Annotated in this window: 51 protein-coding genes, 2 pseudogenes and 1 riboswitch (1 of these 54 cut by a window edge); of the genes and pseudogenes, 18 read left to right on the top strand and 35 right to left on the bottom strand. The window is 60.3% G+C overall.

Features of this window, described 5'->3' with window-relative positions; genetic code table 11:
- The 4 genes from csrA to ltaE form a co-directional block, all read right to left on the bottom strand.
- Positions 1-87, bottom strand: the 5' portion of a protein-coding gene (gene csrA / locus CE491_RS06235; RefSeq protein WP_020290522.1) for a carbon storage regulator CsrA. It extends 102 nt beyond the left edge of the window; 87 of the gene's 189 nt are visible here — the first part of the coding sequence; the start codon lies at positions 85-87; its stop codon lies off the left edge, out of view.
- Positions 88-266: 179 nt separating this feature from the next.
- Positions 267-1,499 (bottom strand): aspartate kinase, encoded by a 1,233-nt coding sequence (locus CE491_RS06230; protein ID WP_110947486.1) that lies wholly within the window; start codon positions 1,497-1,499, stop codon positions 267-269.
- 91 nt (positions 1,500-1,590) lie between these two features.
- Positions 1,591-4,215, bottom strand: a complete 2,625-nt coding sequence (alaS, locus tag CE491_RS06225) for an alanine--tRNA ligase (protein ID WP_110947485.1) — start codon at positions 4,213-4,215, stop codon at positions 1,591-1,593.
- Between the two features lie 144 nt (positions 4,216-4,359).
- Positions 4,360-5,364 (bottom strand): low-specificity L-threonine aldolase, encoded by a 1,005-nt coding sequence (gene ltaE, locus CE491_RS06220; RefSeq protein ID WP_110947484.1) that lies wholly within the window; start codon positions 5,362-5,364, stop codon positions 4,360-4,362.
- 224 nt (positions 5,365-5,588) lie between these two features.
- Positions 5,589-5,748, top strand: a riboswitch (FMN riboswitch).
- A 126-nt stretch (positions 5,749-5,874) separates the two neighbouring features.
- Between ltaE and CE491_RS06215 the strand changes: the two genes are divergently transcribed.
- A complete protein-coding gene (locus CE491_RS06215) occupies positions 5,875-6,369 on the top strand; it encodes a 6,7-dimethyl-8-ribityllumazine synthase (RefSeq protein ID WP_110947483.1) in 495 nt (164 codons plus the stop codon).
- A gap of 153 nt (positions 6,370-6,522) precedes the next feature.
- On the opposite strand, the gene astE is transcribed toward CE491_RS06215, so the two are convergent.
- The 14 genes from astE to acs all read right to left on the bottom strand — a co-directional run bounded on the left by astE (position 6,523) and on the right by acs (position 22,680).
- Positions 6,523-7,530, bottom strand: coding sequence for a succinylglutamate desuccinylase (gene astE / locus CE491_RS06210; RefSeq protein ID WP_110947482.1), 1,008 nt, complete (start codon positions 7,528-7,530; stop codon positions 6,523-6,525).
- 15 nt (positions 7,531-7,545) lie between these two features.
- Positions 7,546-7,839, bottom strand: a complete 294-nt coding sequence (locus CE491_RS06205; RefSeq protein WP_110947481.1) for a topoisomerase II — start codon at positions 7,837-7,839, stop codon at positions 7,546-7,548.
- 78 nt (positions 7,840-7,917) lie between these two features.
- Positions 7,918-9,264 (bottom strand): N-succinylarginine dihydrolase, encoded by a 1,347-nt coding sequence (gene astB, locus CE491_RS06200; RefSeq protein ID WP_110947480.1) that lies wholly within the window; start codon positions 9,262-9,264, stop codon positions 7,918-7,920.
- A gap of 152 nt (positions 9,265-9,416) precedes the next feature.
- Positions 9,417-10,892, bottom strand: coding sequence for a succinylglutamate-semialdehyde dehydrogenase (gene astD, locus CE491_RS06195; RefSeq protein WP_199885011.1), 1,476 nt, complete (start codon positions 10,890-10,892; stop codon positions 9,417-9,419).
- Positions 10,889-11,914 (bottom strand): arginine N-succinyltransferase, encoded by a 1,026-nt coding sequence (gene astA, locus CE491_RS06190; protein WP_110947478.1) that lies wholly within the window; start codon positions 11,912-11,914, stop codon positions 10,889-10,891. Before astA ends, astD begins: the two co-directional genes overlap by 4 nt.
- A 98-nt stretch (positions 11,915-12,012) precedes the next feature.
- On the bottom strand, positions 12,013-13,044 hold the full coding sequence (gene aruF / locus CE491_RS06185; RefSeq protein WP_110947477.1) for an arginine/ornithine succinyltransferase subunit alpha: 1,032 nt from the start codon (positions 13,042-13,044) through the stop codon (positions 12,013-12,015).
- 150 nt (positions 13,045-13,194) lie between these two features.
- Positions 13,195-14,415 (bottom strand): aspartate aminotransferase family protein, encoded by a 1,221-nt coding sequence (locus CE491_RS06180; RefSeq protein ID WP_110947476.1) that lies wholly within the window; start codon positions 14,413-14,415, stop codon positions 13,195-13,197.
- Positions 14,416-14,826: 411 nt separating this feature from the next.
- On the bottom strand, positions 14,827-15,810 hold the full coding sequence (gene argR, locus CE491_RS06175) for a transcriptional regulator ArgR (RefSeq protein WP_110947475.1): 984 nt from the start codon (positions 15,808-15,810) through the stop codon (positions 14,827-14,829).
- Between the two features lie 144 nt (positions 15,811-15,954).
- Positions 15,955-16,719 (bottom strand): ABC transporter ATP-binding protein, encoded by a 765-nt coding sequence (locus CE491_RS06170; RefSeq protein WP_110947474.1) that lies wholly within the window; start codon positions 16,717-16,719, stop codon positions 15,955-15,957.
- A gap of 21 nt (positions 16,720-16,740) precedes the next feature.
- On the bottom strand, positions 16,741-17,853 hold the full coding sequence (locus tag CE491_RS06165; RefSeq protein WP_110947473.1) for a succinylglutamate desuccinylase/aspartoacylase family protein: 1,113 nt from the start codon (positions 17,851-17,853) through the stop codon (positions 16,741-16,743).
- A gap of 1 nt (position 17,854) precedes the next feature.
- Positions 17,855-18,553 (bottom strand): ABC transporter permease, encoded by a 699-nt coding sequence (locus CE491_RS06160; RefSeq protein ID WP_110947472.1) that lies wholly within the window; start codon positions 18,551-18,553, stop codon positions 17,855-17,857.
- Positions 18,550-19,239 carry an ABC transporter permease gene (locus CE491_RS06155; RefSeq protein WP_110947471.1) on the bottom strand — a complete coding sequence of 230 codons (690 nt, stop codon included), beginning with the start codon at positions 19,237-19,239 and terminating at the stop codon, positions 18,550-18,552. The genes CE491_RS06160 and CE491_RS06155 overlap by 4 nt, the downstream gene beginning before the upstream one ends.
- 87 nt (positions 19,240-19,326) lie before the next feature.
- Positions 19,327-20,103 carry an ABC transporter substrate-binding protein gene (locus CE491_RS06150; protein WP_110947470.1) on the bottom strand — a complete coding sequence of 259 codons (777 nt, stop codon included), beginning with the start codon at positions 20,101-20,103 and terminating at the stop codon, positions 19,327-19,329.
- Positions 20,104-20,724: 621 nt separating this feature from the next.
- Positions 20,725-22,680 (bottom strand): acetate--CoA ligase, encoded by a 1,956-nt coding sequence (acs, locus tag CE491_RS06145; RefSeq protein WP_110947469.1) that lies wholly within the window; start codon positions 22,678-22,680, stop codon positions 20,725-20,727.
- Positions 22,681-23,127: 447 nt separating this feature from the next.
- Between acs and CE491_RS06140 the strand changes: the two genes are divergently transcribed.
- Positions 23,128-23,394 carry a DUF2790 domain-containing protein gene (locus tag CE491_RS06140; protein ID WP_110947468.1) on the top strand — a complete coding sequence of 89 codons (267 nt, stop codon included), beginning with the start codon at positions 23,128-23,130 and terminating at the stop codon, positions 23,392-23,394.
- 127 nt (positions 23,395-23,521) lie between these two features.
- Here CE491_RS06140 and CE491_RS06135 read toward each other — a convergent pair whose 3' ends face one another.
- On the bottom strand, positions 23,522-25,078 hold the full coding sequence (locus CE491_RS06135) for a sigma-54-dependent transcriptional regulator (protein WP_110947467.1): 1,557 nt from the start codon (positions 25,076-25,078) through the stop codon (positions 23,522-23,524).
- 282 nt (positions 25,079-25,360) lie between these two features.
- Here CE491_RS06135 and phhA point away from each other — a divergent pair, with 282 nt between their 5' ends.
- The 6 genes from phhA to CE491_RS06110 all read left to right on the top strand — a co-directional run bounded on the left by phhA (position 25,361) and on the right by CE491_RS06110 (position 29,816).
- Positions 25,361-26,164 (top strand): phenylalanine 4-monooxygenase, encoded by an 804-nt coding sequence (gene phhA / locus CE491_RS06130; protein WP_110947466.1) that lies wholly within the window; start codon positions 25,361-25,363, stop codon positions 26,162-26,164.
- A gap of 14 nt (positions 26,165-26,178) precedes the next feature.
- Positions 26,179-26,535 carry a 4a-hydroxytetrahydrobiopterin dehydratase gene (locus CE491_RS06125; RefSeq protein ID WP_110947465.1) on the top strand — a complete coding sequence of 119 codons (357 nt, stop codon included), beginning with the start codon at positions 26,179-26,181 and terminating at the stop codon, positions 26,533-26,535.
- Positions 26,536-27,732, top strand: a complete 1,197-nt coding sequence (locus CE491_RS06120) for an amino acid aminotransferase (RefSeq protein WP_110947464.1) — start codon at positions 26,536-26,538, stop codon at positions 27,730-27,732.
- A gap of 273 nt (positions 27,733-28,005) precedes the next feature.
- Positions 28,006-28,143, top strand: coding sequence for a hypothetical protein (locus CE491_RS30190; protein ID WP_199885010.1), 138 nt, complete (start codon positions 28,006-28,008; stop codon positions 28,141-28,143).
- 81 nt (positions 28,144-28,224) lie between these two features.
- Positions 28,225-28,404: a hypothetical protein gene (locus CE491_RS06115; RefSeq protein ID WP_110947463.1), complete on the top strand. Its 180-nt coding sequence runs from the start codon at positions 28,225-28,227 to the stop codon at positions 28,402-28,404.
- A 182-nt stretch (positions 28,405-28,586) separates the two neighbouring features.
- A complete protein-coding gene (locus CE491_RS06110; RefSeq protein WP_110947462.1) occupies positions 28,587-29,816 on the top strand; it encodes an MFS transporter in 1,230 nt (409 codons plus the stop codon).
- A 102-nt stretch (positions 29,817-29,918) separates the two neighbouring features.
- Here CE491_RS06110 and arfB read toward each other — a convergent pair whose 3' ends face one another.
- The 8 genes from arfB to CE491_RS06070 all read right to left on the bottom strand — a co-directional run bounded on the left by arfB (position 29,919) and on the right by CE491_RS06070 (position 37,158).
- Positions 29,919-30,332 carry an alternative ribosome rescue aminoacyl-tRNA hydrolase ArfB gene (arfB, locus tag CE491_RS06105; RefSeq protein WP_110947461.1) on the bottom strand — a complete coding sequence of 138 codons (414 nt, stop codon included), beginning with the start codon at positions 30,330-30,332 and terminating at the stop codon, positions 29,919-29,921.
- Between the two features lie 169 nt (positions 30,333-30,501).
- Positions 30,502-31,926 (bottom strand): amino acid permease, encoded by a 1,425-nt coding sequence (locus CE491_RS06100; protein WP_110947460.1) that lies wholly within the window; start codon positions 31,924-31,926, stop codon positions 30,502-30,504.
- Between the two features lie 322 nt (positions 31,927-32,248).
- Complete coding sequence (gene rluB, locus CE491_RS06095) at positions 32,249-33,454, bottom strand: 23S rRNA pseudouridine(2605) synthase RluB (RefSeq protein WP_110947459.1); 1,206 nt, start codon at positions 33,452-33,454, stop codon at positions 32,249-32,251.
- 208 nt (positions 33,455-33,662) lie between these two features.
- Entirely contained in the window at positions 33,663-33,851 is a 189-nt protein-coding gene (locus CE491_RS06090) for a DUF1289 domain-containing protein (protein ID WP_110947458.1), read from the bottom strand.
- A 176-nt stretch (positions 33,852-34,027) separates the two neighbouring features.
- On the bottom strand, positions 34,028-34,819 hold the full coding sequence (gene scpB, locus CE491_RS06085; RefSeq protein WP_110947457.1) for an SMC-Scp complex subunit ScpB: 792 nt from the start codon (positions 34,817-34,819) through the stop codon (positions 34,028-34,030).
- 17 nt (positions 34,820-34,836) lie between these two features.
- The gene (locus CE491_RS06080) at positions 34,837-35,535 is read right to left on the bottom strand and encodes a segregation and condensation protein A (RefSeq protein WP_199885012.1); all 699 of its coding nucleotides are present in this window, start codon (positions 35,533-35,535) and stop codon (positions 34,837-34,839) included.
- 116 nt (positions 35,536-35,651) lie between these two features.
- Complete coding sequence (locus CE491_RS06075; protein WP_110947496.1) at positions 35,652-36,284, bottom strand: L-threonylcarbamoyladenylate synthase; 633 nt, start codon at positions 36,282-36,284, stop codon at positions 35,652-35,654.
- Between the two features lie 13 nt (positions 36,285-36,297).
- Entirely contained in the window at positions 36,298-37,158 is an 861-nt protein-coding gene (locus tag CE491_RS06070) for a PHP domain-containing protein (protein WP_110947455.1), read from the bottom strand.
- A gap of 65 nt (positions 37,159-37,223) precedes the next feature.
- Here CE491_RS06070 and CE491_RS06065 point away from each other — a divergent pair, with 65 nt between their 5' ends.
- The 7 genes and pseudogenes from CE491_RS06065 to CE491_RS31185 form a co-directional block, all read left to right on the top strand.
- The gene (locus CE491_RS06065) at positions 37,224-37,832 is read left to right on the top strand and encodes a septation protein A (protein WP_110947454.1); all 609 of its coding nucleotides are present in this window, start codon (positions 37,224-37,226) and stop codon (positions 37,830-37,832) included.
- Position 37,833: 1 nt separating this feature from the next.
- Entirely contained in the window at positions 37,834-38,133 is a 300-nt protein-coding gene (locus tag CE491_RS06060; RefSeq protein ID WP_110947453.1) for a YciI family protein, read from the top strand.
- 148 nt (positions 38,134-38,281) lie between these two features.
- Positions 38,282-38,701 carry a translation initiation factor 2 gene (locus CE491_RS06055; RefSeq protein WP_110947452.1) on the top strand — a complete coding sequence of 140 codons (420 nt, stop codon included), beginning with the start codon at positions 38,282-38,284 and terminating at the stop codon, positions 38,699-38,701.
- 7 nt (positions 38,702-38,708) lie between these two features.
- Entirely contained in the window at positions 38,709-39,386 is a 678-nt protein-coding gene (locus tag CE491_RS06050) for a response regulator transcription factor (RefSeq protein ID WP_110947451.1), read from the top strand.
- 237 nt (positions 39,387-39,623) lie between these two features.
- Positions 39,624-40,067, top strand: a complete 444-nt coding sequence (locus tag CE491_RS06045) for an LTXXQ domain protein (protein WP_110947450.1) — start codon at positions 39,624-39,626, stop codon at positions 40,065-40,067.
- Positions 40,068-40,172: 105 nt separating this feature from the next.
- Positions 40,173-41,091: pseudogene (locus CE491_RS06040) on the top strand (histidine kinase dimerization/phospho-acceptor domain-containing protein); the annotation flags it as partial.
- A gap of 62 nt (positions 41,092-41,153) precedes the next feature.
- A pseudogene (locus tag CE491_RS31185) lies at positions 41,154-41,501 on the top strand (sensor histidine kinase); the annotation flags it as partial.
- A 114-nt stretch (positions 41,502-41,615) separates the two neighbouring features.
- On the opposite strand, the gene CE491_RS06035 reads toward CE491_RS31185, so the two are convergent.
- Positions 41,616-42,176, bottom strand: a complete 561-nt coding sequence (locus tag CE491_RS06035; RefSeq protein ID WP_110947448.1) for a nitroreductase family protein — start codon at positions 42,174-42,176, stop codon at positions 41,616-41,618.
- Positions 42,177-42,350: 174 nt separating this feature from the next.
- Between CE491_RS06035 and CE491_RS06030 the strand changes: the two genes are divergently transcribed.
- Positions 42,351-43,805, top strand: coding sequence for a TrkH family potassium uptake protein (locus CE491_RS06030; RefSeq protein WP_110947447.1), 1,455 nt, complete (start codon positions 42,351-42,353; stop codon positions 43,803-43,805).
- A gap of 99 nt (positions 43,806-43,904) precedes the next feature.
- Here CE491_RS06030 and CE491_RS06025 read toward each other — a convergent pair whose 3' ends face one another.
- Positions 43,905-44,912: an AraC family transcriptional regulator gene (locus tag CE491_RS06025; RefSeq protein WP_110947446.1), complete on the bottom strand. Its 1,008-nt coding sequence runs from the start codon at positions 44,910-44,912 to the stop codon at positions 43,905-43,907.
- Between the two features lie 133 nt (positions 44,913-45,045).
- Between CE491_RS06025 and CE491_RS06020 the strand changes: the two genes are divergently transcribed.
- Positions 45,046-45,357 carry a DUF962 domain-containing protein gene (locus tag CE491_RS06020; protein ID WP_110947445.1) on the top strand — a complete coding sequence of 104 codons (312 nt, stop codon included), beginning with the start codon at positions 45,046-45,048 and terminating at the stop codon, positions 45,355-45,357.
- A gap of 220 nt (positions 45,358-45,577) precedes the next feature.
- Here CE491_RS06020 and CE491_RS06015 read toward each other — a convergent pair whose 3' ends face one another.
- From CE491_RS06015 to recQ, 5 genes are all read right to left on the bottom strand, one after another.
- Positions 45,578-46,477 carry a bestrophin family protein gene (locus tag CE491_RS06015; RefSeq protein ID WP_110947444.1) on the bottom strand — a complete coding sequence of 300 codons (900 nt, stop codon included), beginning with the start codon at positions 46,475-46,477 and terminating at the stop codon, positions 45,578-45,580.
- Between the two features lie 3 nt (positions 46,478-46,480).
- Positions 46,481-46,780 carry a SelT/SelW/SelH family protein gene (locus tag CE491_RS06010; protein ID WP_110947443.1) on the bottom strand — a complete coding sequence of 100 codons (300 nt, stop codon included), beginning with the start codon at positions 46,778-46,780 and terminating at the stop codon, positions 46,481-46,483.
- 3 nt (positions 46,781-46,783) lie between these two features.
- Positions 46,784-49,078, bottom strand: coding sequence for a FimV/HubP family polar landmark protein (locus CE491_RS06005; RefSeq protein ID WP_110947442.1), 2,295 nt, complete (start codon positions 49,076-49,078; stop codon positions 46,784-46,786).
- 137 nt (positions 49,079-49,215) lie between these two features.
- Positions 49,216-49,650, bottom strand: a complete 435-nt coding sequence (locus CE491_RS06000) for a MarR family transcriptional regulator (RefSeq protein ID WP_110947441.1) — start codon at positions 49,648-49,650, stop codon at positions 49,216-49,218.
- 302 nt (positions 49,651-49,952) lie between these two features.
- On the bottom strand, positions 49,953-52,079 hold the full coding sequence (gene recQ, locus CE491_RS05995; protein ID WP_110947440.1) for a DNA helicase RecQ: 2,127 nt from the start codon (positions 52,077-52,079) through the stop codon (positions 49,953-49,955).
- 211 nt (positions 52,080-52,290) lie between these two features.
- On the opposite strand from recQ, the gene CE491_RS05990 reads away from it, so the two are divergent.
- Positions 52,291-52,878, top strand: coding sequence for a UPF0149 family protein (locus CE491_RS05990; RefSeq protein ID WP_110947439.1), 588 nt, complete (start codon positions 52,291-52,293; stop codon positions 52,876-52,878).
- 520 nt (positions 52,879-53,398) lie between these two features.
- Here the strand turns inward: CE491_RS05990 and CE491_RS05985 are convergent.
- Positions 53,399-57,502 (bottom strand): beta strand repeat-containing protein (locus tag CE491_RS05985; protein WP_199885009.1); only part of this gene is annotated, 4,104 nt, incomplete at its 5' end.

The raw sequence follows: 57,502 nt of genomic DNA, 5'->3' as shown, positions 1-57,502 counted from the left end.
GTTACCTTTTACGCCGAGCACGGTCACGGTGATTTCACCGTCCCCGATTATCAGGCTTTCCGCGCACCGACGGGTCAAAATCAGCATACCTATCTCCTCAACCTGAATTCAGGGACTACAGTCTGCACAGTCAAAAGGCATCAGCCCGAGCCAGCATCGGCAGCAGGTCTACGCCTGAGTATTGACTAGTGGCGGGAAAAAAACAGTTTTCTCGCGCACATCAGAAACACAAAAGGCGCGGTGAACCGCGCCCTTTGGCCAAACCCTTACTCGCCCTGACGCGGCGTATCGAGTTCGAAAGCCGTGTGCAGAGCGCGAACGGCCAGTTCCAGGTACTTCTCTTCGATCACGACCGAGACCTTGATTTCGGAAGTGGAGATCATCTGGATATTGATGCTTTCCTTGGCCAGCGCTTCGAACATGCGGCTGGCAACACCTGCGTGCGAGCGCATGCCGACGCCGACGATGGAGACCTTGGCAATCTTCGTGTCGCCAATGACTTCACGGGCGCCGATTTCCCTGGCGGTGTTCTCCAGCACTTGCAGCGCAGACTGGTAGTCGTTGCGGTGAACGGTGAAGGTGAAGTCCGTGGTGTTATCGTGCGAAACGTTCTGCACGATCATGTCCACTTCGATGTTCGCGCCACTGATCGGGCCCAGGATCTTGAAAGCAACGCCCGGGGTGTCTGGCACGCCACGGATCGTCAGCTTGGCTTCGTCGCGGTTGAAAGCGATGCCAGAAATGATCGGCTGTTCCATGGATTCCTCTTCATCAATGGTAATGAGGGTGCCTGGACCCTCCTTGAAGCTGTGCAGTACGCGCAGCGGGACGTTGTACTTGCCGGCGAACTCGACCGCACGGATCTGCAACACCTTGGAACCGAGGCTGGCCATTTCCAGCATCTCTTCGAAGGTGATCTTGTCCAGACGCTGAGCCTGGGACACGACGCGCGGGTCAGTGGTGTAGACGCCATCGACATCGGTGTAGATCTGGCATTCGTCAGCCTTCAAGGCCGCCGCCAGCGCGACGCCGGTGGTGTCGGAGCCACCGCGACCCAGGGTCGTGATGTTGCCGTTCTCGTCGACGCCCTGGAAACCGGCGACCACTACAACACGGCCTTCTTTCAGGTCAGCGCGAATCTTCTGGTCGTCGATCTGCAGAATACGCGCCTTGTTGTGCGCGCTGTCGGTCAGGATGCGGACCTGATTGCCGGTGTAGGAAACCGCTGGCACGCCGCGTTTGATCAAGGCCATGGCCAGCAAGGCAATGGTGACCTGCTCGCCGGTGGAAACGATCACGTCCAGTTCGCGAGGAACCGGCTGATCGCTGATCTGCTTGGCCAGGTCGATCAGCCGATTGGTTTCGCCGCTCATGGCGGACAGAACCACCACCAGATCATCACCCGCTTCGCGGAATTTTTTGACTTTGTCGGCCACCTGCTCGATGCGCTCGACCGAGCCCACGGAGGTTCCGCCAAATTTCTGTACGATTAAAGCCATCTCAAAGCCGCCTCAGCCCGTGAAGGGCGCCCGTTAAACATTCAAACCGCGTAGCGCCGGAGCCTACGGAAGCAGGCCCCGGTGGGTCGACTTAAATTCCCTGCTCGGCGAACGGAACAGCCAGCGCGAGCGCTGCGTCCAGGCCAGCGGCATCAACGCCACCACCCTGCGCCATATCAGGACGACCGCCACCTTTACCGCCCACGGCGGCGGTCGCTTGCTTCATCAAATCACCGGCTTTGAGTTGGCCAGTCAGGTCCTTGGTGACGCCTGCCACCAGCACGACCTTGTCCTCATGCACACCGCCGAGCAGGATCACTGCGCGACCGAGTTTGTTCTTCAGCTGGTCGACCAGGGCCAGCAGCGCCTTGCCATCCTGACCGTCGAGACGGGCAGCGAGGACCTTGGCACCCTTGACGTCCACCGCAGCGGCAGACAGATCGTCGCCCGCAGCGCTGGCCGCCTTGGCCTGCAGTTGCTCCAGTTGTTTTTCCAACAGGCGATTGCGTTCCAGCACAGCCGTCAGCTTGTCCAGCAGGTTGTCGCGGTTGCCTTTGACCAGGCTCGCGGCCTCCTTCAATTGCTCCTCAGCGGTATTCAGGTAGGCCAGTGCAACGGCGCCGGTGACCGCCTCGATACGACGCACGCCGGCAGCCACGCCACCTTCGCTAATGATCTTGAACAACGCGATGTCGCCGGTACGTTTGGCGTGGATACCGCCGCACAGCTCGACCGAGAAATCGCCACCCATGCTCAGTACGCGAACGCTGTCGCCGTACTTCTCGCCGAACAGCGCCATGGCGCCCTTCTTTTTGGCGGTGTCGATGTCGGTTTCTTCCGTCTCGACTGCAGTGTTCTTGCGCACCTGGGCGTTGACGATGTCTTCCAGAGCCTTGATCTGCTCTGGCTTGATCGCTTCGAAGTGACTGAAGTCGAACCGCAGGCGCTGACTGTCGACCAGCGAGCCTTTCTGCTGAACGTGATCGCCCAACACCTGGCGCAGCGCTGCGTGCAGCAGGTGAGTCGCCGAGTGGTTCAGGGAAGTCGCTTGACGCACTTGCGCAGCGACTTCGGTGCTGACGATGGTGCCGACCTTCAGACTGCCCGACACCTGAATGCCGTGGTGCAGGAATGCGCCGCCCGTCTTGGTAGTGTCGCTGACGTCGAAACGCGCGTCGCCCGCGGTGAGGTAACCGCTGTCGCCGATCTGGCCGCCGGATTCGGCATAGAACGGGGTCTTGTCGAGAATGACCACACCGTCTTCGCCTTCATGCAGCTGCTCGACCGCCGCACCCTCCTTATAGAGAGCGACGACTTTAGCCTCGCCTGCCGTGGCGCTATAACCGGTGAACTCGGTGGCGACATCGACCTTGACCAGACTGTTGTAGTCCATGCCGAAGGCGCTGGCCGAACGCGCGCGTTCACGCTGGGCATCCATCTCACGTTCGAAACCGGCCTCATCGAGAGTCAGGTTGCGCTCACGGGCGATGTCGCCGGTCAGGTCCATCGGGAAGCCGTAGGTGTCATAAAGTTTGAACACCACATCGCCCGGCACCACGGTGCCTTTGAGCTCAGCCAGATCCTGCTCGAGAATCTTCAAGCCCTGCTCCAGAGTCTTGGCGAACTGCTCCTCTTCAGCTTTGAGGACGCGCTCGATGTGCGCCTGCTGGGATTTCAATTCCGGGAACGCTTCACCCATCTCGGCGACCAGCGCGGCGACGATCTGGTAGAAGAAGCTGCCCTTGGCGCCCAGTTTGTTGCCGTGACGGCAGGCGCGACGGATGATGCGACGCAGCACATAGCCACGGCCTTCGTTGGAGGGCAGCACGCCATCGGCGATCAGGAAACCGCAGGAACGGATGTGGTCGGCAACGACTTTCAGCGATGGTTGTGCGTCATTGCTGCAGCCGATGGCCCTGGCCGACGCCACCAGCAGGCTCTGGAACAGGTCGATCTCGTAGTTCGAATGCACGTGTTGCAACACGGCGCTGATCCGCTCCAGGCCCATGCCGGTGTCCACCGACGGCGCAGGCAGCGGGTGCAGCACGCCATCGGCGGTGCGATTGAACTGCATGAAAACGTTGTTCCAGATCTCGATGTAACGGTCGCCGTCCTCCTCCGGCGAGCCCGGTGGGCCACCCCAGATGTCAGCGCCGTGATCGTAGAAGATCTCGGTGCAAGGACCGCACGGGCCAGTATCGCCCATGGTCCAGAAGTTGTCGGACGCGTAAGGCGCACCCTTGTTGTCGCCGATGCGGACCATACGCTCGGCTGGCACGCCGACTTCCCTGGTCCAGATGTCATAGGCTTCGTCGTCCGAGGCATAAACCGTGACCCAGAGTTTTTCCTTAGGCAGGTTCAACCACTTCTCGGAGGTCAGGAAGGTCCAGGCGTAGGTGATCGCATCGCGCTTGAAGTAGTCGCCGAAGCTGAAGTTACCCAGCATTTCAAAGAAGGTGTGGTGACGAGCGGTGTACCCGACGTTTTCCAGGTCGTTGTGTTTGCCACCGGCGCGAACGCACTTCTGGCTGCTGACGGCACGGGTATAGGCTCGTTTTTCCTGGCCCAGGAAGCAATCCTTGAACTGGTTCATACCTGCGTTGGTGAACAGCAGGGTCGGGTCGTTGCCTGGGATCAAGGAGCTGGAGGCTACTCGAGTGTGGCCTTGCTCTTCGAAGAAGCGAAGGAAGGCTTCACGGATTTCTGCGCTTTTCATAGGTTCTTCCACGGGAACTGCAGCCTGAGGCAAATGCATAACGTCATTCGACGTAGCGACGGCAAAGGGCCGCATTATATAGGCGTTACTTGAACGGTACAGTGACTTTGTACGATAGATGCAGCCAATTGGATTATCGGTCGATTATCGGCTGCCGAATTCCGCAAACGCCGCGACCACCTGCTCCATTTGCGCGGCCGACGCATCCAGATGCGTGACCATGCGCAAACGCGGCGCCGCGCTGAGCACAATCTTCCGCTCGGCACAAAAGGCCTTGAGTTGTTCGGCACGGTCGCCGATCTGCACGTAGACCATGTTGGTCTGCACCGGCTCGACATCGAAGCCCAGCTCGCCCAACGCCTTACCCAGAAACGCGGCATTGGCGTGGTCATCGGCCAGACGTTCGACCTGATGCTCCAGCGCGTACAGCCCAGCCGCTGCGATGGAACCTGCCTGACGCATGCCGCCGCCGACCATTTTGCGCAAACGACGCGCCTTGGCAATGAACTCGCCGGACCCGCATAGCACCGAGCCGATAGGCGCGCCCAGGCCCTTGGACAAGCAGACCGATACTGAGTCGAAATGCCGAGCGATCTCGCGGGCGTCGACACCCAGCTTGATCGCAGCGTTGTACAGGCGCGCGCCATCCAGATGCAGCCCCAGGCCCTTCTCACGGGTCAGCTTGCGCGCCGCCGCCAGATAGTCCAGGGACAGGACCTTGCCCTGCATGGTGTTTTCCAGCGCCAGCAAACGGGTGCGGGCGAAATGGAAATCGTCGGCCTTGATCGCAGCGACCACCTGATTCAGGTCCAGCGAGCCGTCGGCCTGGTTGTCCAGAGGCTGCGGCTGGATCGAACCCAACACTGCCGCGCCGCCGCCTTCATATTTGTAAGTGTGCGCCTGCTGCCCGACGATGTACTCATCGCCACGCTCGCAATGCGCCATCAGAGCCAACAGGTTGCTCATGGTGCCGGTCGGCACGAAAAGCGCCGCGGCAAAACCCAGACGCTGCGACAGCCACGACTCCAGTTTGTTGACCGACGGGTCCTCGCCATACACGTCGTCGCCCAGCGGCGCATGGGCCATGGCGTCGCGCATGCCTGCGGTGGGTTGGGTCACTGTGTCGCTGCGCAGATCGATAACCGTCACGATGAAGCTCCCTGAAATGTGGGTCGAAACTCAGGTTTGAGGCCAGAGCCGAGGTTTTGAGGCCGGAACCAGGGTTCTGCGGCCGGAGCCTAGGATAATCAAGACTCCGCGCGAGAATTCCAAGACGGGCTTATAAGAAAAGCTGATGAAAACCATCAAAAAGGCTCCATGCACATTCCGAAAATTTGTGTTACAAACTGCACGCCGACGAATTATGCCGTCGGCAACGTTCTCAGGGCGGGGTGCGATTCCCCACCGGCGGTAATGGCGCGCAATGCGTCTAGCCCGCGAGCGCTCGGACAGGGTTTCGATCCTGGGCGAGGTCAGCAGACCTGGTGAGATCCCAGGGCCGACGGTCATAGTCCGGATGAAGAGAGAACGGGATTGGCACCACAGGATCGCCTCGAAGCATTGCACGCGCGTTGTCGCCGAGCCTGCTATCGACCGTACCCTAGGCATCCCCTTCTATCCAAAACGCCCTGTTTTTTAATTAAACAGGAGTCAGAACACATGCAACTTACCGCAATTCACGCTCACGAGCGCATCGCTTTCATTCAAGCATGCTGGCACAAAGATATCGTCGATCAGGCGCGCAAAGGTTTCGTCGCCGAGATGGCGAACCACGGTTATGCCGAGAGTGACATTGACTTCTTTGAAGTAGGTGGCGCCTTTGAAATTCCCCTGCACGCCAAACTGCTTGCCAACACCGGCCGCTACGGTGGCGTCGTGGCGGCAGGCCTGGTGGTGGATGGCGGGATCTATCGCCACGAGTTCGTCGCGCAATCGGTGATCAGCGCGCTGATGCAGGTTCAACTGGAAACGGAAGTGCCGGTGTTCTCGGTGGTCCTCACCCCGCATCACTTCCATGCAGGTGAAGAGCACCAGAAATTCTTCTTTGATCACTTCGTGCACAAAGGTCAGGAAGCGGCCAGGACCTGCGCCGACACCTTGGCCAAGCTGCGTGCAGTGCGTCGGGTGGGTGAAGTGCAGAAAGCGGTGGGTTGATTGTTCTGAAGAGGTCGCTCCCACGCTCGGCGAAGATCGTTCCCGCGCTCTGCGTGGGGATGTTCGCGTAACGTTCTGCGTCACAGGACGCGGAGCGTCCAGGTGGGCGTTACCGCGCGGAGCATGGGATCGATCATCCAGCCAGTAAAATCCCTATGCCAACTGTTCATCCGTAGTCGGCACGATCAGAATCCCCGCGCGCAGCCCGTTCTTGACCTTAGGGTTGGGAAAGATGATGCGCGCACCCTCCTCCTCGACCACCCAGCGTGAATCGGACGGGTCTTCGGCCAGCAGAAACCCTTTGTCCAGTTCGGTGAAGTTTTCGATGTCGTCAGGCAGATGCAGACGGAATGCATCGCTGCGCTTGATGATTTCCCGCGCAACGCTGAACAGCTTCAGACCGGCGATCTGATCGCCCACAAGCGGCTCGGTGCCTTTGATCAACTGCTCCAACGAGACTTTCAGGGGCGACAGGTTGACCTGCTGGTTCTGCCCGAACGGGCGAGCCTTGCCTAGCTCCAACGTGAAGGATTCGGCGCCGAGTTTGTCGTAGGTGTAGGCGCTGAACACGATGGAAGGCTTGTTCTGCAGCAGCACCGCTTCCATTCCCGCGCCATGCAGCCGGACCAGTTCGCGGCGTGAATGCTGACGGCCTTCTTTCCACGGATACAACGCGAACTGTTCGATCTTCGAGCCACGAATCGCGGTGTGCAGGTCGTAATGCAGCCGATAGCGGTCGGGCACGCTGAAAAAGGTCGCGGCCAGACGCTCCAGCTCGCAAGCCCGCAGCGCTTCGTTGCCGCTGCTCTGCTCGTGACGGCCATTGAAAAGTCGATTGACGTCCTGCTCGACATAGCGCTCGCCGCGGCGCATGGCCTCGGGGTTGCCGAAGAGGAAAAGAATACGCACGCGAGGCTTGAGTTCACCTCGGGCAATGGCGTGAATCAGTTCGTCCAGCAGCTCGATCGGCGCGGTTTCATTGCCATGAATACCCGCCGACAGGAGCAGATCGGTTCCATTGTCCCGAGCCTCGGGGGGCCGTACTTCCAGAGCCCCCTCCGCCAACCAGCGCAAACGCACGCCGTCGACGGTCAGTTGAGTCTTTTCCGCGGGTTCGCGACCCGCCAGGGTCAGTTCAAGCAGTTTGCCGAGGGCGAGCATGAGCCGGATTCCTGCTTAGTCGTGGTTGCAGTCGGGGCCGTGCACGTGGCCAGCGTCATCATCACCGCCGACGTCTGCCGGTTCCATTTCCAGTTGCAGGCTGACCAGGTTGGTCGCCAACGGACGCAACAGCAGGTTGGCGTATTCGGCATCGTCTTCTTCGACGTCCACACCGATCAGCAACTGGCCGCGGCCGTCTTGCTGAATCCACACCTCTTTGCCCTGCCAGATAACGGCAAAACGGGTGCAGGAAGTTTCCAGCTGAGTGCCGTCGGTGTCTTCAAGGATCAAACGCAGGGCGTCGGTCATGGCAAAAACTCTCTCTGTATAAAACACAGACATCACCTGCCTGACGCAAAAGCGATCAGGTGTGATGTCATGCAAGCATCAATTGATTTGGAAAGGATAGACCGCGCCCAGCTTCAAGTGCTGCGTCAGTTCATCCAGTGCCGTACGGCATTCGGTCAACAGTTGCGGGTCGGCCAGGTCGCTTTCGCTCAGGCGATCGCGGTAGTGCTTGTCCACCCACTGAGTCAGCGTGTCGTACAACGGCGCGGTCATGATAACCCCTGGATTGACCGCCGCCAGTTCCGTTTCATTCAGCGCCACCCGCAAGCGCAAGCAAGCCGGGCCACCGCCGTTCTGCATGCTCTGCTTGAGATCGAAGACCTTGACCTCGCGAATCGGGCCCTCATCGGCGATCAAACGCTGCAGGTAACTCCAAACACGCTCGTTGCTGCGGCACTCTTCCGGCACGATCAGCAGCATTGAGCCATCGGCACGGGACAGCAGTTGGCTGTTGAACAGGTAGGAGCGCACGGCGTCATCGACCGCCACTTCGGAGCGCGGCACGCAGATAGCCTGGAAACGGCCGCCGCGACGCGCGAGCTTGTCGTGCAATTCGCTGAGCATGTGCTCGGTATTGAGGAACGCGTCTTCGTGATAGAACAGCACCTCGCCGTTGCCGACCGCTATCACGTCGTTGTGGAATACGCCCTGATCGATCACCGCCGGATTCTGCTGCCCGTACACGACCCCTTCGTCGCTCAACCCGTGTAAACGTGCGACGGCTTGCGAGGCTTCCAGGGTCTGACGCGCCGGGTATTTCTGCGGCGCAGGGAATCGGGTATCGAACGCGGCACGACCAAAGACGAAGAACTCCACGCCAGCTTCACCGTAGTTGCGGCAGAAACGCGTGTGGTTAGCCGCGCCCTCGTCGCCGAATTGGGCGACGGCGGGCAAGGCAGCGTGATGGGCGAAGTGCTGCTGATCGGCGAACATCGCGCCCAGCACGCGGCTGGTGGTCGGATGTTCGATGCTGCGGTGGTATTTGCAGTTGAGGTTGGCGGCGGTGAAATGCACGCGACCGTCTGCCGTATCGGCGCTCGGGCTGACCGTCGCGGCATTAGCCACCCACATGCTCGATGCCGAGCAACTGGCCACTAGCAGCGGCATGGACTGTTTGGCCGCTCGCTCGATGACCTGCGCATCAGTACCGCCAAAACCCAACTTGCGCAGCCCTGCGATATCCGGACGCTCCTGCGGCGCCAGCACCCCTTGGGTGAAGCCCAGCTCGGTCAACGCCTTCATTTTCGCCAGGCCTTGCAGCGCTGCCTCTCGCGGGTTGGACGCCTGCTGGCAATTGCTCTGGGACGCGACGTTGCCGTAGGACAGCCCGCCGTAGTTATGGGTTGGCCCCACTAGACCGTCAAAGTTGACTTCACAGGATTTCATCGGTGAGGCTCCGTGGATCTGTTTTTATAAACATCAATTTCATACGCGCCTTGCCCTGAAGGAGCGCGCTTGCCCGTGAAGGCTTTATATCTGCCGAAAGAGTTTCGTCGGATGGACATCAGCATTCGCGGGCAAACGTGCTCCCACAGTTATCAGTCATGCGCCATCGTTATCCCCGGCGTCAGGCTCGCTGGCAATACCAGCGTCCCGCTCTCCAGCGACGCCACCGGATACGCGCAATAGTCCGCTGCATAATAGGCGCTCGCTCGATGATTACCCGACGCCCCGATTCCACCGAACGGCGCGGTACTGGCTGCCCCCGTCAATTGCTTGTTCCAGTTGACGATACCCGCGCGGCTTTGCAGCCAGAACTGCTGATAACGCTCTCGGGAATCGGACAGCAGGCCAGCAGCCAGCCCGTACTGCGTGGCATTGGCCTCCTGGATTGCGGCGTCGAAATCAACGTAGCGAATGACCTGCAGCAACGGGCCGAACAGTTCCTCATCCGGCCGATCATTCACATCGCTGACATCCAGGATCCCCGGCGTCAGCAGTGCCGACTGCGCATCTGGCTGAGTCATATCCAACAGCGACACAGCGCCGTTGGCCAGCAGGTGCTCCTGCGCATCGACCAGTGCCTGAGCGGCCTGCAGGGAAATCACCGAGCCCATGAAGGGCGCCGGCTGCTGATCGAATGCGCCTACCTGAATGGTCGCGGTCACCTCAACCAATCGCGCCATGAAGGCGTCACCCCACGCCCCTTGCGGCACCAGCAGACGACGCGCGCACGTGCAGCGCTGCCCTGCCGAAATGAAGGCCGACTGAATCACGGTGTACACCGCCGCATCGACATCGGCGACCCGATCGACCACCAGCGGGTTATTGCCGCCCATCTCCAGGGCTAGAATCTTGTCGGGGCGCCCAGCGAATTGCTGATGAAGCGAATTGCCCGTACGGCTGGAACCGGTGAAAAACAGACCGTCGATTCCGGCGTTGGCCGCCAGCGCGATACCGGTTTCCCGCGCGCCCTGCAGCAGATTCAGCACACCTGCGGGCAGACCTGCATCGATCCAGCACTGCACGGTCAGCTCGGCAACCTTCGGCGTCAGTTCGCTGGGCTTGAACACCACGGCGTTACCCGCCAGCAGCGCCGGAACGATGTGCCCATTAGGCAGATGCCCCGGAAAGTTGTAAGGGCCGAACACCGCCACCACGCCATGGGGCTTGTGTCGCAGCACGGCAGTGGCGTCGCCCAGCGGGCCGCTCTTCTCACCGGTGCGTTCGCGGTAGCTCTGGATCGAGATCGCCACCTTATTGACCATGCTGGTCACTTCTGTAGCCGATTCCCACAGCGGCTTGCCGGTTTCCTCACCGATGCAGCGGGAGATTTCATCGGCACGGCTTTTTAGCGTGGCCGCGAACGCTTCCAGAACAGCGATGCGCTCTTCCAGCGTACGAGTTGCCCAGGCCGGAAATGCCCGACGCGCGGCTGTGACAGCTGCATCGACCTGTTCGGTGGTAGCGCCCTGCCCTGTCCAGATCACCTGTTGCGAGACCGGGTTCAGCGATTGAAAGGCCTCGCCCTGCCCGGCTTGCCAGGCACCTGCGATATACAAGGTGTTCATCAAATGCCCTCCCGAGCTGGAGACAGAGGCACCGCGCGAACCTGATCGCCGGCATTCAGGCGCAAACGCTTGGCGGTTTTCGGGTCGACGACCAGCGTGCCCGCGGCGAAACGCGCAGGTGCGGCCGTCACCCGGCAGTCTTCGCGCTTGCGGTTGTGGATAAGGAATAACGTGGCATCATCGCCCGGCGTGCCAACCGCCAGCACCAACGCCTGACTGTCGCGCACGGCGCGGATCTTGGCGGTTTCGCACTCGATGGCCGGGCCGGCATCGAAGATATCGACGTAACCCTGATAGCTGAAGCCTTCAGCCTTTAGCATGGTCAGCGCAGGTTCGGTACTGGTGTGCACGCGCCCGATGACATTGCGCGCAGCCTCGGAAAGAAAGCAGCTATACAGCGGGAACTTCGGCATCAGTTCGGCGATGAACGCGCGATTGCCGACGCCGGTCAGGTAATCGGCCTGACTGAATTCCATCTTGAAGAAGTGTCGTCCCAGGCTTTCCCAGAACGGCGAATGGCCCTGCTCGTCGGAAATGCCGCGCATCTCGGCGATAACCTTGTTGCCGAACAGCTCGGGGAATTCCGCGATGAACAGCATCCGCGCCTTCGACAGCAGGCGACCGTTGAGACCATTGCGCAAATCGGCGTGCAGAAACAGCGAGCACAGTTCCGAATTGCCGGTCAGATCGTTGGCCAGGAACAGCGTCGGGATCTCACGATAGATCTTCAATTCCTGAGAGGCGCTGACCGTCAAACCCACCCGGTAGTTGTACCAGGGCTCACGCAGACCGACGGCGCCTGCAATGGCGGAAATACCGACCACCCGCCCTTCGTCGTCTTCGAGGACGAACAGATAATCGGCGTCACCCCGCTCGGCTTCGCCAGCGAAGGTTTTCTCGGCCCAACCGACCCGGTGCGCCAGACGCTCTTCGTTGGCCGGCAGTGTGGTCAGGCCTGCGCCTGTACTGCGCGCCAGGTCGATCAGCGCCGGTAGATCACTGCTGCGTACGGGACGAACGATCATGCTTTCTCCTCAAGCCGGTTTCCGTGAAAACCAGCGAACTCGCTAACCTGCGACACGGCGTCAGGCTTGATCAGCGCTGACCACCGATGACTCAACTATCAAACCGCGACGATGCGCACACTGGCGCCTTCACCCACACCCAGCGCCTCGGCTGCCGTCAGGCTCAGGGTTACCGGTTTGCCGGGCACCCAGTCCAGCTCCAGCATCACTGCGCGGTAGTCCTGCAACTGGCTGTTGGCAACCAGATAAGGACGCCCACCTTTAACGGCGTCGCCGCTGTTGACGGTGTCGACTTTCACTGGCACCACGCGGCTCTGGGCGATCGAGCGGATGCCGGAAACCCTGGCGTGCAGCGTTGGGCCGCCGTCGAAGATGTCGATGTAATGATCGGTTTCGAAGCCTTCGCGCATCAGGATGTCGAAAGTGATCTGAGCTCTCGGATGAACCTGGCCCATAGCCTCCTGAGCCTCGTCCGGCAGCAGCGGGACGTAGATCGGGTAATGCGGCATCAGCTCGGCGAGGAAGGTGCGGCTCTTCAGGCCGCAGATCCGCTCGGCCTCGGCGTAGTTGAGGTCGAAGAAGTTGCGGCCGATGGCGTCCCAGAACGGCGAATCACCGTTCTCGTCGCTGTAGCCGACGATCTCGGTTACCACCGAATCGGCGAAACGCTCAGGGTGCGCCGCGACGAACAGCAGCCGCGCCCGGGAGTTGAGTTCCGACCACAGTGTGCCGACCAGTTCGGGCAGCACATAGAAGCTGGTCAACAGGCTGTTGCCAGTCAAGTCGTGACACTGGGAAAGCACGTGAATCTTATTGTGAATCTTCAGTTCGCGGGAGGCATGCACGAAGGTCTCGTTGCGGAAGCTGTAGAACGGCTCGGAATACCCGGCCGAGGCGACGATTCCGGAACAGCCGACCAGACGACCGGAGTCGGTGTCCTCCAGCACGAAGAAATAGGTTTCCTCACCGTTGAAACTGACCTCCGCGGCGAACGACGCCTCAGAGGCGGCGATCTTGTCACCCAGACGTCCAGCGTCATCCGGCAGGGACGTGACACCAATCGGACTGTCCGCCGCGAGTCGTTGGACCTCGCTCAGATCAGCCATTTGCGCGGGGCGCATCACCAGCATGGTGTCACTCCTTGAGAAAAGAATCGGGCCGGTGGTCCGGCAAAAGAAAAGGCGGGTCACAACAGGAACCCTTGTAGGAGCGCTTACCCGCGATCAGCGTGTCAGTCGACACCTGCGCCGGGCATCCGCGCTCCTACAGGGTTGCGTCTGTCAGGCCTTGGTCAGCTTGGCAACCGCACGCTCGAAGCGGTCCAGGCCTTCGTTGATATCGGCATCCTCGATCACCAGACTCGGCGCAAAACGCACTACGTCAGGACCGGCTTGCAGGATCATCACGCCTTCATGCTCGGCGGCGTTGAAGAATTCCTTGGCCTTGCCCTTCCAGGCGTCGGTCAGCACACAGCCGATCAACAGCCCCATGCCACGCACTTCGCTGAACACGCCGTATTGCTGGCCGATCTTCTCCAGACGAGCCTTGAACAGTTCATGCTTGGCGTTGACGCCTGCGAGCACTTCGGGGGTATTAACCACATCGATGACCGCCTCGCCTACTGCGCAGGCCAGCGGGTTGCCGCCATAGGTGGTGCCGTGAACGCCAACGGACAGATGCTTGGCCAGTTTTTCGGTGGTCAGCATGGCCGCCATCGGGAAACCGCCGCCGATGCTCTTGGCGCTGGACAGAATGTCGGGGGTCACGCCGTAATGCATGTAAGCGAACAGATGACCGCTGCGGCCCATGCCGCTCTGCACTTCGTCGAAAACCAGTAGCGCGTTGTGCTCGTCACACAGCTTGCGCGCCCCTTGCAGGTATTCCAGTTCGGCTGGCAGCACGCCGCCCTCGCCCTGAATCGGCTCCAGAACCACTGCGCAGGTCTTGTCGCTCACGGCGGCTTTCAGCGCTTCGAGATCGTTGTACGGCACGTGTGTGATGCCAGTGATCTTCGGGCCAAAGCCGTCGGAATATTTCGGCTGGCCACCGACGCTCACGGTAAAGAGCGTGCGACCGTGGAAGCTGTTCAGCGCAGCGACAATTTCGTACTTCTCGGTGCCGTATAGATCGTGCGCCACGCGACGGGCCAGCTTGAAAGCTGCCTCGTTGGCTTCGGCGCCAGAGTTACAGAAGAACACGCGCTCGGCAAAGGTGGCGTCGACCAGCTTCCTGGCCAGACGCAGCGCTGGCTCGTTGGTGAACACGTTGGAGACATGCCACAGCCTGTTGGCTTGCTCGGTCAGTGCGCCGACCAGCGCCGGATGCGCATGGCCCAGCACGTTGACCGCGATGCCGCCGGAGAAATCGACCAGTTCACGACCCGACTGATCCCAGACGCGCGAACCCTGACCGCGTACGGGAATGAACGCTGCGGGGGCGTAGTTGGGGACCATCACCTGGTCAAAATCGGCACGTTGCACCGGAACTTGCTCAACGGACATCGGAGTCTCCTGAAGAGGAACGCCTGCCTGGGACTGGCGAGCGATGGAAGGATTGTAAGGACTGATTTCGGTCCGGCCTTGCCGCCAAGCGACAACTTCTTATAGCGCCAAACCGGCTTTTTCCGAGGTTTTCTGCAATGCGACAAATAGGGTCGGAAAGGCGCAGTTTAAACGTTGAAGAGGCGTTGTAGCAGCGTCCTGTCGATTTGAATGCCAATTGTCGATCTCGGAATCAATGTGGGAGCGAGCTTGCTCACGGAGGGCCGGTGCATCCGCCACCTCGGGGATGGATGAAATGCAGCCTTCGGGAGCAAGTTCATTCGCGAGAAAACGTGACAGACGCGTGTACCGCCACACCGATTTTTCGCGAATGAATTCGCTCAGGGGATTGGAAGCTATTCGAGATCTCGGTTACCCGCGCTCTGCAGGCACCGACGACAATTCGAACGGGCTGCTGCTGCGGCGCTGATTGCGGTCTTCGCGGGGGGTGGCACCGAAGAAGTTGCGATAGGCGCTGGAGAAGTGCGGGCCGGAGGAGAAGCCACAGGAAAGGCCGATCTGAATGATCGACTTGCTGGTCTGCATCAGCATCTGCCGGGCCTTGTTCAGGCGCAGTTCAAGGTAATACTGGCTTGGGACGCGATTGAGGTACTGCTTGAAGATCCGCTCCAGCTGTCGGCGCGACACGCACACATGCTGGGCGATCTCGTCGGTGGTCAGCGGCTCTTCGATGTTGGCCTCCATCAACAGGACGGCCTGAGTCAACTTCGGATGGCTGGAGCCCAGGCGGTTCTGCAACGGAATGCGCTGACGCTCGCCGCCTTCACGAATGCGCTCGACCACCAGCTCTTCCGACACTGCACCCGCAAGCTCCGCACCATGATCGCGGGCCAGGACTGCCAACAGCAGATCAAGCACCGACATGCCGCCACAGGCCGTCAAGCGATCGCGGTCCCAGTCGAACAGATGACTGGTGGCGATGACCTTGGGGAAGCGTTCGGCGAAATCATCCTGCCAGCGCCAGTGCACCGCGGCCCGATAGCCATCCAGCAAGCCCAGTTGGGCCAATGGATACACACCCGCTGACAGCCCGCCAATCACACAGCCTGCGCGCACCAGTTGCTTGAGTGCGCCAGCGAGCGCAGAAGCCATTGGCGCTGGCGGCTCGTCGGCCACCAGGAATACTTTCTGACACCCCTCGAGACGACCACCCCATGGCTCACCCGGCAATTGCCACGCGGCACCTTCAACCGAAGGTTCGGCCTGCATGAACGTCAGTTCGTACACCACGTCGGGATGAACGCGCTGAGCGACACGCAAGGCTTCCTCCGCCAGCGCCAGAGTCAAGGCTTTGGTGCTGGGCCAGATAAGAAATCCAATTCGATGGGCAGTCATGGCGTGCAATCCGAAACATGTCGCTGTTATGGGTCACACGCCCGGGCGTGCGAAATCTGTCGCGTTCAGTTCATGGCAGGTCAAGATGACGCGCAGCATGAACCGTTCTCACACAAAACGCACCGTTCAAGACGGCGCCAATCGTTACTTCAAACTGCCCGAAAGGAACTGCTGCAGACGCTCCGATTTCGGGTTGACCAGCACGTGGCGCGGATCGCCGCTCTCTTCGATCAACCCCTTGTGCAGAAAGATCAGCTGATTCGACACTTCGCGGGCAAAGCCCATTTCGTGCGTCACCACGACCATGGTGCGGCCTTCCTGGGCCAGCGCCTGCATGACCTTCAACACATCGCCGACCAGTTCGGGATCGAGCGCCGAGGTCGGTTCGTCGAACAGCATGACCTCCGGCTCCATCGCCAGCGCACGGGCAATCGCCACGCGCTGTTGTTCACCACCGGACATGTGCCCCGGAAAGGCGTCCTTGCGATGGGCTACGCCAACCTTGTTCAGGTAGTGCTCGGCCTTTTCCAGGGCTTGCTTCTTCGGCACGCCCAGTACGTGAACCGGCGCTTCGATAATGTTTTCCAGAGCGGTCATGTGTGACCACAGGTTGAAATGCTGGAACACCATCGACAGCCGCGAACGCATACGTTGCAACTGCTTGGGATCGGCAGCCTTCAGGCCGCCGTCCTTGTTGGCCACCAGTTTCAGCTCTTCGTTGTTGAGCAGAATGCGGCCGGATTTCGGCTGTTCCAGCAAGTTGATGCAGCGCAGGAAAGTACTTTTCCCCGAGCCGCTGGAGCCGATGATGCTGATCACATCGCCAGCCTTGGCGGTCAGCGAAACACCCTTGAGCACTTCGTGACTGCCATAGCACTTGTGCAGGTCCTGGACTTCCAGTTTGTTCATGATGTCGGTTCTCACAAGTAATCAGTCACTGAGCAGGCGGCCGCTGCGCAACGGGGTATGGCCCGCCACCTTGGCCATCCACAAACCCGGCTGGGCATAACGCAGTTTTTCGATGGCGAACAGCACGCCGGCCGTACCGGCGCAGACCGTGGTCGCCCGATCGGTCAACGGGTCGATGACCTCGAACAGGGGCTCGCCAGGCTCGACCCAGGCGCCCGCCGGACGCAGGAAAGTCAGCACGCCGGGATGCGGCGCGTAAATCATCTCGGTGCCTTCGAACGGCATGCCCTCGCACGCCCCGAAAGCTGGCTGCGGCCACTCGCCATTGATCAGGCCGTGCTCGGCGAGGAATGCGAGGATGCCCTCGGCATACGCTTGGGCCTCGGCTTTGCCGGTGTTGGACTGACCGCCCAACTCCAGCGTGGTCGACATGCAGGCCAGTGGAATCTGCGCTTCGGGAAACTGTTTTGCCAGTCGCAGCCAGGGCAACGAGCAGGCTTCATCGAATGAACTGCCGCCAGAGTCTTCTGCCAACAGAGCAACGCTGACACCCAGATAGGCCGACAGCGATCGCCATTGCGGCCAGTGCTGAGGCAAGGCGTACATGTGCAGCGAGGCATCGGTATCGCAATGCAGATCGAGGACGATGTCCGCGTTACAAGCGTGGCTCAACAGCACACGCTGCATGCCCGCCAGCTCGCTGCCAGCCGGCGGCAATTGTTCGAGCACATCGGCCATGGCCTGCCGGATCAGTCTGACGTTGGCGTGGGAGTCATCCCCGAGCTTGCCGGCGAGCATGTCTGCCACCGGCTCGCTGAGTTCAGTGAAATCGCGGTTGAAGTTCTTGCCGCTGCCGTACTCGAAACGCCCCTGATGATTGCCTTGCAGCAACTGGCCCAGGCCGATCGGGTTGGCCACGGGGACCAGTTCGACGACACCGTTGAGCAAGCCCTGCTGTTCCAGTTGCGTCAGGCGTTTTTTCAATTCCCAGGCGGTGCGCATGCCCGGCAGCTCGTCGGCATGCAGGCTGGCCTGAATATAGGCTTTGCGCTCACCCTGCCCGAAGCGGAACACGCTCAAAGTGCGCTGAGTGCCGAGGTTGCCCCACGGCAGATCGTGATCGATGCGTTGCATATCAGTGCTTCCTCGGTGCCAGGTAACTGAGCCAGCGGCGCTCGGCCAGCTTGAACAGCTTCACCAGAATGAAAGTCAGGCACAGGTAGAACACGCCAGCAGTGATGTACGCCTCGAACGGCAGGTAGAACTGCGCGTTGACGGTGCGCGCCGCGCCAGTGATGTCGATCAGCGTGACGATGGACGCCAGGCTGGTGGTCTGCAGCATCATGATCACTTCGTTGCTGTATTGCGGCAGCGCCCGGCGCAACGCCGATGGCAGCAGGATGCGGCGGTACATCTTGGCTTTGGACATGCCCATCGCACGGGCCGCTTCGATCTCACCGGGTGGCGTGGACTTCAGGCTGCCGGCAATGATTTCGGCGGTGTAGGCACTGGTGTTGACGGCAAAGGCCAGACAGGCACAGAACGTTGCACTGGACAGCCACGGCCAAAGGAAGCTTTCACGCACCGCCTCGAACTGCGCCAGGCCGTAGTAGATCAGGAACAACTGCACCAGCATCGGCGTGCCGCGGATCACGTAGGTGTAGCTCCAGGCCAGCAGATTGACCCAGGCGACTTTGGAGACGCGCATCAGCCCGAGAGGCAAGGCTGCGAGCAGACCAAAGAACAGCGACAGCGCGAGCAATTTGAGAGTGATCAACAGGCCGCCGAAGTACAGCGGCAGGTTTTCCCAGACGACGTTGTAATCGAAGATCATAGGTCTGCCACCCTTACGCCGGCCGAGTAGCGCTTCTCGATTTGGCGCAGTAGCAGCAGCGAGACACTGGTGATCACCAGGTACATGGTCGCGACTGCGAGGAAGAAAGTGAAGGGTTGGCGGGTGGCGTCAGCCGCCTGCTTGGCCTTGAACATCATGTCTTGCAGGCCGACCACCGAAATCAGCGCGGTGGCCTTGGTCAGTACCAGCCAGTTGTTGGTGAATCCGGGAATCGCCAGACGAATCATCTGCGGCACCAGGATGCGAAAGAATACGCGCGAACTGCTCATGCCGTAGGCCATGCCCGCCTCGGCCTGGCCTTTGGGAATGGCCATGAAGGCGCCGCGGAAGGTCTCGGACAGGTAGGCACCGAAGATGAAACCCAGCGTGCCGATACCGGCCATCAGCGGGTTCAGGTCGATGTAATCGTCATAACCGAGCAAGGGTGCGACGCGGTTGAGCAGGTCCTGACCGCCATAGAAAATCAGCAGGATCAGTACCAGGTCGGGAATACCGCGAATCACCGTGGAATACAGATCGCCCAGCCAGGCCAGCCAGCGCACCGGCGACAGGCGCAGCGACACGCCGATCAGACCGAGCACGATTGCCAGCGCCATGGAGCACAGGGCGAGCTGCAAGGTGAGCCATGCACCGTCGAGGATGACGGCTCCGTAGCCTTTCAACATGTTGTGTGGCCCTCGAGCGCGGGATAGAAAAATGGCGCAATCAGGAAGCTGAACTCCGCCGATTGCGCCATTGCTGCCGGCTTGTACTTATTCGCCGTAGATGTCGAAGTTGAAGTACTTGTCCTGGATCGCCTTGTATTTACCGTTCGCACGGATGGCAGCGATGGCGGCGTTGATTTTATCCAGATCGGCCTTGTCGCCTTTACGCACTGCGATGCCTACGCCGTCACCGAAGTAATTGACGTCGGTGAAGGCCGGGCCGACGAAAGCGTAGCCCTTGCCCGAATCGGTGTTGAGGAAGCCGTCCTGCAACAGGGTCGCGTCCGCTACGGTACCGTCAAGACGCCCGGCGCCGATGTCCAGGTAGATTTCGTTCTGCGAGCTGTATGGCTTGATTTCGGCACCCAGCGGAGCCAGGACTTCCTTGGCGAAACGCTCGTGGATCGAACCACGCTGCACGCCGATGTTCTTGCCTTTGAGTTCGGTCAGGCTGTCGCTGACGACGGTACCCTGCTTCATGACCAGGCGGGCCGGAGTGTTGTAGTACTTATTGGTGAAGTCGACGGATTTCTTCCGGTCTTCGGTGATGGACATCGAGGACAGGATCGCGTCGATCTTACGCACCTTGAGCGCTGGGATCAGGCCGTCGAATTCTTGCTCAACCCACACGCATTTGACCTTCATCTCTTCGCACAGGGCGTTGCCGATGTCGTAGTCGAAGCCGACGATGGTGCCATCTGGCGCTTTCGAGGCGAATGGAGGGTACGCCGCTTCGATGCCGATCTTCAGGGGCTTTTCATCGGCGAATACAGGCTGTGCCAATACGGACAGCGCCAGTGCGCCCAGCAGCATGAGCTTTTTCATTCTTGGAACTCCATCGGTATAACGCGACAAATGGCAGTGAGCGAAACGCTCAATGTGCAGAAGGAACATCTGAAATTGCGACGCGAGGTGCCGTCGGGTCTCAGCGCTCGACAGGCCTTCGGCGAGTGATCGGCATTTTAGCGGCAGGCTGGAAGTCGATATTTCTTCAATGCGACAACTAGTTACAGAAGCACCGAGAAAGCCGATCAGCCGGATTGACAGCCCAGAAAGTTTATGCCTGAGCCAGTAGCGGCAAACCTGTCAACGAAGCAAATAACGCGCCCATTATTGGCAAAGCCTTGTAATCCGGCAAGTCCAGCGTGTTAGGCAGTTGGTTTCTGGCGATGAACTACCACGAATTCGGGGCGAAATGCCTCATACGGGTGCGCTGGGTTACAGCGCGGGGTCCGATGGTAACAATCGATAAATATCCCGGATTGCCTGCCTATTACATCCTTATGGGCGTGAGCTTGCTCACGAACAAGCCTGTACATCCACCCCATTCCCAGCAGCTGGAGATCACCATTCGTGGGCAGCTCACTCCCAGGGATAGCGCTCATCTGAGAACAAAAACGCCCCGCGCGGCTTTCACCGGACGGGGCGCTTTTGACCAGACAGGGGTCAGGCGACGTTCATGGTCTTGTGGGTTTCAACCAGATGCGCGACGACCCCTGGATCGGCCAGGGTGGAGATGTCACCCAGCGCGTCGTACTCGCCGGTAGCGATCTTGCGCAGGATGCGGCGCATGATCTTGCCCGAGCGGGTTTTCGGCAGGCCCGGCGCCCACTGAATGACGTCAGGCGAGGCAATCGGGCCAATTTCCTTGCGCACCCAGTTACGCAGCTCGATGCGCAGCGCTTCGTCCGGCACTTCGCCGCCGTTCAGGGTGACGTAGACATAAATGCCTTGTCCTTTCAGATCGTGCGGCACACCGACCACCGCTGCCTCGGCGACTTTCGGGTGAGCGACCATTGCGCTTTCGATCTCGGCGGTCCCCATGCGGTGTCCGGAGACGTTGAGCACGTCGTCCACGCGGCCGGTGATCCAGTAATAGCCATCCTCGTCACGACGAGCGCCGTCACCGGTGAAGTACATGCCGCGGAAGGTCTTGAAATAGGTGTCGACGAAGCGGTCGTGGTCGCCGTACAGACTGCGCGACTGACCCGGCCACGAATCGAGAATCACCAGATTGCCCTCCGCCGCGCCTTCGATCAGGTTGCCGAGGTTGTCCACCAGCGCCGGAATCACGCCGAAGAACGGACGCGTCGCCGAACCCGGCTTGAGCGCGGTGGCACCCGGCAGCGGGCTGATCAGGATGCCGCCGGTTTCGGTCTGCCACCACGTATCGACGATCGGGCAGTTCTGCTTGCCGACGGTGTTGTAGTACCAGTTCCAGGCTTCCGGGTTGATCGGCTCGCCCACCGAACCCAAAAGACGCAGGCTTGAACCGTCCGCACCCTCCACGGCCCTGGTGCCTTCAGCCATCATGGCGCGGATCGCCGTCGGGGCGGTGTAGAGGATGTTGACCTTGTGCTTGTCGACGATTTTCGAGACGCGGGTGATGTCCGGGTAATTCGGCACACCTTCGAACAACAGCGTAGTCGCGCCATTGGCCAGCGGGCCGTAGACGATGTAACTGTGCCCAGTGACCCAGCCCACATCGGCGGTGCACCAATAGACTTCGCCCGGCTTGTAATCGAACACGCGTTCGTGGGTCAGCGCCGCGTACAGCAGATAGCCCGCCGTGGTGTGCAGTACACCCTTTGGCTTACCCGTGGAGCCCGAGGTGTAGAGGATGAACAGCGACTCTTCGGCGCCCATTTCCTTCGGTGCGCAGGTAGTCGATGCCACTTCCAGCAAGGCGTGATACCAGATGTCGCGATGGCGGTTCCACTCGATGTCGCCACCCGTGCGCTTGCAGACGATAACCTTCTGCACGCTGGCGGTCTCGGGGTTGGTCAATGCGCGGTCGACGTTGGCTTTCATGGCGGTTTTCTTGCCGCCGCGCAAGCCTTCGTCAGCAGTGATCACCACTTTGGATTTGCAGTCGATGATCCGGCCCGCCAAAGCTTCCGGCGAGAAGCCACCGAACACCACCGAGTGAATCGCACCGATGCGCGCGCAGGCCAGCATTGCGACCACGGCTTGCGGAATCATCGGCATATAGATAGTGACTACGTCACCGCGGTGCACGTCCTGACCGCGCAAGGCGTTGGCGAACTTGCAGACTTCTTCATGCAGTTCGCGGTAGGTGATGTTGCGGCTTTCGGAAGGGTCGTCGCCTTCCCAGATGATCGCGACCTGATCGCCACGTTCGGCCAGATGACGGTCAAGGCAGTTGTAGGAAACGTTCAAGGTGCCATCGGCGAACCACTTGATGTCGACGCGGTGATCGTCGAAGGAGGTCTGTTTGACGGTGGTGAAAGGCTTGATCCAATCCAGGCGCTTGGCCTGCTCACGCCAGAAGCCATCGGGGTTGACCACCGACTGCTGGTACATGGCCTTGTAGGTCGCTTCATCAGTGAGCGTGTTTGCTGCCACTTCAGGGCGGACGGGGTACAGGGAAGCCGCACTCATCTTTCTTACCTCGGTGGAAATGTTGTTGTTTTATGACCTGTTGTATCTGCCGATGGCCCCAAAAGCCATTCGACGATGGTCTTACCGGACCTCAGCATAACGCCGAAAAGCGCTGAAGTGCCCGGTTTGTGGCAAATCTTCATCTAAGCACTACGACCAAAGAACTAGATCAGGCAGGCGTTCACCGGCAGGTTTGGCGATTGTTACCGAATCGCTCAACAGTCTTTATCAAAATGGTTTCTATATAACTTCCAGGCAGGGGCATAGAATTAATCCCGCCAACACGGCAAATGATTGACAACTAACTGCCCCCCACACCGGCTTGTCGATCGAGCAACTTAACCAGGTACCAACTGCTTCACACAGAGCCCCACAAGGGTTTTGCGCACCCGGCCGAACGGAATTCCGTACGGCAGCGTTGACGAAGCGACTAAGAGGAAATTTGTAATGAAAGCTGCACTGGTTGTAATGGCTCTTTGTGGTTTCAGCGCCATGGCAATGGCAGAAGAATCGGGCGCTAAAGTGGCGGCGCAGCAACAACGCATCGAGCACTACTCCTACTCGACCAAGCTGGACATCGCCAAGGTCATCTCGGTAGACGAAACACCGAACGTCTGCCGCGTCGTGCCACAGCACATGACCTACGAAGACTCCAAGGGCCAGCGTCATGTCATGGAATACCTGGTCATGGGCAACGGATGCAGCAATGGTTAAGACAGCACTGTCCCTCGATTAACTAACGACGCGAATTATTTGCAGAAGCGCACTTGCCCGCGAAACGTATCCTGTCAGTTGGTAGATAACTGATATACCACCATCGCAGGCAAGCGCATTCCCATCGTTAGTGCGCTTGCCCTACTCCATACCATTTTAATTTATTGGCAATCGTTGTATGGGAAACACCCAATCGCTTTCCCAATAACCGACTACTGGGATGCCCTGCGTAAAGTTGTTCGAGCACCGCTTTTTCGAAACGCCCGACAATATCTTCCAAGCCCCCTTCCAGCGAAAAATCCCCCAGCGGCTGACGTACACCGTAATCCGGCAAGCGAATATGCTCAGCCTTGACCAGCCCACCCTCGCATAACGAAACCGCCTGAAACAGCACGTTTTCCAACTGCCGAACATTGCCGGGCCAGTGATATCGACCTAGGCGCTCCAATGCGGCGGGCGCAATACGCGGCAACGGACAACCAATCTGCCGGCTGGCCTGATCAAGAAAGTGCTGAACCAGAGGTTCGAGGCCATCGAGACACTCACGAAGCGGCGGAATGTGCAGCGACAACACGTTAAGCCGATGATAGAGGTCCTGACGAAATTCACCCCGCGCGCACAACTCGGACAAATCGACTTGCGTGGCACAGATCACCCGCACGTCCAGGTACACCTCTTCATCACTGCCTACGCGGCGAAAGCAGCCTTCTTGCAGATAACGCAACAGTTTCGCCTGCAAGCGGGCGCTCATTTCCGCCACGCCATCGAGAAACAACGTACCGCCCGCCGTCAGCTCCAGCAGCCCCAGCTTGCCCTCGACCCGCGCACCTTCGAACGCACCCGGCCCGTAACCGAACAGCTCGGTCTCGGCCATGGATTCGGACAGCCCTGCGCAATTGAGCGCCATCATCGGCGACTGACCCCGTGGACTCGACAGGTGACAGGCGCGTGCCAGCAGCTCCTTGCCGGTTCCGGTTTCTCCCTCTATCAACAGCGGCGCATCCAGCGGGGCCATGCGCCGAGCTTCACGTACCACCGCCGCCATGACTCTGGAACTCTGGAAGATGCTATCGAAGCCGCGCAACTCCTGCTTGCGCACGTTATAGATGTGCTCACCGACCCGATCGGCGCGATGCAGGGTCAGCACCGCGCCGGCCATCGCCTCGCTGTCTTCATGTTCGGACTGCAGCGGCGCGATGTCAGCGAGAAAGACATCGCCCTTCACCTTCACCCGCAGACCGTTGATACGGGAGCGATTGGCGCGCACCAGCTGCGGCAGGTCGAAGTCTTCGGCGTAGCGCGACAGCGCAATACCCGGCACCTCATCGACGCGCACACCTAACAACTGCGCCGCCGCCCTGTTCGCCGCGACAATCGAACCGCCCATGTCGATGGACAGCACAGGAAACTCCAGCGCGCCGAGCAATGCATTCAACTCCATATGCCTACGCTCGCTGGGCATCAACCCCACGCGCTTGACGCCGAAAACACCGGGGATCGTTTTGAATTTGGGCACCAGCGCCTGAAATTGCAGATTGATCAGATTCGGGCAGCGCAGATAGATCGCGTCGCCGTGCTCGCCTCCCACTTCGCCGCTCGAGACATTGACGCCATAGGAGACCAGCAATTCAAGGATGTCGCGCAGGATCCCGACGCGGTTCTGGCAGTGCACTTTGATACGCATGGCGAGTCGACTCTTCCGAACAGGCAGACTTTTTGTGATGAAGCGAAGTTTACCGTCAAGAATACGTTACGGCGCAAGCTCGGCAGAGGCTTGTCGGAAATGGATTTGAAGCCTTATTCATCCAGCTGTCAGGTTTTCTTTACGACCACGCGCTGAATCAGCACTGCGAACAAGTGTTCGCCTGGGTGCAAACGGCGCCGAAAAAGGTATCTATAAGCCCATGCAGGTCATGAGCCTGCACCGTATTGCTCCAGATAAAAACAAGCCATTCAGGAGAGCAGCATGAGCACGCAGTACGTCGCCCGCGAACCGGACGCCACTGGCTTCATCGATTACCCCGACGCCGAACATCAGGTATGGACTACCCTGATCACCCGTCAGTTAAAAGTGATCGAAGGCCGCGCCTGTCAGGAATACCTTGACGGTATCGAACAGTTGAAGCTGCCTCATGATCGAATCCCGCAGCTGGATGAAATCAATCGCGTACTCGGCGCCACGACAGGCTGGCAGGTCGCGCGGGTTCCGGCGCTGATTCCCTTCCAGACCTTTTTCGAATTGCTGGCCAGCAAGCGGTTTCCCGTGGCCACGTTTATTCGCACCGAAGAAGAGCTGGACTATCTGCAAGAGCCCGACATCTTTCATGAAGTTTTCGGACACTGTCCGTTGCTGACCAACCCCTGGTTTGCAGAATTTACCCACACCTATGGCAAGCTCGGGCTGGCAGCCAGCAAAGAGCAGCGGGTGTATCTTGCTCGTCTTTACTGGATGACCATCGAGTTCGGGCTGGTGGAAACCGTACAGGGCCGCAAGATCTATGGCGGGGGCATTCTTTCTTCACCCAAAGAGACGGTTTACAGCCTGTCGTCGACCCCGGACCATCAGCCATTTGATCCGGTAGAAGCAATGCGCACGCCGTACCGCATCGACATTCTGCAACCGCTGTACTTCGTCCTGCCGGACCTCAAGCGTCTGTTCGATCTCGCGCACGAAGACATCATGGGCATGGTCCAGACCGCGACTCAGCTGGGCCTGCATGCGCCTCGCTTTGCGCCTAAAAAACAGCCACCTAAAACAAACGCCGCCTGAACAAGGACACCGTTATGCCCTCTTTAAATCAAGCCCACTGCGAAGCCTGCCACGCCGACGCCCCGCAAGTCAGCGAGGTCGAATTGCCGGAGCTGCTGCGCCAGATTCCGGACTGGAACATCGAAGTCCGTGACGGCGTGATGCAGCTGGAAAAGGTCTTCGTGTTCAAGAATTTCACATTTGCGCTGGCGTTTACCAACGCGGTCGGCGAAATTGCCGAGGCCGAGGGTCATCACCCCGGTCTTCTGACCGAATGGGGCAAAGTGACCGTGACCTGGTGGAGCCATTCCATCAAAGGGCTGCACCGCAACGACTTCATCATGGCCGCCCGTACCGACGAGGTGGCCAAAGGCGCCGAGGGCCGTAAGTAAATGCATTTTTCACAGATTCAGCGCGTACCGGACGATCCGATCCTGGGCTTGATCCAGGCCTATGCCAAAGACCCGAATCCGAACAAGTTCGATCTGGGCGTGGGCGTGTACAAGGATGCGCAGGGCCTGACCACCATTCCGCGCGCGGTCAAGCTGGCCGAGCAGCGTCTGGTGGATTCGCAGCCAACCAAGTCCTACATCGGCGGTCATGGCGAACCTCGCTTCGGCACGCTGATCTGTGATCTGGTGATGGGAGCCGATTCGCCGCTGATCCAGCACAAACGCGTCGGTGCTACCCAGACCCCTGGCGGTACCGGCGCGCTACGTCTGTCCGCCGATTTCATCGCCAATTGCCTGCCGGGCAAAGGCATCTGGCTGAGTGATCCGACCTGGCCGATTCACGAGACGATCTACGCCGCTGCTGGCTTGACGGTCAATCACTACCCGTACGTAGGCAGCGACAACAAACTCAACGTACCGGCCATGTTGGAGACGCTGAACACAATCCCGCAAGGCGACGTGGTGCTTTTGCATGCGTGCTGCCACAACCCGACCGGCTTCGACCTCAGCCACGAGGACTGGCGCCAGGTATTGGAGATCGTCAAACGCCGCAACCTTCTGCCGCTGATCGACTTTGCCTACCAGGGTTTCGGTGATGGTCTGGAAGAAGACGCCTGGGCCGTTCGCCTGTTCGCTCGCGAACTGCCGGAATTGCTGATCACCAGCTCCTGCTCGAAGAACTTCGGCCTGTACCGCGAACGTACCGGCGCGCTGCTGGTGTGTGCCGACAACAGCGAGAAACTTGCGGATGTGCGCAGCCAACTGTCGGCAACGGCTCGAAACCTCTGGTCCAACCCTCCGGATCATGGTGCAGCGGTAGTGGCCGAGATTCTTGGCGATCCCGAACTCAAGGCCTTGTGGGCCGATGAAGTGGAAGAAATGCGCAGCCGCATTGCGCAGTTGCGCAAGGGTCTGGTCGAGGCACTGACACCACTGGGCCTGGGCGACCGCTTCGCGCACATCGGCGTGCAGCGCGGTATGTTTTCCTACACCGGCATGAACGACGATCAGGTCGCGCGCCTGCGCAAAGAGCACAGCGTGTACATGGTCGCCGCAGGTCGGGCCAACGTGGCGGGTATCGACGCTGCACGGCTGGGTGCACTGGCTGCCGCGTTTGCCGCGGTTTGCAAGGACTGAGCAACACCGAAACTCCCGCAATAACACGGCTTGACAGCGGTGGCGCCTTCGAGGTCGCTGCCATTGGCAAGCCGTGCAACAGCGATCTTGGGTCAGTCTATCCCTGCAAGGTGAGCTTGCCGTGGGGCTTTGGTTGTAGGACTCATTCGCCACTACATGACCAACGGCCATCAATAAAAAGTCTGTTTGTCATTTGTTGTGCTGTATCCTCCTTTGGCGTTTTTGGACGCGCTGTGTAAATCAACAGCAAGAAAACTTGTGAGGAGCGACGATATGCATGAAATCCCAAACTTCCCCTTCCCAAGCCAAACCCAGCAAAGCGCAGCAGCCCGTCAGGAACTTGGTCAGCCGATCGAGATGAAAGCCGGTGCAAAAGATGGTGATAGCAAGAAAGCCCAAGGCCAACGCTGAAGGCTGATTTTCAGCCCCTATGCAAGAGCGTCTGCCAGGCGTACTTCCATAAGGGCTGAAACGTTCCGGAATCCGATAGCCATGACCGAATTCACCGAAACCCAGGCCCAAGCCTTGATTGGCACAGCCGAAAAAATGATCGAAATCTGGGACCGTCTGAGCCCTGAAAAACAACAAGCATTGCTGGCGCGCTTCGGCACCCAGGAAAATGCCCTCGCCGCTTTGGTCACGACGCAGCTCGTGGCACCCGCCGCAGAATAAGCAAACAGCCCGGCACATCCGCGTTCGATTCAACGCAGATTCACCCTTCGGTTGCCATGAACGGCTGCCATGAATGGCAAAGCCCCATTATCATGTGCCGCAGCGCTTGGCTTTCAAGCGTCTACGCTTCATTCAGTCTCCGCCCTACCGTACCTCCCCAGCCGTAAACGTGGATCACGCCCATGCCAGACGCTTCGAGCGCCGCAACTGAACGCACTGCCAACGCCAAACCAATGGCCGTCACCCTGCAGGTCGTTTCAATCGTCCTGTTCACTTTCATCGGCTACCTGAACATCGGTATCCCCCTGGCAGTGCTGCCAGGCTATGTGCACACCGACCTTGGCTTCGGCGCGGTAGCGGCGGGTCTGGTCATCAGCGTCCAGTATCTGGCTACCCTGCTCAGCCGCCCGTACGCCGGGCGCATCATCGATAACAAGGGCCCGAAGAAAGCGGTGATCATCGGCCTGTTCGGCTGCGGCCTGAGCGGCGTGTTCATGCTCCTGGCTGGCTGGCTCGATGCCTGGCCGATGGCGAGCCTGATCAGTCTATTCGTGGGCCGTTTGGTACTCGGCAGCGCGGAAAGTCTTGTCGGCTCGGGCTCTATCGGCTGGGGCATTGGCCGGGTGGGCGCGGCGAATACGGCCAAGGTGATTTCCTGGAACGGCATCGCCAGCTACGGCGCGCTGGCCATCGGTGCGCCGTTGGGCGTGTTGCTGGTCAACGCGCTGGGACTCTGGAGCATGGGGGTGAGTATCATTCTGCTGGCGGCGCTGGGCATTTCCCTGGCCTGGAAGAAAACACCCGCCCCCATCGTTCAAGGCGAGCGCATGCCGTTCCTGCATGTGCTGGGTCGCGTATTGCCACACGGTACCGGCCTTGCGCTGGGCTCGATCGGTTTCGGCACCATTGCCACCTTCATCACCCTGTATTACGCCAGTCACGCCTGGCCGAATGCGGTGCTGTGTCTTAGCCTGTTCGGCGCCTGCTTCATCGGCGCGCGGCTGCTGTTCGGCAACATGATCAACCGCATCGGCGGCTTTCGCGTGGCGATTGCCTGTCTGTCGGTGGAGGCGCTGGGGCTGCTGCTGTTGTGGTTGGCACCTAACCCCAATCTGGCGCTGGCCGGCGCCGCGCTGACGGGTTTCGGTTTCTCGCTGGTGTTCCCGGCGCTGGGGGTCGAGGCAGTGAATCTGGTCCCAGCGTCCAGTCGCGGCGCGGCCGTGGGCGCATACTCGTTGTTCATTGATCTGTCGCTGGGGATCACCGGGCCGGTGGCGGGCGCCGTGGCAGCAGGCTTCGGCTTTGCCTCGATCTTCCTGTTCGCGGCCCTGGCGTCATTGGGTGGGTTGGGGTTGAGCGTTTATTTGTACAAGCAGGCGAAGGCGATGCGGGACAAGGTTACCGATCTGTAGCCAGCAAGCAGTCCTCTGTCGTTGCCTGCCTTGCTGGCGGCAGCGAATTCGACGATGCCACCACTGGCAAGCCGGGCTGCTACCGAAAGAACGGGCAAACCTCTAGAAATCCACCTTGCCCCGCCCTGCCTTGATCGAAGCGCGTTTGGACTTTGATTCCAGTCTGCGGGTTTTCGAGCCCAGGGTAGGCTTGGTCGGACGTCGTTTCTTCTCCACCTTCGCAGCGTTGACGATCAACTCGCCCAGCCGCTCCAGCGCGTCGGCACGATTCTGTTCCTGCGTGCGGTATTGCTGGGCCTTGATGATGACCACCCCATCGCCGGTGATTCGACTGTCGGGCAGCGCCAGCAGCCGCTCCTTGTAGAACGGCGGCAATGACGACGCGTTGATATCGAAGCGCAGATGTACCGCGCTGGAGACCTTGTTGACGTTCTGACCGCCGGCGCCCTGGGCACGAATGGCGGTCAGCTCGACTTCGCTGTCAGGCAGGTGAACGTTGTTGGAGATGATCAGCATAAAGTTGGTGCTGCCTGCCCTGTTGATAACCTGTAGGAGCGCGCTTGCCCGCGATCGCGGTTTGTCTGCGACACATTTGTCGTCTGACACTAAGCTATCGCGGGCAAGCGCGCTCCTGCATCGACTGCGGCCGGCGTGAAAATATGGCGGATTTCGCGCCGCCTTCGCCTTACTTGATGATCGAAGTCCGCTGCGCCATCGACTCGCCGTTGGCATGGCGTTTGTTCTTGATTACGTAGAACACCCACATCGCCACCAGCCAGACCGGAATCGCGTACACCGACACCTGAATTCCCGGAATCATCAGCATGATCGCCAGGATCAACACCACGAACGCCAGACACAGATAGTTGCCATACGGGTACCACAGCGCTTTGAACAGCGGTTGCAGGCCCTTGCGCGCCATGTGCTGACGGAACTTGAGGTGCGAGTAGCTGATCATCGCCCAGTTGATGACCAATGTCGCCACTACCAGGGACATCAGCAGCTCCAGCGCGTTTTGCGGGATCAGGTAGTTGAGCAACACCGCAATCAGCGTCACGGCCGCCGACACCAGAATTGCCCGCACCGGCACGCCTCGACGGTCGACCCGCGCCAGGGATTGCGGCGCGTCGCCCTGCTCGGCCATGCCGTACAGCATCCGCGCGTTGCAGTAGGTGCCGCTGTTATAGACCGACAACGCTGCCGTCAGGACCACGAAGTTCAGGATATGCGCAGCGGTGGTGCTGCCCAGCATCGAGAACACGTGCACGAACGGGCTGCCGCTATAGGCATCGCCAGACGCATTCAGGTCACCCAGCAGCGCATCCCACGGCGTCAGCGACAGCAGCACCACCAGCGAGCCGATGTAGAAAATCAGGATGCGGTAGATCACCTGATTGATCGCTTTGGGGATGATGACTTTCGGCTGATCGGCCTCGGCCGCGGTGAAACCGAGCATTTCCAGGCCACCAAAGGAGAACATGATGAACGCCAGCGCCATCACCAGACCGCTCACCCCGTTGGGGAAAAAGCCGCCGTGCGCCCACAGGTTGCTCACCGATGCGTAAGGTCCACCATTGCCGCTGGCCAGCAGATAGCTGCCCAGCGCGATCATCCCCAGAATGGCCACGACCTTGATGATCGCGAACCAGAACTCGGCCTCGCCGAAGACTTTGACGTTGGCCAGGTTGATGATGTTGATCATCACGAAGAACGCTGCAGCCGACGCCCAGGCCGGGATTTCCGGCCACCAGTACTGCACGTATTTACCGACCGCGGTCAGCTCGGACATGCCTACCAGGATGTACAGCACCCAGCAGTTCCAGCCGGACAGAAAGCCCGCGAAACCGCCCCAGTATTTGTGTGCGAAATGGCTGAAGGACCCGGCGACCGGCTCTTCGACGATCATCTCGCCGAGCTGGCGCATGATCATGAAGGCGATGAAGCCGCACAGGGCATAGCCGAGAATCATCGACGGACCCGCCGATTTGAGGACCCCCGCCGATCCCAGGAACAGGCCTGTGCCGATGGCGCCACCGAGGGCGATCAGCTGGATATGACGGTTTTTGAGACCACGCTTCAAGTCTCCCGAATGGGACATGTGTTCACTCATTGGATAGTCACCTTTTTGTTCTTGTCTGTGACGGAATCGAACCCGACGCGCTCATGACGCGGCGGAGTGAAACGGAGTGGGTAACCCCGAGTTTTGTGGCGTCCATACGCCGATGAATCACAGAAAAAACGCGGCGCATTGTACACCGCAAATACATGCGAGGCAGGAACGAGTGTTCGCCATCCCTTCTAGGAGTCAGCAAGTCGGCTCCCGCAAGTGAACACGTACGGCTTCAGGCACAGCGCCAAGACAGCTCTCAAATGCGATCAAGTAAAAAAAAACGCCAGTCACAAGGACTGGCGTTTTTCATTTCAGGGTGTGATCACTCAGGCTTGCGGCGACCGAAGCCGGGGCGCTGACCGGCACCGGCCGGCGCGCCGCGACGCTTGCCCGACGGGGTCTTGTCGTCGTCAACCAGTTTGATCCCAGGACGCGTGCTCTTGGGCTTGGCCGGGCGCTTGTTCATCTCGCTCGGACGCTCTGCCACCGGAGTGCCACGGCTGCTGTCGGTGCGACCGCCCGCCGCTGGACGCGGGGTACGCGCCGGACGACCGCTATCAGCCGGCTTGCGGGCCGGGCGCTCGCCATCGGCCAGACGCGGCTCGCGCGCAGGACGATCGGCAGGTGCCGCATCCTTGGCCGGACGCAGCTGACGCACGCGTTCGCCTTTGCCCAATGGGCGCGAAGACTGGCGCTGCAGACGCTCAAGCTTGTCCTTGGTTTTGGCGTTCATTTGCGGCATGGCGACCGGTTTCAGGCCGACTTCGGCGCTGAGGATGTCGACTTCCTGCTGACTCATTTCGCGCCAGCGGCCCATCGGCAGGTCGGAGTTCAGGAACACCGGACCGAAACGCACGCGCTTCAGACGGCTGACCACCAGCCCCTGGGATTCCCACAGACGACGAACCTCACGGTTACGGCCCTCCATCACCACGCAGTGATACCAGTGGTTGAAGCCTTCACCGCCCGGTGCTTGCTGAATGTCGGTGAAACGCGCCGGACCGTCTTCGAGGATCACGCCGTTTTTCAGACGCAACAGCATGTCGTCATCGACTTCACCGCGCACGCGGACCGCGTACTCACGGTCCATTTCGAACGACGGGTGCATCAGACGGTTGGCCAGCTCACCGTCGGTGGTGAACATCAACAGACCGGTGGTGTTGATGTCCAGACGACCGATGTTGATCCAGCGGCCCTCTTTCGGGCGCGGCAGGCGATCGAACACGGTCGGACGGCCTTCCGGGTCGTCACGGGTGCAGATTTCACCGTCTGGTTTGTTGTACATGATGACGCGGCGCACGGTTTCGGCCGCTTCTTCGCGACGGATAACCCGGCCGTCGACGGTGATGGCGTCGTGCAGATCGACGCGCTGACCGAGGCTGGCCTGTACGCCATTGACCTTGATGCGGCCTTCGCCGATCCAGGCTTCGACGTCACGGCGCGAGCCAACGCCAATGCGCGCCAGCACCTTTTGCAGTTTTTCGCCTGCTGGGCCGATTTCTTTGTCCTGCTTGTCCTGTTCACTCATCTGGGCACCTCCCGGTGTGTCGAATCAGAGCGTGCGCGAGTGGGCACGGCCTGTTGCCTGCTCTGGACCAGAGCGACTCTCTGGTGCCGAAGGGGCTGAAAACTGAAGCTTGTGGCGAGTGTGGATCGCCAAAAGGTCGCGAATCATACGCTCATGACGTGCGTTGCGCATCAGAGACTAGACGAAAATATCGGGTACTCAGCTTGAGCTACTTCTTTTTCCGCCGACTGGAACCCTTGAGCTTGATCAGGCGCAGGGCCGATTCGGCCAGGACCGAGCGCTTCTCGTCCTTGTCCATCTTCTTCCACGACTTGATCTCGCGCTTGCTGCGACCGCAGCCGATGCAGATGTCGTCGTCGAATTTGCAGAGGCTGATGCAGGGGTCTTTGGTGCTCATGGGGTGGCCTGAATATGGGTTAGCGCTGCGCACTAACTGCGGGAGTGAGCTTGCTCACGAAGAGGCCGAAACATCCGCAGCTTGATCTGCGCCCCAGACATTGCCTTCGTGAGCAAGCTCACTCCCGCAGTTCGTACCTACCTTGAGACCCGCAGCGAGCATCTCCGGCTCATTTGTCAGAGAAGATCTTCATCGTCCGCAGGACCGTCTTCCCATTCAGACTCTTTATCGGTCTCATCGAGCAATAAATCGTCGAAGTCAATTTTCAGCCCCTCTTCCATCGTGTCCAGCTCGGCCAACAGACTGCGGAAGCTGGTTTCGTCCCGTGGCGCTTCGGCTTCGACCTCTGGGTCAGGTTCCAGGCTGGCGTCGGCCAACGCCTGCAGATGTGCGGGAACCGGGGCGTCGTCGAAGTCCAGCACCGGCTCTGCTTCCATTTCCCGCAGGTCCGCCAGAGGCGGCAGCTCATCCAGGCTTTTCAGGTTGAAGTGGTCGAGAAAGCCCTTGGTGGTGGCGAACATCGCCGGTTTGCCCGGCACATCGCGGTAGCCGACGATCCTGATCCACTCGCGCTCCAGCAATGTCTTGACGATGTTGCTGTTGACCGCCACACCCCGCACATCCTCGATCTCGCCGCGGGTGATGGGCTGGCGATAGGCGATCAGGGCCATGGTTTCGAGCAAGGCGCGGGAATAGCGTTGCGGGCGTTCTTCCCACAATCGCCCGACCCATGGCGCGAACTTTTCTCGGATTTGCAGGCGATAACCCGAAGCAACTTCCTTCAATTCGAAGGCCCGGTTGTCGCAGGATTTGCCCAGCAGCGTCAGCGCTTTCTTGAACACCGCGGGCTCCGGGCGCTCGCCCTCCTCGAACAGCTCGTACAGCCGCTCCAAAGATTGCGGTTTACCGGAGGCCAGCAGGAAAGCTTCGAGCAGCGGCGCGAGTTCGCGGGGTTCGTTCAGGTTCATCGATCAGCTCTTGCTCTTTATTCGGCTCGCGCGCGCACATGAATGACTGCGAAAGGTTCGTTCTGCACCAGCTCCACCAGTTGTTCCTTGACCAGCTCAAGGACCGCCATGAAGGTCACGACCACACCCAGACGTCCCTCCTCTGCGGTGAACAGCTCGGCGAACGGCACGAAACCGGCGCCCTTGAGCCGCTCCAGCACGTCGCTCATGCGCTCGCGGGTGGACAGCGCCTCACGGCTGACCTGATGACTTTCGAACATGTCGCCACGGCGCAGCACCTCGGCCATGGAAACCAGCAGTTCTTCCAGCGACACATCCGGAAGCAGCTTGCGTGCTCGGGCCTCGGGGGCGTCGAGTTTCGGCACCACCACGTCGCGACCGATCCTGTTCAGAGTGTCGATGCCTTCAGCAGCAGCCTTGAAGCGTTCGTACTCCTGCAGGCGACGAATCAGCTCGGCACGGGGGTCGTCCTCTTCCTCTTCGGCCACCTCCGAGCGCGGCAACAACATGCGCGACTTGATCTCGGCAAGCATCGCGGCCATCACCAAATACTCGGCGGCCAGCTCCAGACGCACGGTTTTCATCAGCTCGACGTAGCCCATGTACTGACGAGTGATCTCTGCCACCGGGATGTCGAGGATGTTGATGTTCTGTTTGCGGATCAGGTAAAGCAACAGGTCCAGCGGACCTTCGAAGGCTTCGAGGAAAACTTCCAGCGCGTCGGGAGGAATGTACAGGTCGAGCGGCATCTGCGTGACGGCCTGCCCGTAGACCATCGCAAACGGCAACTCCTGCTGCGCGTCGGCCTGCGGATCCAGCGTCTGGGCGTCGGTCACTCGACTTCGACCCCGAACGGCGTCGGGTCGCCACATCCGACGCGCACCACTTGTGGCTCTTCTTCGGACAGATTGATCACGGTGGACGCCGATATTCCGCCCTCGCCGCCATCGATGATCAGATCGACATGATGCTCGAGCACCTGACGCATCTCGTAGGGGTCGCTCATCGGGATGGTCTCGCCCGGCATGATCAGGCTGACGCTCATCAATGGCTCTCCCAGTTCCTGAAGCAGCGCCTGGGCGATGGGATGCTTGGGCACCCGCAGGCCAATGGTGCGACGTTTTGGGTGAAGCAGCAGTCGCGGCACTTCACGGGTCGCGCCAAGAATGAAGGTGTAAGGGCCGGGCGTATGCGCCTTGAGCAGGCGAAAAGCGGCGGTGTCCACCTTGGCAAAGAGTCCCAGCTGCGACAGATCGCAGCACATCAGCGTGAAGTTGTGCTTGTCGTCCAGATCGCGAAGACGGCGAATGCGATCCAGCGCCGCCTTGTCGCCCATCTGGCACCCCAGGGCATAAGAGGAATCGGTCGGGTAAACCACCAGACCGCCTGCCTTGATAATGTCCACCGCCTGCTTTATCAGGCGCGCCTGCGGGTTTTCCGGGTGGACCTGGAAAAATTGACTCACGGTATCTTCCTGTTCAGACGGCAGTAGGCTGGTCATGTTTGAATCGCCCCCAAAGTGGCGGCAGGTCCTCCGGCAGCGGGCGATAGACGCCAATCTCGGACCAGGCGCCAGGCGCATGAAAATCACTGCCGGCGCTGACCAGCAGACCGAACTCACGGGCCAGAATGGCCAGGCTGCCCACTTGATCGGCAGGCTGCAGGCCATTGACCACTTCCATCGCATGGCCGCCCGCCTGAATGAAATCGGCGACCAGCTTGCGGCGTTTGCTGCGGGTGAAGTCGTAATGCCACGGGTGCGCCAGACTGACCCAGGCACCCGCCGCGCGCAAGGTCGCGACCGTATCTTCCAGGGTCGGCCAGTGCTGCTTGACGTCACCCAGCTTGCCAGCGCCCAGCCATTTGCGGAACGCTTCGGCGCGATCCTTCACGAAACCTTCATTGACCAGAAAGTCCGCGAAGTGCGGTCGGGCCGGCGCGTTGCCGCTGTCGCCGAGCGCCTGTTGCACCGCTCGGGCACCTTCCAGCGCTCCGGGCATACCTTTCATCGCCAATTTGCGACTGATTTCTTCGGCACGCAACCAACGACCGGTATGCAATCGCTCAATGGCATCGAGCAAAGGCCGTGCATCGACATCAAAACCATAGCCAAGAATGTGGATAGTGGCACCGCCCCAGGTGCAGGACAGCTCAATGCCGTCGACCAGTTGCATATCCAGTGCAAGCGCCGCCGCGCGGGCTTCTTCGAGTCCTTCGATGGTGTCATGGTCGGTCAGCGCAAGCACCCGCACGCCGTTATCAAAGGCACGGGCGACGAGTGCCGCAGGCGCTAGAGCGCCGTCGGAGGCGGTGCTGTGACAGTGCAGGTCAACATTCATAGGGGCGCTTTCGCAGTCATTGATGTTTGTTATTATGCCGTCACATCCAGCTTCTGGCTCTTACTGTGAAACAATTCATCGACTTCATCCCGCTCATCCTGTTTTTCCTCGTTTACAAAATCAGCCCCCAAGCCGTCGATATCCTGGGCCACAGCTTCATGGTAGGCGGGATTTTCAGCGCCACCGCGGTGTTGATCGCCAGCTCCATCGTGGTCTACGGCATCCTTTATATACAGCAGGGCAAACTGGAGAAAAGCCAGTGGCTGACACTTGCTGGCTGCCTGGTGTTCGGCAGCCTGACGTTGGCCTTCCACAGCGAAACCTTCCTCAAATGGAAAGCGCCGGTGGTCAACTGGGTATTCGCGCTGGTGTTCGCTGGCAGTCACTTCATCGGTGATCGACTGCTGATCCAGCGCATCATGGGCCACGCGCTGACCCTGCCGCAGGCAATCTGGACCAAACTGAACATCGCCTGGATCGTGTTCTTTCTGTTCTGCGGCGCCGCCAATCTGTATGTCGCATTCACATACCAGGAATTCTGGGTCGACTTCAAAGTCTTCGGCAGCCTGGGCATGACCCTGATTTTCCTGATCGGCCAAGGCATCTTCCTGGCCCGTCACCTTCACGATGCCGACGCATCGACCCAGCCTTCAACAAAAAAGCCCGAGGACTGAAATGCTCTACGCAATCGTAGCAACGGACGTCGCCAACTCACTGGAAAAACGCCTCGAAGCGCGCCCTGCGCATCTGGAGCGCCTGACCGCGTTGAAAAACGAAGGACGTGTCGTGCTGGCAGGACCTCTGCCCGCTATCGACAGTAATGACCCAGGCGCCGCAGGTTTCACCGGCAGCCTGGTCGTCGCCGAATTCCCCTCCCTGAGTGCCGCACAGGCCTGGGCGGATGCCGATCCGTATATCAAGGCCGGCGTCTACGATAAGGTCGTGGTCAAGCCTTTCAAGCAAGTCCTGCCTTAAGATCTCCCCTGATCCGGTCCCTTTGCGAGACCGGATCCACCTCGGCAGCGCTGACTGCTCATTATTCGCATTCCTGTGCCGATATCCTGCCAAACGCCCAATAAAACCGGCGCGCTGGTCTGGTGCCGCAAGTCAATCAGGAGTTCAGATGCGTCCACGTCCGTGGTGTCTACTGGCGGTCACGCTGGCCGTTTCGGCGATCAGTGTCGAAGTTCGAGCTGACGAAACCAGCGATATCGTCAGCCATGCCTTGCCATTGCCCAGCACCGCCAGCCAGTTGACCGACCTGCGTCAGCGTCTGGCCGACAGTGAAAAACAACGGGAAGAGTTGACCCGCCAACAGCACAATGCCGACACTGAACGCGAAAGTATTCTGGTGGGACGCCTGCGTCAGGAGAACCAAAGGCTTAAACTGCAGCTCAAAGAAGCGCAGTCGGTCATGCCTGCGCGCGTACTGACCGAGCAACAACAATGGTTCGTCACAGGGGGCGGCGTTGCAATGGTCGCCCTGCTGTGCGGTATTTTTGCCAGCGGCTGGCGTAGACAGCGTCGGCAATGGCTAAATTGAGTGACTCATGAGCGAGCTGTTACTTATTGATGATGACCAGGAGCTGTGTGAGCTCCTGAGCAGTTGGTTGAGTCAGGAAGGTTTCGTGGTGCAGGCCTGTCATGACGGCCAGAGCGCTCGCAAGGCGCTTGCCCAAGCTGCCCCTGCCGCCGTGGTGCTGGATGTGATGCTGCCCGACGGCAGCGGTCTGGAACTGCTCAAGCAACTGCGCACCGACCACCCCGACTTGCCCGTGCTGATGCTCTCGGCCCGCGGCGAGCCGCTGGATCGCATCCTCGGTCTGGAGCTGGGTGCCGACGATTACCTGGCCAAACCGTGCGATCCCCGCGAACTGACCGCCCGTTTGCGCGCCGTGTTGCGTCGCAGCCATCCGACGGCGGTGTCCAGCCAGATCGAACTGGGTGACTTGTGTTTCAGCCCGGCCCGAGGCGTGGTCACCATCGACGACCAGGAATTCACCCTGACCGTTTCCGAAGCGCGTCTGCTCGAAGCCCTGTTGGGTCAACCCGGTGAGCCGCTGGACAAGCAGGAATTGGCGCAACTGGCACTGGGTCGCAAACTGACGCTCTACGATCGCAGCCTGGACATGCACGTCAGCAACCTGCGCAAGAAGATCGGGCCCCATGCCGATGGCCGGCCGCGGATCGTGGCGTTGCGCAGTCGCGGTTATTACTACGCGGTTTGACATACGACTGCAGGAGCGCGCTTGCCGGCGATTGTGGTGTGTCAGGCGATTGAGCCTTGTCAGACAGATGCAAGCGCGCGCTCAAGAGCTTCGAGCCCGTCGAATTTCCTGCATCTGTCAGCCCCATGACAAACCCTCTTTACCCAAGCTTTACCCACGCCTGACCTCGCTTGACCTTGATCTCCCTAAACTGGCCACAACCGGCACAGAGCCGGATTCGAGACAAGGAGATACACCATGCGCAAGACTCTGATCGCTTTGATGTTCGCTGCCGCCCTTCCTGCCGTGGCAATGGCTTCTCCGACAGACGATGGCCACCTGGGTGGCCCTGGCGGTCCAGGCTTCGACGGTCCTGGCATGCACCACCGCAAAGGCCCGTTCGACAAGCTGAACCTGACCCCGGAACAACACCAGCAGGTCGGCAAACTGATAGGCGATCAATGGCGCGATCGTTCCGAGATCACCCATAAGTACCTGGCCAAACTGTCGCCAGCCGATCAGAAGGCCATGCAGGATGAACTGGCCGCCAAGCACGCGAAGACCCAGGCCGACATCCGTGCGATGCTCACCCCTGATCAGCAGAAAACGTTCGACCAGATCCAGAAAGACCAGGCACAACGTCGCGCCGACCGTGCCGAGTTCGAAGCCTGGAAAGCGCAAAAAGCGCAGAAAGCCCAATAACCGGCGACTGACGCGACGTTACACTCCCCAACCCGACACGCTCTTTGCGGCGTGTCGGGATTTTATGTTTAAGGCCTGATTCAAGGGTCGGATTGAGGGCTTCACGTGCGTTCATTGTTCTGGCGAATTCTGGCGAGCTTCTGGCTCGCGATCGCGTTGGTGGCAGGTCTGTCGATTCTGCTTGGGCACATGCTCAATCAGGACGCCTGGATCCTCAGTCGCCATCCCGGCCTGCACAACCTGCCGCAGAAGTGGACGCAGCTTTATGAGAATCAGGGCGAAGGGCCGGCGCAGGAGTTTCTGCAGGATCTCAAGCGCAAATACCATATTGATGTTCAGGTCCTGAACGATAGCGGTGAAGCGATCGTTCCAGGCACCTTTCCACCTCGCGCTGCAGCGTTCGAGGAGCGTCAGCAGGACGACACTCGACCATTACCATGGCGACGCCTGACTGCTGAATACACCAGCCCGAAAACCAGCGAAACCTATCTGCTGATCTATCGCATTCCCCATCCGGAACTGGATGCGTGGCACCGGGAAAGCCTGCTCTGGCCATTTAGCGCACTGGGTATCGCGCTGGTGGTCCTGACCTTGTTCAGCCTGCTGGTGACCCTGTCGATCACCCGCCCCTTAAGCCGTCTGCGTGGCGCGGTACACGACCTTGGCCAGACCACCTATCAACAGAACAGCCTGGCGCAACTGGCCAATCGTCGCGACGAATTCGGCGTGCTGGCCAACGACTTCAACCGCATGGGCGCGCGCCTGCAGAGTTTGATTGGCAGCCAGCGCCAGCTGTTGCGCGATGTCTCCCACGAACTGCGTTCACCCCTGGCGCGGCTGCGTATCGCGCTGGCGCTGGCCGAGCGCGCCGGGCCTGCGGAGCGGGAAAAACTCTGGCCGCGCCTGACGCGCGAGTGCGACCGGCTGGAAGAATTGATCAGTGAAATTCTGGCCCTGGCACGGCTGGACGCCGACATGGGCAGCGCGACGCCGATTGACTTGCCGGGGCTGTTGCATCACCTCAAGGCCGAAACCGAGATGGGCGGCACCGAGCAGACCATCGAGGTCGAGTCGCAACCGGGGGTTCAACTGCAAGGCTGGCCGAATGTGCTGGAGCGTGCGCTGGATAACCTGCTGCGTAATGCTCTGCGCTTCAATCCGCCGGGCCAGCCAATCGAACTCAGTGCGCGCCGTGAAGGCGGCGACCTGTTCGTCAGTGTGCGCGATCATGGTCCGGGCGTGAGCGCGGAGCATCTTGCGCAGTTGGGTGAACCCTTCTACCGCGCGCCGAATCAGACCGCGCCGGGTTATGGCCTGGGCCTGGCCATCGCCAAGCGCGCTGCCGAGAAGCACGGCGGGCATCTGCTGTTGGAAAATCACCCACGGGGCGGGTTCATCGCCAGCATCGTTGTGCCACGCGAAACCAGTGCCTGACGCCTAACCCCTGTAAAAGCGCGCTTGCCCGCGATTGCGTTATATCAGTCGCACCTATGTTGACAGACGCACTGCAATATCGCGGGCAAGCGCGCTCCTGCAGTCAAATCACCCTTACCCGCGCCACTCACTGACAAAATCCGGGACATCCGGCTTCGCAGCCACACGCGGTGGATTCTGTGGCGTGCCAAGGTACAGGAAGGCGATCACCTGTTCATCGGCCGCCAGGCCCAATCCCTGGGCGACGTGGGTCGAACAGGACAGTTCACCCGTGCGCCATACCGCGCCAACGCCCAACGCATAGGCCGCCAACAGCACGCCATGAGCCGCGCAACCTGCGGTGATGAGCTGTTCTTTCTTCGGCACCTTGAAGTGATCCGTCAGCTTCGCGATGACCACTACCACCAGCGGCGCACGCAACGGGCCCAAACGCGCTTTCTCCAACGCCTTCTCATCCGCCCCGCCGCCGCTTTCGATCAACGCCTGCGCCAGCAGCTCGCCCATCCTGTTACGCGCCTCGCCTTCGACGGTGAGAAAACGATAGGGCCGCAAGGCGCCATGATCGGGCGCACGCAAGGCCGCGCCGAAGAGAATTTCACGCTGGGCGGCATCCGGTGCCGGTTCGATCAGTCGAGGGACGGACACGCGATTGAGCAGTACATCAAGCGCTTCCATGGAAAGGTCTCCTGAAAATTGATGGGCCATTGTAGTGCCCCAAACGTCTTCTTGAACTTCAATAACGAGCGACAAGGGCAATTACTTACACGACAACCGGAAAGGGCTTCGGTTTACTTGCCTTTACCCACGGGTAGAATGAGCGGCTTTCCACTACCTGATCAGAGCGACTGCATGGCGTTGCCGACTCTCCGCATCATCGGTTTCATTATCGGCATCTTCCTCATCACCCTGGCCATCGCCATGGTCGTGCCCATGGCCACGCTGCTGATCTTCGACCGCACCGGCGACATGCCATCATTTCTCTGGTCGAGCATGATTACCTTCATCGCGGGCCTGGCGCTGGTAGGTCGGGGCCGTCCGGAACATGTACATCTGCGGCCACGGGACATGTACCTGCTGACCGTCAGCAGTTGGGTCGTGGTCTGTGTGTTCTCTGCGCTGCCCTTCCTGCTGACCCAGCACATCAGCTACACCGACTCGTTCTTCGAGAGCATGTCCGGCATCACCGCCACCGGCTCCACGGTGCTCAGTGGGCTGGACAAGATGTCGCCGGGTATCCTCATCTGGCGCTCCCTGCTGCACTGGCTCGGTGGCATCGGCTTCATCGGTATGGCGGTGGCGATCCTGCCGCTGCTGCGTATCGGCGGGATGCGCCTGTTTCAGACCGAATCATCGGACCGCTCGGAAAAGGTCATGCCGCGCTCGCACATGGTCGCCAAGTTCATCGTGCTGGTGTACGTCGGCTTCACGGTGCTGGGCAGCGTCGCGTTCTGGTGGGCCGGCATGAGCCTGTTCGATGCGATCAACCACGCGATGTCGGCGATCTCCACCGGCGGCTTTTCCACCTCCGATCAGTCCCTCGCCAAGTGGCCGCAACCGGCGGTGCACTGGGTGGCAATCGTGATGATGATTCTCGGCAGTCTGCCGTTTACGCTTTATGTCGCCACCCTGCGCGGCCATCGTCAGGCGCTGATCAAGGATCAGCAGGTGCAGGGTTTCATCGGCCTGCTGCTGGTGACCTGGCTGGTGATGACGGTCTGGTACTGGGCGACGACCAATCTGCCGTGGTACGACGCGTTGCGACATGTGGCGCTGAACGTCACCTCGGTGATCACCACCACCGGCTTTGCCTTGGGCGACTACAGCCTTTGGGGCAATTTCGCCCTGATGTTTTTCTTTTATCTGGGCTTCATCGGTGGCTGCTCCGGCTCAACGGCGGGCGGGGTCAAAGTGTTCCGGTTTCAGGTGGCCTACATCCTGCTCAAGGCCAACCTCAATCAGCTGATTCACCCTCGGGCGGTGATCAAGCAGAAGTACAACGGCCATCGTCTGGATGAAGAGATCGTGCGCTCTATTCTGACCTTTTCGTTCTTTTTCACGTTCACGATCTGCCTGATCGCGTTGCTGCTTTCGTTGTTGGGGCTGGACTGGATGACCGCGCTGACCGGCGCTGCGAGTACGGTGTCAGGTGTCGGTCCGGGACTGGGTGAAACTATCGGCCCGGCGGGCAATTTCTCGAGCTTGCCAGATGCCGCGAAGTGGATTCTTTCGGTGGGGATGCTGTTGGGGCGGCTGGAAATCATCACAGTGCTGGTGCTGTGCATTCCGGCGTTTTGGCGGCATTGATACACCGACGAACGGTGAACCCTGTAGCAGTCCGGCTCGCCGGCGGTGGCGTTTTCGAAATCGCTACCACCGGCAAACCGCGTTGCAGGAATATCGGCGTTATTCCAGCCCCTTGCGCAACCGATACTCACCCGGCGTCTCGTCGAACCAGCGTCGAAAGGCTCGAAAGAAATTGCTCGGATCGGCAAAACCCAACAGGTACGCGATTTCCAGCAAGGTCATCTGCGGCTGCGCCAGGTACTGTTCGGCCAGCTCGCGCCGGGTGTCGTCGAGCAGGGTCTGAAAGCTGGTGCCCTCTTCCTGCAACCGACGCTGCAAGGTGCGCTGCGACAGGTGCAGGCTCTGGGCCACGGCTTCGCGCTTGGGTTCGCCTTGCGGCAGCAACCGGCACAGCACCTGTCGAGCCTGATGAGTCACCCGATTGCTGTTGAAGCGCGCGAGAAACTCTCCGGCAAAACGGTCATGCAGCTTGGCCATCGCCTCGTCCGCCGTGGGCAGCGGCGCTTCCATGTCGGCGCGTTCGAACACCAGCCCGTCGTGAGAGGCGTTGAACGTCAGCGGCGCGTGGAAAAACTTTTTGTAGGGCTCGACGTTCTTCGGCTGATCGCCCTGGATCAGCACCTGACGCGGATGCAGCGGACGTCCGGTCAGCCAGCCGCAGAAGGCCAGTGCGAATGCTAGAGAGGCCTCGGCGCTCTGCCGCGTCGGCGGTAAAAGATCGCCATGCACTGTCAGAATCAGCGCATAGCCCTCAGGGAGGAGTTGGAAGCTCAGATCGGCACTGTCGGCAATGATGCGCTGATAACGTACCAGTCGTTCCAGGCCCTCTTTCAGTGTGCGGCTGGACATCAAGGCGTAGCCTGCCACGCTGAAAGACGCCGGGCGCACCACCCGAGCCATGTTCAACCCGACCGCCGGGTTGCCGGACAACTCCACTGCACGGGTCCAGAGCCGGGTCATCGAGTCCTGCGGGAAGCGTGCGTCAGGGTTCTCCAGATCGGCATACACCAGGCCTAATTCCTTGAACAATGCCCGGCAGTCCAGGCCATCCATTTCAAGGGATTTGACGATCCCCATCGCCCAGCTTGAAGAAGTGGTTTTTTCCATGGCTACTTCTGGTTTGCGCCAGTCACCCCCTGCGACTGATAGCCGAAGGATACTACGTTGGCACCCATTGTCACTGCCTGCCGGGGGTGCTCGGCTAGACTCAGGGGCATTAAACCTACAAGAGAAGACCGCTGTGGCTAACGTCAGGACGTTCGAAGGTTTTGCCGACTTCTATCCCTATTACCTGCAAGAGCACCGGGACAGCACGTGTCGTCGTCTGCACTTCATTGGCACCACGCTGGTGCTGCTGATCATGGCGACCGCTGTATTGAGCGCCAACTGGCTGCTGCTGTGGGTTCTGCCGCTGGCAGGCTATACGTTCGCTTGGGTTGGGCATTTCTTCTTCGAGAAGAATCGACCGGCCACATTCAAGCATCCGTTCTACAGCCTGCTGGGCGATTTCGTGATGTACCGGGACATGCTGACCGGCAAAGTGCAGTTCTGATACCCGCTCATCAATTTGGCTTATGGTGTGATTCTCGAACGCGTTGTTCCGCGGGATCACCGCTGCCGAAGGCGGTGATTGGATGACACCGCCGGCAAGGCATACTGGTACAGCAGGCCGGGTAGAATTTGAGTTGTTTAGGCCGAGTCGCCAAGAAAGGCCAGTAGCGATGCTAGCGGGTGGCGACGTCGATCCGGCCAGCATCACGAGCATTGCAGTTTCAGGTCAGCACAAACTCCACCGGCTCCAGCAGCGGCGGCAGTGGCTGCACGCCCAGCGCATCGAGCACATCGCGCTCGACGACCCGCACCAGCGCATCCAGCGGCAGGTCGTTTTCGTCGTAGCCGAAGGGGTCTTCCAGTTCGTTGCCGATGGCATCCAGGCCGAAGAAGGTGTAGCTGACAATGGCCATGAACAACGGCGTCATCCAGCCCAGCGGTTCGGCCATGGCGAAGGGCAGAAGAATGCAGAACAAGTAAATCGTGCGATGCAACAGCAAGGTATACGGGAACGGCAACGGGGTGTGCTTGATGCGGTCGCAGGTGGTCACGACCCGGCTCAGCGCACTCAGATGATTGGCCAACAGCATGTAGCGCCACTCGTTGATCTGCTCGTTTTCAGTGGCCTGCGAGCACTGCCGACCTATTTCGCGCAGGACCCTGTCGCAAAAATTGGCGCTCTCGGCAGGCGGCAAATGACTCACCCAGGGCTGCGCGGCGTTTTGCACATCCTGGCGGCGCAGGGTGGCATTCAGCGCGTGGGCAAAGCCGCACAGATCGCGCAGGATGCTGCTACGTACCGCCTCGTCCTTGATCACCTGAGTTTCGCGAATGATCGACCGGGTTTCAGTGATCACATCGCCCCAGGCCTTGCGGGCTTCATACCAGCGGTCGTAACAGGCGTTGTTGCGAAAGCTCATGAAGATCGACAGGGATAAACCCAGCAAGGTGAAAGGCGTAGCGCTGACCTTGGCGAAGTAATCCGGGTGCAGGCTCTCGATCAGCACGATGAACGCCGCCAGCAACGTCACCATCACCGCGCGCAACGCGATACGCCGGGCAATCGAGCCCTTCAGTGCGAGCAGGACATTAAGCAGATTGGGATGAGGTCGAACGATCATGACTCAGTCCACGCCCGGACTGGCACCGCGATCGTTATGCCCGAGATCGCGCTCGGGATCGATCCGGTCGCGGACCCGCTGTTTCAGCACCTTGGCTTCGGGAAAACCGCCATCGGCCTTGCGTTCCCATATCTGCACGTCATCACAGGTAATGCGGAACACGCCACCAGTTCCGGGCACCAGCGACACCTTGCCCAGATCGTCGCCGAAGGTGCTGAGCAGTTCCTGGGCCAGCCAGGCGGCACGCAGCAACCATTGGCACTGCGTGCAATAGGTGATGGTGATTTGCGCCTTGGCATTCATGGATCAGCCCAGCCCTGCCAGCAAGTCGCGAGCGGTCTGCTGCGGGCCGTCATCGGACTCGTCGATCACTTCCTGAAGCAGACGTCGCGCCTCGTCGATATTGCCTTCGTCGATCAACACCTGCGCTTCGTTGATCTTGCTCAAGGGCGCTTCTTCCTCGAGGTCCATCAGATCGAATTCGGTGTCGTCGGTCATGAAGCTGTCGAGGAAGGCATCGTCCATCAGATCGCTGTTGCTCTGCGCAACGGACTCAGGCTCCGGCTCGAACTGCACCTCGACCTCTGGCACCTCTTCATCCTCGGCGAAGTCGCTGAGGAACTGCTCTTCGGGCATTTCGAAGACTTCCGGCAGCTGCGTCAGGTCCGAAGCAAAAGTGGGGTCCAGTTCTGGCTCGGCGTCTGGCGCAGGCTTGCGAGGCGCCGGGGTGCTCTCGAAGGGGTCGACCAGATCCCAATCGGCGTCCATGGACAGGTCATCGAGGTTGAGCTGGAAGTCGTCGGCCGGATCGGGGTTCAGCGACGCGGCGGTATTTTCATCGAGCTGGGCAGCTGTCTGTTCACTGGCGAGCGCTGTTTCAGCTGCTGCAGCCCCGACCACGGCAGCGCCGGTCACGACCGCTGGCGCGATTGCCGAAAGAGCCTCGGCAGGTACAGGAGCCACCGGCGCATGTGCCAGTTTGAGCTTCGGATAACGCGCGCGAATTTCCTGCAATTTCTGCGGCTCGATGCCCTGGTTCAACAACACTTTTTCTTCCTCGTCGAACCCGGCGACATCGCCCTGTTCGCCGAGCAGTTCGAGGATGCGCATGCGCACGTCGGTACGTTGCGGTTGGCGATCCAGCGCCTCACGCAGGATCGCCTGCGCTTCGGCAAATCGGCCATAGGCGATATAGATGCTGGCACCGTCCAGGGCGTCCGTCGCCGCACCCGCCAGACGTTGGCCGGCAGGCGCCGCAGCGCTGGCGCTCGGCGTAGCGGTGGCGGCCGGGAGTGGCGTGACCGCCGGAACCTCGAATACCGGGGTCACCGTCGCCTGTGCCGGTTTGATGATCGGCTCGTCAGGCTCAGGCTCAGGCTCTAGCGCCAACTGATTCTTGATCCGGTTACGCCGCACCGACCAGGCCAACGCCAGCAGCAGGACCAGCACCAACAGCCCAGCCACAATCGTCGTCCACGGCAGGTCATCATCTTGAACAGGTGCAGCGGGTGCTGGCGCAGGTGTTGGCGCCACAGGTGCCACCGCAGGCTCGGTTTTCTGGACCGGCGCAGGCACGGGCGCCGGGCTGGAGGCCAACGCCTTCATTTCCGCCAGTTGCGTCTGCAATTCGATGATCTGGTTGTTCTTGGCCGCGTCGTCCTCGGTGATCTGCCTGACCTGCCCTTTCAAGTCATCGACGGTCTTGGTCAGTTGCTGGTTTTCCATCGCCGTGGCAATCAGTTGCTCACCATTGCCAGGCGGCGCCACCGGGGTTACAGGCCCGGGCGCCGATGCAGGAGCACTCGGCGCAGGAGTAGCAGAGGCTGGCGAAGCGGCCTTGGGCTCGACGGCGTTGTCTGGCAACAACAGGCTTTGGCCGACCTTCAGCTGGCTGCGTTCACCGTTGGGAAAAGCCTGCGGGTTGAGCGCCTGAATGCCGCTAATCAGTTCAGCGCTGGAGGTCTTGCTGCCAGGGGCCTGAATCCGGCGCGCGATGCCCGCCAGGGTGTCGCCGGAGACGACGGTATAGTGCTTGCCCTGCACCGCCCTGGGTGGCGCCACCGGAAGCCGGGACTGATGGGCTCTGTTCTCGGTCGCGGGAGATTGCGCACGGCTGCGGGTCGCAGCCAGGCCGGCCGGGGAATTGGGCGGGTCGAGCAAGACCGTGTATTCGTGCAGCTGATCGCCGTTGGGTCGTGAAAGACGCACCACGAAGTCCATGTACGGCTCGGTGACCGCCTTGTGCGATTCGATATGCACCACGGCCCGACTGCCGCGAATTACGGGAGTGAAACGCAGGTCATTAAGGAAGAACACCCGCTCGACGCCCGCTTTGGCGAAGGCTTCAGCAGAAGCCAGCGTAACCACGATCTCTTCAGGGCTCAAACCGCCTGCTTCGATCAATTCGATGTCAGCGTTGAAAGGCTGGCCCAGCGCCGAATGCAACGTGATGTCACCAAGGCCCAGCGCCGCCGCCATGGAGCTGTGCAGCATGGACGCCGAGGCGATCGCCAACGTCAGCAATCCTGCGCGAAGACCCGACTGAACGCGAAAAGATCCGTGACTCTCGCGCCGACTACCGGCCTGAAAACTCTTCAGCATGCGAACCCTTATGAGGCAGGCTTCCCTGCAAATTTCGTTGTGCGGACACCATGTCCGGGCAAAATCAGTATGGGTGCAAATAGAACAGGATGTTTCGGCAGGTTCAATGTATTTGTCGCAGGCATTGAGCCATATCGTCAGGATTTTTCCAGATTGGCCAGAATTTTCGAGTGGACGTGCAGGCATACGCGCAGATCTTCATCATCGATGCCCGCGAACAGCTCGTGGCGCAGCGCGTTGGCGATGGTCTCGATTTTCTCGATCAGCGGCCGGGCGGTGTCACCCAGGAGGATCTTCTTCGCACGACGATCTTCCAGTACAGCCTGGCGCCGCACCAGACCCTGATTCTCCAGGCTGTCGAGCAAACGGGCCAGGGTCGGGCCTTCGACACCGACGCTTTGCGCCAACTCACGTTGGGTTGGCGGCTCCTTGAAGCGCGCCAGATGCAGCAGGACCAACCAGCGGGCCTGGGACAACCCGAGATCGGCCAGACGACGGTCAAGCTCGGCACGCCAGCCCCGGGACAGGTTGGCCAGCTGCATGCCAAAGCGGTGTTCTTCAGTTAACGGCATAGGTAACTCGATGGTTAAAGGCTGTTCCTAATTAATAGGCAGCTAATCATGGAGATACTGGCGAGGCAAGTAGCGAGATGTGGCGTTTCGTCGCACAGGCACGCAGCAGACCGAAATGCGGCAGGATTGGCATGGGAAACGCCCTTCACGCCTTGGAGAATTTGCAACCGCAAGATTGCAGTGTAGTGGGGTCAGCTTGCTCACGAAGGCTGACTTACAGGCCACACATCCGGTGCAGATGTACTGGCCGATTCGTGAGCAAGCTCACTCCCACAGGGACCGGAGCGAGGCAGGGGTTTGGGCTAGACCTCGAACTCGGACTGCAGCGCCGCGCGCACGCAATACAGCACACCTTCGGGCACGCGGCCGGTGAACGTCTCGGCGATAGCGGCCACCGGCGGCAGTTCGCCCTCGCCGTCGAGGAAGGCGTCCTGAATCTCGCTGAGCAGGTCTTCCGGCAGATCCAACGCCTGGTCCAGCGACAATTGCTGCTTGCCGATGGCCTCGGCCAGCATCGTGTAGACGTTCTTTTCCGAGCACTGCAACTGTCCGGCGATCTGCATCGGCGTCATGCCGGCGCGGGCCAGGCTGATCAGCTCGTGGCGCAGATCGGTAACCACCCGTGGCGCAGGCGCCGCACCGCCGAGCACTTCCAGAAACGCCTCGCCGTAACGCTCCAGCTTACGCGCGCCGACGCCGCTGACCCGGCCCATTTCGGCCATGGTCCCGGGCTGGCTGCGCAGCATTTCCAACAGGGTCGAATCCGGGAAGATGACGTACGGCGGCACACCGTGCTCTTCGGCCAGCTTGCGCCGCAGCGCGCGCAGGGCTTCCCACTGTTCGCGCTCTTCGCCGCGTACCAGTTGGCTGGCCGGGCTGCCCGAGGCTTTCGGGGTGGTCTGTGGTTTGAGGTCACGGCGCAATTCCAGGGTGACTTCACCGCGCAACAACGGGCGGCAGGTGTCGCTCAGGCGCAGGCCGCCATAGCCTTCAAGGTCGATGTCGGCCAGGCCGCGGGCGACCAATTGGCGGAACAGAGAGCGCCAATCGCCTTCACTGCGCCCCTTGCCGACGCCGAACACCGCCAGTTTCTGGTGACCGAAGCTCTGCACCTTGTCGTTTTCCTTGCCCAGCAAGACGTCCACCAGATGCCCGACGCCATAACGCTGACCGGTGCGGTAGATCGCCGACAACGCTTGCCGCGCCGGCTCGGTGGCATCCCAGGTCTGCACGCCATCGACGCAGTTGTCGCAATGGCCACAGGGGTTGGACATGTGTTCGTCGAAATAGGCCAGCAGCGACTGACGCCGACAGCGGGTTTCTTCACACAGCGCCAGCATGGCATCGAGCTTGTGATGCTCAACGCGCTTGTGACGCTCATCGCCTTCGGAGTTCTGCAGCATCTGCTTGAGCATCAACACATCCTGCAGACCGTAGGCCATCCAGGCATCGGCCGGCAGACCGTCACGCCCTGCCCGACCGGTTTCCTGATAGTAGGCTTCCAGGGATTTGGGCAGATCCATGTGCGCAACGAAACGCACGTTCGGTTTATCGATGCCCATGCCGAAGGCGATGGTCGCGACCATGATCAGACCTTCTTCATTAAGGAAGCGGCGCTGATTCTCGGAGCGCGTCTCGATGGGTAGGCCTGCGTGATACGGCAATGCCGGGTAGCCGTTGTCGCTGAGAAACGCGGCGGTTTCTTCGACCTTCTTGCGCGAAAGGCAATAAACAATGCCGGCATCGCTGCGGCGCTCGGAGAGAAACGCCAGCAACTGTTTGCGCGGCTGCTCCTTGGGCACGATGCGGTAGAAGATGTTCGGCCGGTCGAAGCTCGACAGAAAACGCTCGGCGTTCTGCAGATGCAGACGGGTGACGATTTCTTCGCGGGTGCGCTTGTCGGCGGTAGCGGTCAGGGCGATGCGTGGCACGGCGGGGAACAGCTCGGCGAGTTGCCCCAGTTGCAGGTATTCCGGTCGAAAGTCATGGCCCCATTGCGACACGCAGTGGGCCTCGTCGATGGCGAACAGGGCGATCTTCAGGTTTTGCAAAAAAGCCAGCATACGCGGCTGAACCAGGCGTTCCGGCGCCAGGTACAGCATCTTCACTTCGCCCTGGCGGATGCGGTTGGCCAGATCGCGCTGCTGTTCGGCGCTCAACGTGGAGTTCAGCGCGGCGGCGGAAACACCGAGCTCTTCAAGGGTGGCAACCTGATCGTCCATCAAGGCGATCAACGGCGAGACCACCACTGCCAGGCCATCGCGCAACAGGCCGGGCACCTGGAAACACAGGGATTTGCCGCCGCCGGTGGGCATCAGTACCAGAGCATCACCACCACTGGCCACGCGCTCGATAATGGCACCCTGGCGACCACGGAAGCTGTCGTAGCCGAAGATGTCTTTAAGTACGCGTTGAGCCTGGTCGAGCATAAGTACCCCGAATGGTGCCGCTGCAGCGGGTGAAAATTCGCTGTCTAAATCGCAAAGCGCGGCAGTATACCGGAGCGCTTCGAACGATTGGACAGCGGTGACACCAGCGGTCGAAATTTAACGCAATGCCTATTCTATAAGCCTCGCCGCTGGCGCGCGGAGCCCTCAGGGCCTAGAATTCAGCATCGTTTATTTCCAAGGTAGTCCGTCCATGTCCTTCGCTGAGCAATTACACCGCCTGCAAGCCTTCCTCGATGCCGATGAGCTGCATGACGAAGCGCTGGACTATGTAGCCGCCCACGGCTACCTGACCGCGCTTTCGATCTGTGCCGAAACGGTGCCTGACCGCGAATGGATCGACGCCCTGTTCGCCGAACCGCCGCACTATGCCGATCAGGCCCAGCATGAAGAAATCGAAGCCACGCTGATCAAGCTCAAGGAACACATCGCTCGTCAGTTAGCGTCGGATGAAGAATTCGAGCTGCCCTGCGATCTGGATCTGGGCGATGACCCTGATGATTCGGAATTGCGCGGCTGGTGCATCGGTTTCATGGAGGGTGTGTTCCTGCGTGAATCGGCCTGGTTCGAGAACGACGAGGAAGAAGTCAGCGAGATGCTGCTGCCGATCATGGTCGGTTCGGGTCTGTTCGACGAGCAGGCTGAGTTCGCCGACATCGCAGCCGATGCCAATCTGATGGACGACATGATCGTGCAGATCCCAGAGGCGCTGACTGCGCTGTATCTGTTGCTGCATGCGCCGGATGAAAAACCGGCGATCCTCAAACCTCGCCACCACTGAGTCGGCGCCTATGGCGCAAGATGGGTTTGGTAGCATAGGGATGGTGTGTACACCCACTCCTGCGGGTGGCGCTGCTTTTGGTTCTGCCTGATGGCAGAAAAGCGTTTCGCCTTCAGCGAGTTACTTGGAAAAGCCGGAATGCCGGACCAATCCGGAGTAACCAAGGGTGCTTGCCCCTGGTTTGGCCCGCACCCAGCCGCGATCTATGTCGTCCGAGCTGTCGCGTTATAAGAGCAAGAGCAAAAGCAACAGCAAGATCAAGATCAAGACCGAACGCAGAAGCGACAGGCTACCTTGATCCCTGTGGTGGACGCCGAAGGTTACGACGGCAGCGAAAGCGGTGGGTCAGCTGCGGATCAGTTGCCTGACACGCCGCGTTCGCTGCCGTCTTAACCTGGGACGTCTCCCTACAGGGATCGCGTCAATCCTCGGAGATCTCGTGAGCCAGCCCCAGATAGCCGCTGAGAATGGTGCGGTGTTCAAGGCACACCGCAAGCCTGCGCAAATCTCGATCAAAGACTCACACCGTATCCACCTTCAACGAATGATCCCCTAACATCCCGTTGATGATCGACGCCGTATCAAGCCCTCCCGCCACCACACCACCGGCTCCTGGCGAAACCTCGTAATGCTGGGCCAGATCAACCCCTGCCAAATCAATGGTCTGCGTCGCGGCGCCACCCGCCACGCTGCTCACATCGATGGACGACACCAGCGAAGCACCAGTGCCACTCACGCTGAAATGCAGGAAGTTCTCCAGCGAATTCGCATCCCCATGATCACCCTGAAGCAACTGCGACAGGTCGAGCTTATCCACGCCGAAGTTGAAATCCGTGATCGTATCGTGCCCGGTATTGCCCGCCTGATACTGGAACGTGTCACTGCCAAGGCCACCCGTCAGCGTATTGTTCCCCGGCCCGCCTATCAGAATGTCGTCGCCCGCCCCGCCATTTAAAACATCGTTACCCAGACCACCGTTCAGCAAGTTGTTGCCTTGGTCGCCGGTCAGGTGATCGTCGTAGTTCGAGCCGATCAGGTTCTGGATATTGACCAGCGTATCCACCCCTGCCCCACCGGTATGCTGCGCCCCGGTCTCAGCCGTGCTCACCGTGACCCCCGCCGTTGCCAGCGAGTAATCGGCAGTGTTGTTGCCTGAGCCGCCGTCGAGCAGGTCGTTACCCGGTCCGCTGAAGAGCGTGTCGTTGCCATCGTCGCCGAACAGCTCGTTGTCACCCGCCCCGGCAACGAGTACATCGTTACCATCGCCCCCATGCAGTTGGCTGTTGGCAGCGCCGACCAGCACGTCGTCGCCAGAGGTACCCAATACTGTGTGACCATCCTGATGGCTGATGTCCACCGGCGCCGTGCTGCTGCCCCCGTGGGCGTCGGTGACGGTGTAGGTGCTGTGGACATCCGGCGTGGTGTTGACCGCCGCCGTGTCAATGGTCAAATGCAGGTCGTAGTTGCCTTGCAGATCCGGGTCGGCCTGGTTGACCACGATCAACCGGTACACCCCATCTTCGGTCGCGGTGAACGAGCCGCCCTCGGCAATCCCGTGGTAGGCCCCATCCTCGAACTTCCAGCTCATGCCCAATACATCGTTGGTCAGGTTGTGATCGACCGTGACGGTTTCACCGGCCTTCAGATGCACGCTGTATAGGTCCTGAGCATTGGACGGCGACGCATTGGTCGCGCCCAGGTATCCGGTGATCACCAGCAAGGCCGTGGTCGCGGTGTTGCTGTAGAAATCACTGCGGTTGAGGTTTTTCAGCTGGTTGGCGTCATCGTCGGAGGTGCCACTGAAGTTGAGAGTTTTCAGCGAGCTAGCCTTGAAGTCGGCGCCTTTGGCGGTCCAGCCAGTGGTGAAGGCTGTCGGCGAAACGCTCAGCGCCCCGCCATTGCCTGCCACATCATTGGCCGCCAGTGCCGCGCCGGGGATGACGATGCTCGATCCGCTGAGGTTGGTGATGACGTTATCTGCCACTGCCACCGGCGCGTCGTAAACAGGTGTCGGCGTCGAGGGCGCCGTGGCCACCACGTGAACGTTCAGATCGGCGGACGCCAGGTCGCCGTCGGAGTCGCTGAGCACGTAGTGAATGTTTTCCGTCACCGATTGAGTCAGGCCCGTTGCTGGCGTGTAGCTGTAGTCGCCGCTGCCCATGTTGATGACCAGCGTGCCATGCTCGCTGGTCACGGTCAGGGTGTCGCTGCTGGAATCGAAACTGCCGTGATCAGTGCCGCCGCTGGGGGTCACACCGCCTTGATGGCTGTTGGCTTTGGGGTCGAAGGTGTACGTAGTGCCGTCGATGCTGATCGATTTGATGAAGCCCTGATCGGCGCCAAAGGTGCCGCCTTCCAGCAGGCTGCCATGCACCCCGCCCTGTACCGTGCCACTGAGCACGGCGTTCAATTGGCCGAGGTCAGTGACGATCACGGCATCGCTGTCGCTACCGGTGGCGCCGTTATGAGCGACCGGGTCCAGATAGGTGCTGGTGACCTCGGTGCCGACGCCGATCGCGTAAGCGTTAATGTGGTGGCTGTCGAGGAAAGCCGTCCAAATCGCCTCTTCGCTTTCGTCGATGCCATCGCCGCGCTCCGGGTCCGGCACGCGGCCCGGATCGGAGTGCTGTGGTGAGGTGGTCGGGTTGCCGTCCGAGAAGAAGTACGCCAGGTTCTGCCCATCGGCGAGGGCGCCCTTCTCGACGAATGCCTGCTGCGCCGCGGCCAGGGCTGCGTCGTAGTTGGTACCGTTGCCTGCGGTCAGCGCGTTTACCATGGCCTTGGCGGTAGCGACATCGACCCATTCATTACTGCCGATGTTGGCCTGGCTGTTGAAGGTCACCAGCTGCACCCGCACGTCGCCCAAGGCTTCGTATTTATTCAGCAGCTCGACGATGGCTTGTTTCTCCAAACCCAGGCGAGTGAGGCCGTTGACGCCCGACGCCTCGTTCATGCTCGCCGAGTTATCGACGATCAGCATCAGGTTGCTATTGACCGGGTCCGTGGTCACGGTCTTTTCGATGCAGGCTGCCTGCGGCTGATCGTCGACGATATTGACCACGATCTGGGCCGTCGAGGATTTGCCCAGCGAATCAGTAACGGTGTAGTTGAACGTCTCGTGGGTGACGTTCGGCCCGTCGTCGGCGGCGGGGGTGGTTTTCGGCGCCGAGGTCAGAGTGTAGGTGTAGCTGCCATCGACATTGAGGTGCAGCACCCCGTATTGGCCTTGCACGGTGCCGTTGTGCGCGCCGTCGAGGCTGAAAGTCAGCGCACCGGTGCCGCCCTGCACCGAGTTGGCGACGCTTCCGGTTCCAGTTTCAGCGGTGGAGTCGGGGTTGCTGCCGGTGACTTTGCCTGGCGCCAGATCCTGGCCGTCCTTATGGGTGTCCAGCGCGCTTTCCTGAACGGTGACGTCGTTGTCGTTGCAGGCCACGGGCGGGCAAGGCGGCGTCACGTTGACCGTGACGGTGGTGGTGCTGGTGTCGCCGTCGGCATCGCGGATGGTGTAGGTGAACACGTCCTGCTCGCCATTCGGCCCCGTCAGATCGGGATTACTGTGATACGTGGCGTTGCCCTGGCTGTCGACGATCAGGGTGCCATAAAGCCCGGTAACGACGGTATTGAGGCCACCGGTGACCGGAGACGACGTATCGCCCCCCGCACGCACGCCGATGATCAGCCCATTCGGGCCCGCGCCATCGGCACCGGCGCTGTCGTTGAGCAGTAGATTGCCGCTGACTTCGCCGCCCGCCACGACGTTGCCGATATCGCAGTGCGCCTGAGGTGTGTCATCGAGAATCTTGACCACCACGCTGCCATCGCGCACGTCGCCGTTATTGTCCACGGCGTGTACAGGAATCTGATCGTTGAGCGAAGTGCCGTCGCCCTGGTCGTGATTCTCCGAATGATTCAACGTGTAGGTGTACGTCAGGTCACCCGTGGTCGGGTCGTAATGCAGGACGGTCAGCGTGTTGCCCGATGGCAGCGTGGTCGATTGCGGCGAAGACAACGGTACGCCGTGCTCGATCACATTGATCCCTCCGACGCTGAGCGTTTGTACGCCGTCCTGCGCGGTGACTTTGAGCGTTCCCGTCTGAGTCAACGCATCGGGATTCGGATGAGAGCCCCCTGGCAAATTTGCCTCATCAACCGTGCAATCGCCGCCACCGATGACCACGCCATCGTTATGGAACACGTTGACGGTGATCGTGGTGGTGCTGGTATCACCATCGGCATCGCGGATGGTGTAGGTGAAGATGTCTTGCGCGTCGCCATCGCCACCGGAGTTCGGGTTGGCCATGTACGACGCCTGACCGCTCGCGTCTACGGTCAAGGTGCCGTACAGCCCTTGAATCACAGTGCCGACGCCGCCGAAGACCGGGCTGGAAGTGTCGCTGCCCGCCCGCACGCCGACGATCAGACCGCCCGCCCCCGCGCCATCGGCCCCGGCCAGGTCATTGGCGAGAATATTGCCGCTGGTCTCGCCGCCTTCCTTCACGTAGCCAATGTCCGCGGTTGCCTGAGGGACATCGTCGGTCACGTGGACGTTGATGTTGCCGTCGGCGGTGTCGCCATCGTTGTCCACAGCATGCACGGCGATCTGTTCGTTGTTGACAGTGCCGTC

Source organism: Pseudomonas bohemica, from assembly GCF_002934685.1.
In the GTDB taxonomy this organism is placed as follows: Bacteria; Pseudomonadota; Gammaproteobacteria; order Pseudomonadales; family Pseudomonadaceae; genus Aquipseudomonas; species Aquipseudomonas bohemica.
The sequence above is the reverse complement of the archived record's forward strand: the minus strand, read 5'-3'. Positions and strand labels throughout refer to the sequence as shown.

What these genes read in the sequence shown, in the direction of transcription:
- CE491_RS06230 (WP_110947486.1), bottom strand. Translation starts at nt 1,499, where the DNA reads ATGGCTTTAATCGTACAGAAATTTGGCGGAACCTCCGTGGGCTCGGTC.
- alaS (WP_110947485.1), bottom strand. Translation starts at nt 4,215, where the DNA reads ATGAAAAGCGCAGAAATCCGTGAAGCCTTCCTTCGCTTCTTCGAAGAG.
- CE491_RS06215 (WP_110947483.1), top strand. Translation starts at nt 5,875, where the DNA reads ATGCAACTTACCGCAATTCACGCTCACGAGCGCATCGCTTTCATTCAA.
- astE (WP_110947482.1), bottom strand. Translation starts at nt 7,530, where the DNA reads ATGCTCGCCCTCGGCAAACTGCTTGAACTGACCCTGGCGGGTCGCGAA.
- CE491_RS06205 (WP_110947481.1), bottom strand. Translation starts at nt 7,839, where the DNA reads ATGACCGACGCCCTGCGTTTGATCCTTGAAGACACCGACGGCACTCAG.
- astB (WP_110947480.1), bottom strand. Translation starts at nt 9,264, where the DNA reads ATGAAATCCTGTGAAGTCAACTTTGACGGTCTAGTGGGGCCAACCCAT.
- astA (WP_110947478.1), bottom strand. Translation starts at nt 11,914, where the DNA reads ATGATCGTTCGTCCCGTACGCAGCAGTGATCTACCGGCGCTGATCGAC.
- aruF (WP_110947477.1), bottom strand. Translation starts at nt 13,044, where the DNA reads ATGCTGGTGATGCGCCCCGCGCAAATGGCTGATCTGAGCGAGGTCCAA.
- CE491_RS06180 (WP_110947476.1), bottom strand. Translation starts at nt 14,415, where the DNA reads ATGTCCGTTGAGCAAGTTCCGGTGCAACGTGCCGATTTTGACCAGGTG.
- argR (WP_110947475.1), bottom strand. Translation starts at nt 15,810, where the DNA reads ATGACTGCCCATCGAATTGGATTTCTTATCTGGCCCAGCACCAAAGCC.
- CE491_RS06170 (WP_110947474.1), bottom strand. Translation starts at nt 16,719, where the DNA reads ATGAACAAACTGGAAGTCCAGGACCTGCACAAGTGCTATGGCAGTCAC.
- CE491_RS06165 (WP_110947473.1), bottom strand. Translation starts at nt 17,853, where the DNA reads ATGCAACGCATCGATCACGATCTGCCGTGGGGCAACCTCGGCACTCAG.
- CE491_RS06160 (WP_110947472.1), bottom strand. Translation starts at nt 18,553, where the DNA reads ATGATCTTCGATTACAACGTCGTCTGGGAAAACCTGCCGCTGTACTTC.
- CE491_RS06155 (WP_110947471.1), bottom strand. Translation starts at nt 19,239, where the DNA reads ATGTTGAAAGGCTACGGAGCCGTCATCCTCGACGGTGCATGGCTCACC.
- CE491_RS06150 (WP_110947470.1), bottom strand. Translation starts at nt 20,103, where the DNA reads ATGAAAAAGCTCATGCTGCTGGGCGCACTGGCGCTGTCCGTATTGGCA.
- acs (WP_110947469.1), bottom strand. Translation starts at nt 22,680, where the DNA reads ATGAGTGCGGCTTCCCTGTACCCCGTCCGCCCTGAAGTGGCAGCAAAC.
- CE491_RS06140 (WP_110947468.1), top strand. Translation starts at nt 23,128, where the DNA reads ATGAAAGCTGCACTGGTTGTAATGGCTCTTTGTGGTTTCAGCGCCATG.
- CE491_RS06135 (WP_110947467.1), bottom strand. Translation starts at nt 25,078, where the DNA reads ATGCGTATCAAAGTGCACTGCCAGAACCGCGTCGGGATCCTGCGCGAC.
- phhA (WP_110947466.1), top strand. Translation starts at nt 25,361, where the DNA reads ATGAGCACGCAGTACGTCGCCCGCGAACCGGACGCCACTGGCTTCATC.
- CE491_RS06125 (WP_110947465.1), top strand. Translation starts at nt 26,179, where the DNA reads ATGCCCTCTTTAAATCAAGCCCACTGCGAAGCCTGCCACGCCGACGCC.
- CE491_RS06120 (WP_110947464.1), top strand. Translation starts at nt 26,536, where the DNA reads ATGCATTTTTCACAGATTCAGCGCGTACCGGACGATCCGATCCTGGGC.
- CE491_RS30190 (WP_199885010.1), top strand. Translation starts at nt 28,006, where the DNA reads ATGCATGAAATCCCAAACTTCCCCTTCCCAAGCCAAACCCAGCAAAGC.
- CE491_RS06115 (WP_110947463.1), top strand. Translation starts at nt 28,225, where the DNA reads ATGACCGAATTCACCGAAACCCAGGCCCAAGCCTTGATTGGCACAGCC.
- CE491_RS06110 (WP_110947462.1), top strand. Translation starts at nt 28,587, where the DNA reads ATGCCAGACGCTTCGAGCGCCGCAACTGAACGCACTGCCAACGCCAAA.
- arfB (WP_110947461.1), bottom strand. Translation starts at nt 30,332, where the DNA reads ATGCTGATCATCTCCAACAACGTTCACCTGCCTGACAGCGAAGTCGAG.
- CE491_RS06100 (WP_110947460.1), bottom strand. Translation starts at nt 31,926, where the DNA reads ATGAGTGAACACATGTCCCATTCGGGAGACTTGAAGCGTGGTCTCAAA.
- rluB (WP_110947459.1), bottom strand. Translation starts at nt 33,454, where the DNA reads ATGAGTGAACAGGACAAGCAGGACAAAGAAATCGGCCCAGCAGGCGAA.
- CE491_RS06090 (WP_110947458.1), bottom strand. Translation starts at nt 33,851, where the DNA reads ATGAGCACCAAAGACCCCTGCATCAGCCTCTGCAAATTCGACGACGAC.
- scpB (WP_110947457.1), bottom strand. Translation starts at nt 34,819, where the DNA reads ATGAACCTGAACGAACCCCGCGAACTCGCGCCGCTGCTCGAAGCTTTC.
- CE491_RS06070 (WP_110947455.1), bottom strand. Translation starts at nt 37,158, where the DNA reads ATGAATGTTGACCTGCACTGTCACAGCACCGCCTCCGACGGCGCTCTA.
- CE491_RS06060 (WP_110947453.1), top strand. Translation starts at nt 37,834, where the DNA reads ATGCTCTACGCAATCGTAGCAACGGACGTCGCCAACTCACTGGAAAAA.
- CE491_RS06055 (WP_110947452.1), top strand. Translation starts at nt 38,282, where the DNA reads ATGCGTCCACGTCCGTGGTGTCTACTGGCGGTCACGCTGGCCGTTTCG.
- CE491_RS06050 (WP_110947451.1), top strand. Translation starts at nt 38,709, where the DNA reads ATGAGCGAGCTGTTACTTATTGATGATGACCAGGAGCTGTGTGAGCTC.
- CE491_RS06045 (WP_110947450.1), top strand. Translation starts at nt 39,624, where the DNA reads ATGCGCAAGACTCTGATCGCTTTGATGTTCGCTGCCGCCCTTCCTGCC.
- CE491_RS06035 (WP_110947448.1), bottom strand. Translation starts at nt 42,176, where the DNA reads ATGGAAGCGCTTGATGTACTGCTCAATCGCGTGTCCGTCCCTCGACTG.
- CE491_RS06030 (WP_110947447.1), top strand. Translation starts at nt 42,351, where the DNA reads ATGGCGTTGCCGACTCTCCGCATCATCGGTTTCATTATCGGCATCTTC.
- CE491_RS06025 (WP_110947446.1), bottom strand. Translation starts at nt 44,912, where the DNA reads ATGGAAAAAACCACTTCTTCAAGCTGGGCGATGGGGATCGTCAAATCC.
- CE491_RS06015 (WP_110947444.1), bottom strand. Translation starts at nt 46,477, where the DNA reads ATGATCGTTCGACCTCATCCCAATCTGCTTAATGTCCTGCTCGCACTG.
- CE491_RS06010 (WP_110947443.1), bottom strand. Translation starts at nt 46,780, where the DNA reads ATGAATGCCAAGGCGCAAATCACCATCACCTATTGCACGCAGTGCCAA.
- CE491_RS06005 (WP_110947442.1), bottom strand. Translation starts at nt 49,078, where the DNA reads ATGCTGAAGAGTTTTCAGGCCGGTAGTCGGCGCGAGAGTCACGGATCT.
- CE491_RS06000 (WP_110947441.1), bottom strand. Translation starts at nt 49,650, where the DNA reads ATGCCGTTAACTGAAGAACACCGCTTTGGCATGCAGCTGGCCAACCTG.
- recQ (WP_110947440.1), bottom strand. Translation starts at nt 52,079, where the DNA reads ATGCTCGACCAGGCTCAACGCGTACTTAAAGACATCTTCGGCTACGAC.
- CE491_RS05990 (WP_110947439.1), top strand. Translation starts at nt 52,291, where the DNA reads ATGTCCTTCGCTGAGCAATTACACCGCCTGCAAGCCTTCCTCGATGCC.